Raw genomic sequence first — 46323 nt, 5'->3', positions numbered from 1 at the left:
TCTCGCCGGCCCAGGCCTCGTCGAGCTGCTTGTGGAACATCTCGATACCCGTGACCGTGGTCTTCTGCGTCGGGCGGATGCCGACGATCTCGACCTCGGAGTTGATCGCGAGGGTGCCGCGCTCGGCGCGACCCGTGACGACCGTTCCACGACCGGTGATGGTGAAGACGTCCTCGATGGGCATGAGGAACGGCTTGTCCTTGTCACGCACCGGGTCGGGGATGGACTCGTCGACGGCCTCCATGAGCTCGACGATCGAGTTGACCCACTGCTCGTCGCCCTCGAGAGCCTTGAGGCCCGAGACGCGCACGACGGGGGCGTTGTCGCCGTCGAAGTCCTGCGAGGACAGGAGCTCGCGAACCTCGAGCTCGACGAGCTCCAGGATCTCCTCGTCGTCGACCATGTCGCTCTTGTTCAGCGCGACGAGCAGGTAGGGCACGCCGACCTGCTTGGCGAGCAGAACGTGCTCACGGGTCTGAGCCATCGGGCCGTCGGTGGCGGCGACCACGAGGATCGCGCCGTCCATCTGAGCGGCACCGGTGATCATGTTCTTGATGTAGTCGGCGTGACCGGGCGCGTCGACGTGAGCGTAGTGACGCTTCGGGGTCTCGTACTCGACGTGCGAGATGTTGATGGTGATACCGCGCTGACGCTCTTCCGGCGCCGAGTCGATCGACGCGAAGTCACGCTGGACGTTGGTGGCCGACGGGAACTTGTCGGCGAGCACCTTCGAGATGGCAGCGGTGAGCGTGGTCTTGCCGTGGTCGACGTGACCGATCGTTCCGATGTTCACGTGCGGCTTGGTCCGCTCGAACTTGGCCTTAGCCACTGGGTCCTCCTCAGGACGTTCAATGCAGAGTGACGGGCGCTGGATTGCGACCGGTTCTCTACGGGGATGGTTCTCAGGTTACTAGAGAGTCGGTATTGAGTTTGAGCGGATGCCGGGAACCCGGCCGGGGCGCGGGCCCCCGGCATCCACGAGAGCGGTGTTACTCGCCCTTGTTCTTCTGGATGATCTCGTCGGCGACGGCCTTCGGCACGTCGGCGTAGCTGTCGAACTCCATCGAGTAGACCGCACGACCCGAGGTCTTCGAGCGCAGGTCACCGATGTAGCCGAACATCTCCGAGAGCGGGACGTTGGCGCGGACGACCTTCACGCCGGCCGCGTCCTCCATCGACTGGATCTGGCCACGACGCGAGTTCAGGTCGCCGATGACGTCGCCCATGTACTCCTCGGGAGTACGCACCTCGACGGCCATGATCGGCTCGAGGATGGTGGGGTTCGCCTTGCGGACGGCCTCCTTGAAGCCCATCGAACCGGCGATCTTGAACGCCATTTCGGACGAGTCGACATCGTGCGAGGCACCGTCGAGCAGGATCGCCTTGACGCCCACCATGGGGTAGCCGGCGAGGACACCGACGTTCATGGCGTCCTGGAAGCCCTGGTCGGTCGGCGCGATGTACTCGCGCGGGATACGACCACCGGTGACCTTGTTCTCGAACTCGTAGGTCTTGTCGGCCGTGACCTCGAGGGGCTCGAGCGCGAACTGGATCTTCGCGAACTGACCCGAACCACCGGTCTGCTTCTTGTGGGTGTAGTCGTGACGGTCGACCGACTTGCGGATCGTCTCGCGGTACGCCACCTGGGGCTTGCCGACGTTGGCCTCGACCTTGAACTCGCGCTTCATGCGGTCCACGAGGATGTCGAGGTGCAGCTCGCCCATGCCCTTGATGACGGTCTGACCGGTCTCCGAGTTCTGCTCGACGCGGAACGTCGGGTCTTCCTCGGCGAGCTTCTGGATGGCGACACCCAGCTTCTCCTGGTCGGCCTTGGTCTTGGGCTCGATCGCGACCTCGATGACCGGCTCCGGGAACGTCATCGACTCGAGGACGACCTGGTTCGACGGGTCGCTCAGGGTGTCACCGGTCGTGGTGTCCTTCAGACCGATGACGGCGTAGATGTGACCGGCGGTCACGGAGTCGACCGGCATCTCCTTGTTGGCGTGCATCTGGAAGATCTTCCCGATGCGCTCCTTCTTGCCCTTGGTCGCGTTGACGACCTGGGCACCGGAGTCGAGGTGACCCGAGTAGACGCGGATGTAGGTGAGGCGACCGAAGAACGGGTGCGTCACGATCTTGAACGCCAGGGCCGCGAAGGGCTCCTCGCGGTCGGCGTGGCGCTCGATGACGACCTCTTCGTCCTTGGGGTCGTGGGCCTCGATGGCCGGCACGTCCAGGGGCGAGGGGAGGTAGTCGACGACCGCGTCGAGCATCGGCTGGACACCGCGGTTCTTGAAGGCCGAACCGCAGAGCACGGGGTAGAGCTCGGACGCGATGGTCAGCTTGCGGATCGCACCCTTGATCTCGGCGACCGTGAGCTCCTCGCCACCGAAGTACTTCTCGAGCAGCGCGTCGTCGGACTCGGCGACGGTCTCGAGCAGCTTGTGGCGGTACTCGGCGGCCTTGTCGGCGAGGTCGGCCGGGATCTCCTGGATCTCGTACTTCGCACCCATGGTCACGTCACCCTTGGCGTCACCGGGCCACACCAGTGCGCGCATCTCGACGAGGTCGATGACGCCGACGAAGTCGTTCTCGGCACCGATGGGGAGCTGGATGACGAGGGGCTTGGCCTTCAGTCGGTTCACGATGGTGTCGACCGTGAAGTAGAAGTCCGCGCCCAGCTTGTCCATCTTGTTGACGAAGCAGATACGGGGGACGTCGTACTTGTCGGCCTGACGCCACACCGTCTCGGACTGGGGCTCGACGCCCTCCTTGCCGTCGAAGACGGCGACGGCACCGTCGAGCACGCGCAGCGAACGCTCGACCTCGACCGTGAAGTCGACGTGTCCGGGGGTGTCGATGATGTTGATCTGGTTCTTGTCCCAGAAGCAGGTGACGGCGGCGGAGGTGATCGTGATGCCACGCTCCTGCTCCTGCTCCATCCAGTCGGTGGTGGCCGCACCATCGTGCGTCTCACCGATCTTGTGGTTGACGCCCGTGTAGAACAGGATGCGCTCGGTCGTCGTCGTCTTGCCGGCATCGATGTGCGCCATGATGCCGATGTTGCGGACCTTGTGGAGGTCGGTGAGCACGTCTTGTGCCACGGGGGTCTTCCTTACCTGTTGGGAGGTTGATGCCGGGCCCTTCGGAGGGACCGCGACCGGGGTTCGGTCACGGCCCCTCCGCGGGTGTTACCAGCGGTAGTGCGCGAAGGCGCGGTTCGACTCGGCCATCTTGTGGGTGTCTTCACGGCGCTTGACCGCGGCACCGAGGCCGTTCGAGGCGTCGAGGATCTCGTTCTGCAGACGCTCGGTCATCGTCTTCTCACGACGACCCTTGGCGTAGCTCACGAGCCAGCGCAGCGCGAGGGTGTTCGCGCGGTGCGGCTTGACCTCGACCGGAACCTGGTAGGTCGAGCCACCGACGCGGCGGCTCTTGACCTCGAGGGTGGGGCGCACGTTGTCGAGCGCCTTCTTCAGGGTGGCGACGGCGTCCTGGCTGTTCTTCGCCTCGACACCACGGAGGGCGTCGTAGACGATCGACTCGGCCAGCGACTTCTTGCCGTCGACGAGGATCTTGTTGACCAGCTGCGTGACGACGGGAGCGCCGTACACCGGGTCGTTGACGACGGGACGCTTCGGGGCGGGACCCTTACGAGGCATGGTTCTCAGCCCTTCTTCGCGCCGTAGCGGCTACGAGCCTGCTTACGGTTCTTGACAGCCTGGGTGTCGAGCGCACCGCGGACGATCTTGTAACGGACACCGGGGAGGTCCTTCACACGACCACCGCGGACGAGCACGAGCGAGTGCTCCTGCAGGTTGTGGCCCTCACCGGGGATGTAGGCCGTGACCTCGGTGCCGTTGCGCAGCTTCACGCGGGCGACCTTGCGCATCGCCGAGTTCGGCTTCTTGGGGGTCGTCGTGTACACGCGGGTGCACACGCCGGCCTGCTGGGGGTTCGACTTCAGCGCGGGAGCCTTGGTCTTCGAGACCTTCGGCGAGCGGCCCTTGCGAACCAACTGCTGAATGGTTGGCACGTTCTCTCCTTGTTTGTGCTGCACGGTGACAGCGTCGTGTCTCCCCCGACTCGGCGCGGATCTTGCGATTCGTGACGTGTCGGGCTCACGTGTGATCCACCGCGCGCCAGAATGATCGGGCGCGATTGTGGTGGATATGCCGTGGGGGTGACCTGTTCGCAGGCCCTTCCCTGAGATGGTGCGAGCGTTGTTCCGTGCAGCGGACCCGAAGGCATGACGCACGGCGCGCGTGAACGCACACCCGCTCAATGATACGCGTCCGGGAGGATGCGGGCAAACGTGCGCTGCGCGATGCTCAGCCCATCAGCAGGAACAGCGTGATCGTCGCCCCGGCGACCACCACGAGGACCGCGGCGGCGAGGATCACGCCACGGATCCGAGCCCTTCGCGCCGTGCGCGGCCGCACCACGGCGGCATCCGGCGCATCGATCGGACGTGCGGGCGGCACGGCCCGGGTGACGCGGATCGCCTCGTCCGCACGCGGACGGTACAGCGCGTGATCGGCGTCGGGCACGCGCGCTCGACGGGGCGCCGGCACGGGATCGCCCGAGGGGATGTCGAGCGCCTCGAGGCGCCCGCGGGAGCGGGCACGCCGCGTGCCCGCGGCGGTGTCGCCGGTGCGGGCCTCGTCATCGGCGTCCACGGGGGTGGCCGGTGAGGGGCCGTCGCCGCGCCGCCGACCGGGGGCGGTGGTCTCGTCGACCGGCGGAGCATCCGCGGGCTCGGACCGATCTCGCGTCACCCGGACGGTCTCGTCGGCAGGGGCGTCCGCCGGTCCGGGTCCGCGGTCGGCGTCCGGCCGATCGCGCCGCACACGGACCGTGTCGTCGGTCGGTTCCTCACGCTCCACGCGGACGGTGTCGTCGACGGGAGCATCGCGGACGACGCGGACCGTGTCGTCTACGACCGCGGGCCGGGACGAGATCGCGGTGTCGCCGTCGATGTCGTCCGGGTCCTCGGGGGCGGGCGGGGTCGGCCAGGCGCGCAGCCGGCCCGCCCAGAGGGTGACCTCGTCCGGATCGTCGGGGACGTCGTAGGGCCCGCTCACGGTTCCCTCCTCGTCAGGCGCACCTCCGCGTCACCGAGGAAGAACCGCTCGCCCGCCTCGATCTCCTCGCCGGGAGGCGCCTCGACCTCGGTCCCCATGAGCGTGGCGAACAGCACGCCGTTGGTGGAGTCGAGGTCGGTGACGAACCAGGTCTCACCGCGCAGCTGAAGGCGCGCATGCGTCTTCGAGACGGTGCGGGTCTCGTCGACGATCGGCACGAGCTGCGCGTCGGGGTGGGTCGCGTCCGGGCTGGGTCGACGTCCCAGGATCACCACGTCGGAGGTCAGGTCGACCGGGACGCCGTTCGGCGGCACCAGGGCCCACGGGATCCGACGGCGCCGGGTGACCACGGTGCGGTCGAGGGCGTCGAAGTCCGCGTCGTCGGGCTCCGCGGGGAACTCCGGCTGCGTGTACAGCGCCGACACCGACGTGCGCGCCGATCTCGGTGCCCCCGCGTGGGGGGCGTCCGGGACGGCGGACACCGCCTCCGAGAGCTCGGGGAACTCCTCGCCCGGCCCCCCGTCCGTCGGCGCGGGCACGGCGGACACGGGGACGTCGACCGGAGCCGGGCGAGTGAGCGGCTCGTCCGCGATCGCGTCGGTCTCGACGGCCGCAGCCGCCGGAGCGCGCCACGGCTCGGGGTCGTCTGACCGACCTTCGACGGCTGCGTCCTGTCCCTCGGCCGGAGCGCGCAGAGCCGCGAGCGCCTCGGACACCGAGGCGCGGGCGTCCTCGGGATCGTGGGCCCGCGGGACGTCCGACGGCTCGGCCGCGGCGGCCGGCGGCGCGAACGCGGGTGCCCCGGGGAGCGTCGGGGGCGTCCAGTCCGTGGGCGGCGGCGGCGCATCGGCGAGCGACGGGGAGACGGCGGAGAACGGCAGCGCGATCGGCTCGGACATCGGCTGCGCGACCGGCGCGTCCTCTCGCTCCGCGGCATCCGCGGTCGCCGGAGGTGCGGGCGTCCATCCGCCCACGAGCGGGACGTAGGGACCGGCGAAGTCCTGGCCGCGACGCACCGGGGCGGAGTTCTCGTCGACGCCACCGGACCGGCGCACCCCCGGGGCCGCCCCCGTCCACCGCGCGGAGCCGAATCCCAGGATGCTCGCCCACACCACGGTCACAAGCGCCCCGAGGACGGTCATCCCCGCGCCGCGGTCGAAACCACGGTTGACGCGATGCACCGCCACGATGAAGACCACCGCGAACGCCAGCGCACCGAAGAACGGGATGAGGATCAGCAGGACGAGCCACGGCGAGAACCCGCCGAGCTTCAGTACCGCCCCCAGGTTGACGAACGGCACCCACGCCTTCCACGTCGACTCCCCCGTCTTCGCGAAGACGGCGGCCAGAGCCAGCGAGTACCAGACGTACAGGATCACGAAGAGGAGCAGCGTCAGCGCCCCCAGGATCACACCCGTGGAATCGTTCATCTCGTCTCGCGCCGCCCGGCGGGCGGGCGCTTCCCCCTCTCGTCGCGGTGCGGCGGCCGTCGGCGCATCGGGCTCGGGGCGAAGAACCGCAGGAACGATCTCAACGATACGGCCGCGCGGACGCGGCGCCACCAGCCGCGCTGACGCGTCAGCACGCGGCGATCCTCCTCGACGATGCGCCAGAAGTCCTCCGCCTCGTCGGCGGTCACGGTGCGCGACGAGAAGACGGCGCGGTCCGCCTCATCGGCGAGGCGCAGCCCCGACGGCGTGGCGAAGGCTTCGGCCACCTCGCGGCGGGTCGAGGACCGTAGCGGATCGCGGCCGGCATCCACTCCGGCATCCACGTATTCGTCCCACCCGCCGGAGATCGACACCCGCGGATCCGGGTCGCGGCGACGGCTGCGACGTCGAAGGGCCTTGGCCACCACGACGGCGAGGAAGGGACCGAACAGGACCAGGACGACCAGAAGCCCGATCCCGGCGATCCGCAGGATCGGCCACAACCACGCGAGATCGAGCCCGTCGTCGTCCTGGGCGTCGTCGGTGAGGGCGTTGTCCTCCTGCACGGGGTCGGGAGGAACGACCTCGTCGACGGTGTCGGGGCGCACCTCGGTGACGTTCTCGGGGTCGCGCTGCTGCGTCACCTCGAGACTGGGGGACAGTTCCCACTGCGGGGTCACGTCGATCGCCGCCCAACGCCCGTCGACGTCGCGCACCTCGGTCCAGGCGCTCAGGTCGCGTGCACGGCACTCGCCGGCCTCGCACGTCGCCACCCCGGGATCGCTCGAGCTCAGCCGCGTGCCGACCACGACGCGCGCGGGATAGCCGAGCTCCCCCGCGATGAGCGCAACGGCCACGGCGAACTGCTCGTCGTCCCCGACCGCGGCGACGTAGTTGCCGGTCGACTGCGCGCGCGGGTCGTCCTCGCGTTCGAGCAGTCGCTGGAACATCGTCTCGATACGGGCCAGCGAGTGCCCCGACGCGCTGGGCTGCAACTGGTAGCCGGCGAGGTCCGTCGTCCATTTCGGCAGCGGTGCGCCCGCGGCGGGAGCGAGCCCGTGGCTCAGGTAGCCGCGATCGCGGAGGAGGCGGACCAGCGCCACCAGATCCGCCCCCGAATCGCCCGTGGCGTGCTCGTCGACCCATCGCCGGAGATTCTCGCCCCCGGTGACGCCATCGTCGACCCCGGACGCCGTGAACGTCGCGGGATCGACGTCGGTCGGCTCCACCGCGGAGATCTCGTACGCGTCGCCCGGGAGCAGCCCTCCGTCGGCGATCTGCACACCGGCCTCGGCATCCGCGCTGTAGTAGAAGCGGTCGGCGAGCGCGTTGCGGCGGTCGCCCTCGAACGTCGCCGAGACGAGTCCCCCGGCGGTCGGCATCCAGATCCCGCCGAGGTCGTCGATCCGGATGTCGGCCTCCACCGCACGGCCGGCGCCGGCCGGCAGGCTCGCCGGAACCCGCACGAATGCGCCCTGCCGCGCCCCGGAGGATCGATAGACCTCACCGTCGTACATGTCCAGGGTCGCCACCCGGATACGCTCGGGCGCGGTGCCGGTGCTGTCGACGCGGAACAGCACGTCCTCGTCGCGGGCGTCGGAGAACATCGCCCGGTACTCCGACAGCGGGCTCACGGCCTCGGCGATCTGCCGCTCGGGCCCCGCCGCCGATCGCAGCACGCGGCGATCGGCATCCCTCGCCGCCCAGGGCACGACCGCTACTGCGGCCACGACGGCGACGACGACCATCCCCGCGCCCAGTGCCGCACGCCGCCGATCGGTGCGCGACCGACGGCGAGGCTGCGCGACCGCACCGCTCTCACTCGCACGGCGGAGCGCGCGCACGCGCTCGTCGCGCGTGCGCCACGCGAGCCACAGCACCGCCGAGAGGACGGCCGCCACTCCGACACCCGTCTCGACGGGCGCCGCGAGCGCCAGCGGACCGATCGTCAGGGGGGCACTCGTCGACGTGCGGCCGAAGAACAGTCCGAATCCGCTCATCGCGAGGCCGCTCACGACGGCGATCGGGGCGAGCCGATCGGCGCGGAGCGCGAGCCCGAGGGTCGCCGCCGCCCCCACCAGGAAGACCAGGAGGGCCGGCACCAACAGGTTGCGGTAGTCGCCGACCGGAAGTTCGACGGTGACGAGGTCCTTCCACCCCAGCACGACGCCGGCGAACGCCTCGCCGAGCCCGCGGAGGATCTCGAGGGGGCCGCCCAGACGCGACGGCACGGCGAGCGGCACCGCGAGCACGGCGAACGCCCCGGCGATCAGGGCGGCGGTGGCCCATCCACCCCACCGGCGCCACGCACTCAGCCCCACGAGCCCGACCGACACCGGTACCGCGACCACCACGAGGACGAGCAGCGAGGGCGAGGCGTACACCGGCCACGCCGCGACGGTCGCGAGGACGGCGGACACGGCCGTGAACACCAGGGCCGCGAGGACGCGCACGCGTCGGGCCGGATCCACGCGGCGCGTCGGCGCGCTCACGAGGTCGCCCCCCGCACGAGCAGACCCGCGAGATCGTCGAGCGTCCCGATCGTCAGGACCGTGAGCCCCGCGATGCTGCGCATGCGCGGGTGCGCCCGTTCGTCGCACACGACGGCGGCGACCGCGGTGTCGGCGGGGAAGGCGAGTGCCGCCTGGCGCAGCCGCCCGACGGACACGGCCGAGCCGACGACCACGAACGCGATGGACAGTCTCTCGTTCGCCTCGGATGCCAGTCGGCAGACGTCCTCGACCGGCATCGTGTTCTCGTGGTGGGCGATCGCGCTGAAACCGTCGAGCATCGCGCGCGGCGTCACCGTGGGGACGTGTCGGATGGCGCGCAGACGCCCCTGCACGACCCGCGGGATCTCGGTCCCGGTCACCACGTCGATGTCCCGCGCATCGCGGACGGCGCGCAGGCCCAGCGAGGCGGCGGCCGAGACGGCCAGCTCGTACTCGTCGGCATCCGCGTACTCCTGCGTGGCCGCGGCGAGCACGACCGCCATCCGCGAGCGGCGCGACTCCTCGTACTGGCGCACCATCAATCGGCCCGTCTTGGCCGTCGACTTCCAGTGCACCTGGCGCCGGGAATCGCCGGGAACGTATTCGCGGATCGCGTGGAACGACATGTCGGCGTCGACGAGCCGCCGGGTGGCGTTGCCCTCGAGGTCGCGGATCAGGCCGGCGCTCGTGGAGGGAAGCCCCACGGTGCGCGGGTGCACGTGGAGATCGTGCACGTCGTCGAACGCGTGCTCGCGGCGCAGCAGACCCACCGGGTCGCTGCGCACCGTCGTGACGGGGCCGATGCGCACCACCCCGCGGGGAAGCGGCGGGATCTCCAGCGGTTCGGTCACGCCGTGCCCGGGCCGCAGCAGCGGGACGGCGAACTCAACCAGCCCCCGACCGACGGGGATGTCCAGGCGCCCGGGGAGCGCCGGCCTTCCGCTGTCGTTCCGCACGGCGATCTCACCGGTGACGCCCTGCCCGGCGACGACCCGCTCGTGGGTGAGGGAGAGGTCGACGTCGTACGCCCGCGCCCCGAAGAGGAACGGGACGCTCATGAGCAGCAGCAGCAGCGCGACGGACCCGGCGACCATCCATTCCACCCAGCCGAAGACGAGGCCCAGCGCCAGACCCGCGGTCGCCGCGACCGCCACGACGGCGCCCGCCGGACGCACCGTGCGACCCGCCCATCGCACCGCCGTCGCCCCGGCGTCCACGACCGTGCGCCACACCTCGGCGGCGCGGACCGCCGCGCGCACCAGCCGACGGGTGCGACGGGTCGACGTGGAGGTGATCGAGGTGCGCGAGCCCGTGCCCATCGTGCCGGCGGACGTACGCGTCAGCCGCGATTCGGTCAGGTTCACGTCGGGCACGACGTCACCCCTCGCGGGCGGAGGAACGGGCGCGGGCGCACGGGTCAGGCGCTCTCGCGCTGCGTCGGGGGAACCGTGTCCAGCAGCACCTGCCCGACGACGGCCTCCTGCGTCACACCGTCGAACTCCGCCTCGGGGTGCAGGATCAGGCGGTGCGAGAGCACGGCCACGGCGAGTGCCTTCACGTCGTCCGGGGTGGCGTACGTCCGCCCCTGGGCCGCCGCGCGCGCCCGCGTCGCCCGCGTCAGCGCGAGCGCGCCGCGGATGCTGACCCCGAGGCGGACCTCGTCGGCCGAGCGGGTGGCATCCACGATCCGCGCGATGTAGTCGAGCACGAGCGCGTCGACGTAGACGCTCGCGGCGAGATCGGCCATGCCGACGAGGGCCTGCGGGGTGATGATCGGGCGCAGGTCCGCGGTCGCGACGGGAGCGCCGTCCAGGATGCGGACCGTGGCGGCGTGGTCGGGGTAGCCGAGCGAGGTGCGCAGCAGGAAACGGTCGAGCTGCGCCTCGGGGAGCCGGTACGTGCCCGCCTGCTCGACGGGGTTCTGGGTGGCGAGCACCAGGAACGGCACGCCCACTTCGCGCGAGACGCCGTCGATCGTGACCCGACCCTCCTCCATGACCTCGAGAAGCGCGGACTGCGTCTTCGGGCTCGCTCGGTTGATCTCGTCGGCCAGGACGATGTTCGCGAAGATCGGGCCCGCGTGGAACTCGAACGTGCCCGTCTTCTGGTCGTACACCGTGATGCCGGTGATGTCGCCCGGCAGCAGGTCGGGGGTGAACTGGATGCGGGTGTTCGTGCCCTGCACGGACTGCGCGACCGCGCGGGCGAGCGAGGTCTTGCCCGTTCCCGGGACGTCCTCGAGCAGCACGTGCCCGTCGCTGAGCATCGCCGTGAGCACGAGCTCGACGACATGCCGCTTGCCGAGGACGGCGCGCTCGACGTTGTCGGCGATCTGCGCGAAGGTCTGGGCGTACCAGGTCGCCTGTTCCTGGGTGATCGTCATGGCGGTGCGTCTCTCTGTCGGGGGGGGATCAGGGGTTCGTGGGGTCGGCGGGGTCGGCGCCGGGCTGGCAGGTGCCGCTCGTCTTGAGGACGGCCGTGTCGAGACCCCAGCCGCGCGCGGACCAGTCGACCGTGACCTGGACGTTCTCGACCTTCACCGCACCCTTCGGCACGAGGTCGGAGCCCTCGGGCGGAGTGATCGTCTTGCCGTTCTCGTCGATGTACCGCACAGCCGTCCGGTCGAGCGTCATCGCGGCCAGATCGTTGCTCGAGCTCGACGACACCTGCAGGCGTTCGCCGGCGACGCAGGATGCCACGCGCGTGCTGGCCTGCACCTGGTACGGCGCGCTCCCGGACGCGGGGGCGACCCGCCCGGTCTCGGAGGTCGTGCCCCAGAACTGGTGCTGGAAGTACACGCCGATGTTCGGGTCGGCACCGAACACCGTGGAACGGTCGTTGTCGAAGTTGCTGTACTTCACGTCGTTGAAGCGCGGGGGCGGGGTTCCCTCGGTGATCCCCGAGATCCGCCAGCGTGCCACCGGGCGGCCGTCCTCGGTGCCCACGTCTGCCCTCGCTCCGACCTGGAAGGTGTATCCGCGCGGGGCGGCGGTGTCCTGTGCGACCCGGATCTCCTGCGTCACCGACCGCGTGCCGTACGACCGGCCGCCGTAGCTCGACTCGACGCAGAGGGTGAACGTGTAGGCCACGCCGTCGAGCTTGCCCGGGAACTCGCGACGCGGCCCGTCGTCTCCGACGCGACACAGGGCGCCCTCGACGATTCCGTAGCGCAGCTGGGAATCCGTGCCGTTCTGACCTGCGGTGCCCTCGGCGACCACCGTCGAGACGCCGTCCCCGGTCGACCGGGAGGACAGCGTCAGGTTCGGATCGATCGGCGCCCCGACGCCGTGCGCCGAGAACGTGAGCGTCCCGCCCTGGGCCGAGCCGCCGAGACCCGCGGGGACGTCGAACCTCGAGGTGGGGGTGACGGTGATCTGGGTGCCGGAGTTGCTGCCGACCTGGAATCCGTCGACCCGCACATCGGTCTGGTTGCGCCCGACGCTCACGGTCCGGGTCTCTCCGGCGGCACTGCGGATCTCGAGCTGACCGGTCTCGGACGACTCCACCCCGCGGATCACGAGATCGGCGACATTGCCCGCTCCGTCGCGCGTGACCACCGGCGTGAAATCGCCCGACTCCGGCCGCGCCGGCGGGTCGTACGCCCACGCGTTCGTCCGCACCGAGCCACGCGACTCACCGACGTCGTTCACCGCGGTGACCACGTACTCGCGTTGCTCGCCGTTGGGCGCGCCGATCGCGGGACACGAACCGTCGGGGCCGCACTCGGCGACCACGTCACCGCCGAAGCGCACCCGGAATCCGGTGAGCGCCGGGTACGCCCGCCGGGCCTCGCCGGGGTCGATGCGGAGCGTGAGCGATCCGTCGGCGTACGCCGTCTGACGCACGCTCGCGGGCGCCCGGGGGAACCCCTGGAGGTCGAGGACCACGCGGGCGTCGCGCGCTCCCGCGGTCGAACGGCCCTGGGCGTCTTTGAGGGTGACGCTGGCCGCGCACGTCGCGCCCGGCGCGTCGGCCGTCCACGACGCCCGCACGCCCGACGACGACGCGACGTCGAAACCGACTCCCGCGCACGCGCTGGTGGGACGCACGCTCACGACCTCGAGCGGCGTGCGCGGCAGCGGATTCACCTCGCCCGGAAGCGCCACGGCGTCGATCGTGCAGCTCGACCCCGACGCCTGCGAGCACTGCAGCGTCGTCGTTCCGCCCTGGGGCAGGGTCGAGGGCGCCGCACCGACGCGCAGCAGGAGTCGCGCGGGAGCCACCGCGTTGTGGCTGGTCACCGAGACGATCGCGGCGTTCTCGCTGCCGGGGACCGCGCGGTCGGCACCGGTGACGGTGACGACCGAGCCGTCGAGCGTCACGGACGAGAACGCCGACCCCGAGTAGTCGAGGGCGTACCGGATGCCGGCCCAGTCCTCGCGGCCCAGCTGCCAGCCGGTCATGTTCCGCAGGTCGAACGTGGCCGTCTCGCCCGGTCCGACCGTGAGCGATCCGGGACGCAGTTCGGGCTGCGGATTGCGCGCCACGACCCCGATCGGCACCGACAGCACCGTCCACTCCTCCGTGCCGGCGACGCGCACCGGCACCTGACAGGCGTCGGTCCAGGGCGAACCCGTGCCCGCGTCGTAGCGGACGACCGTGCCGGCGACGCTGCACCGCCCCTCGGGGCGCACCCCCGTGGTCGTGATGTCGGGACCGACCTCGAGGGTCGCCCGCCGCGGGACGGCCACGAGGGCCGCCATGTCGAACTCCACGGATGCCAGTTCGTCGACGCGCTGCGCGGAGCCGGGTCGCAGCGCCAGGGTCAGGTCGTCGTCGCCCGGGACGCGCACGAACGCGTAGGTGGTCACTTCCTCGCCCCCCACCGTGCCGGACACGGCGAACGGGATGACCCGACGCGTCGCGGGAAGATCGCCGGAGATCAGACGCCCGTCGATGCGGACGCCCGCGGGGGTGCCCCACAGGGACACGCGCAGATCCGAGACGTCGCCGCCCGACCAGGTGGCGCGGCCGGCCAGCACGTCGACGCCCGAGACGAACTGCTCGCGGTCTTCGACGGTGAGCACCGTGTCCGCCACGACCGGGTAGTCGGGCACGCTCTCCCGCACGACCTTCACCACGATGAGCCCTCGGCCGGTGTTCCCCGAATCGGACTCGACGTCGTAGAGGAACGACATGGTCGCGGGGGCCTCGCCGGCGCGGATCACGACCCCCGTGTCCGAGACGTTCTCGACCAGCGCGTCGAGACGCGAGTACTCGGGGTTGTCACTGCCGTCGACGAGCGTCTCCGGGAGATCGGGGCGCACGCCGGTGAGCTTCAGACGTCCCTGCGTGGGGTCGATGTCGTTGGCGAGGGGGCTCACCCGGATACGGCTGTCGGCGCCGGCCTGCACCTGGACGTAGTCGGTGAACGTGATGGGGCTCGGGTTGGCCTCGGCATCCAGGACTCCGATGCGGACCGTGCCTTCGCCCGTCGCGCCGGACGGATCGGACACGCGATAGCGGAAGGAGACCTGCCCCCGGTCGCCGGCGACGGAGGAGTACACGATCGAGGAGCCGTCCGCCGAGATCGACGCGGTGCCCCGGTCGGGCTGCGTCACGATGCGATCGAGCACGACCGCGTCGCCGTCGGGGTCGGCACCGAAGCTGCGGAACGGCACGGTCGTCGTACCGCCGCTGAGGACGCGCCCCTGCAGCGTGTCGGGGACCGGGGCGCGGTTGGCCTCGGGACCGAGGACCGTGATCCGCACGGTCGCCTCGTCCCACAGCGAGGGCGACCCCGTCGTGTACACGCGGTAGGTCACCTCGTACGACCCCGGCGCCGTGGGCGCGAGATAGCGCAGCACGCCCCCGGAGGCGAACGCCAGTCCGTCGCTGGACGGGCTGGCCTGGACGGACGCCGGGTCGAGGGTCGGGCGACCTCCGGCCGGGGACACGTCGTTGTCGAGCACGGGGATGTCGGCCTGGGTGCCGGCGCGCACGGTGACGCTGTCGTCGACCGCGATCGGCGCGATCTCGGGAGCCGGAGGGAGCAGATAGACGGTCGCCTCGCCGCCGATGCGGGAGCCCTCGTCGTCGGTTCCGTCGCTCACGGTGTAGGCGACGGTCCCCAGGAGACCCGGACCGCCCTCGGCTGTGCTCCCCGAGACACGGAGATCGTTCTGACCGACCGTGTCCACGGTGAGGGACGCGCCCTCCTCGGCCGACGCGACGACATCGCTCAAGAGCAGCACGCGCCCGGTGGGATTGGACACCGCGGCGAACACGTCGAGCGTCGCGTCCTCCTGGGGGCGCACGAAGGCGACGACGGGAGCGGTCGACAGCTGCGCCGGCGCGTCGGCCGGGAGCAGTGTGATGCGCGCGGTGCCCGTGGCATCCCGACCGGAACCGGTGACCGTGAAGTCGACGCGGTAGACACCCGGCTGCGCGGCCGTGAAGTCGAACGTCGTCGTGCCGCCGACCACCGTCGCGGTCGCGGCTGCGTCGTCCAGGACGCGCACCGACCCGATCGTCACGTCACCCGCGGTGCCGGTCACGTGGGGGCCCACGTCGACGGTCAGCGCGGATCCGGCGGTGTCGACGACCGCGAAGGACTGCACCGCGAGCGCCGGGTCGGGCGCGACACGGATGACCAACGGCTTCGTCGTCGTCGCGCCGCGCGTGTCGGCCACGGTCACGTCGAGCTGGACGACCTGCTCCCCGCCGGACCCGTCGTCGGCGTGCTGGTACACCACCTCGCCGGCGGGAGTGGATGCCACGCTTCCCGCGCCGCCCGGATTGTCGACCGACAGCAGCAGCAGCGGGTCGCCGTCGGGATCGACCCAGCCGGGGAGGACCGGGACGGTGATGGTGCCGCCGCGCGCGACCTCGGGCGTGGGCCAGGGCTGCAGGCACTTCTCGACGCCGCACCAGACGGGGGCGGCGTTGGACCCCTCGGGCGACACCGCGAGCGTCACCGTCGTCGACGCGGAGGTGAGGCCGTCGGCGGTGGTGCCGTCGGTCACCGCGTACGAGAACGTCGCCGAGCCGGTGGCATCCGGGGCGACCCGCACCGCGAGCCGCTGACCGTCGTCGGTCACGGACAGGCTGCCGAAACCGGGGTCGAGGCCCGTCACGCTCTCGCCCACGATGCTCAGGACGTCTTCGTTGGGGTCGTGGTCGTTCAGCAGCACGGGCAACGTCACCAGGCGTCCGGGGCGCACGCCGAAACTGTCGGGCTCGGCGATCGGCGGCTTCGGGTCGAGGACGACGCTGAGCTGCTCCTCGCTCTGCACCGCGGCCTCCTCGGTGCGGTCGTCGAGCGTCCAGCTCTGGCTCGACGCGAGGAGCGCGCCGTCCGGCACGGTCCACACCCACCCCGTCCGGGTCTCGTTGAGGATGACGGCGTGCTCAGTCGCGACGAACACCGGGCGTCGTTGGTCGGGCATGGTCGCGCCGCCGTAGGAGAGGTCCGTCTCGCCGGCATCCGACCGCCACAGGGTTCCGCGCGCGTCGCCCGGGAGGAGCCACGCGGCGTACGCGACCCCGTCGTGCGCCAGGGGCTTGGCCGGCTGCCCGAGCACGTTGCCGCCCGCGCCGACCTCGCGCCGCGGTTCGCCCCCGTCGACGGGGACGCTCCACAGCGACTGGTCGTCGGCGAGGTAGACGGCGTCGCCGCGCGGATCGGGGTCGCCGACGATCAGCTGATCGGTGGTGTCGAGGTCGACCGGGTCGTGGCCGCGGACCCACACGCGCCCCGCGTCGGCGTCGACGAGCACCCACTGGTCCCCCGCAGCGGTGAGCACCGGGGAGGCGACGTCGACCTGGAGCGCGTCGCGTCCCTTCAGCTCATCGGCCTCGATGTCGTATCGGATGACCGAGCCGTCCGCGGACGAGTAGGCGAAGAGCATGCCGCGCGCGTCGACGGCCACGGCATCCGCCGTGTACGAGCGCGCGTCGTCGTCGCCCGCGGTCCCGAACGGGTCGAGCTCGGTGACCGACTGCCCGGCGCGGCTGAGCCGGCTCGCGTAGAGGGCCCCGGTGTCGGTGCGGTAGACGACATAGTCGCCCGCCGTGACGACCGAGGTCGTGCCCGGCGGGGTGTCGGGAGCGGAATCCAGCTGCTCCTCCTGCAGATCGACCGGCTGGGCCTCGTCGATGCGCGCGATCTTGCTGTAGCCGTCGGTGAAGAGGTAGGCGCCCTCCGGTCCCTGTGCGACCTGGCTCGGGTTGCCCGCGGTGCGCACCGTGTCGAGTTCGCCGACCGTGGTGTTCACGCGGGCGTACCGCTGCCCCTCGCCGGTCTGGAGCGCCCAGACCGAGGTGTCGACCTCGGGAGTCTCCTGCGCGTCGAGGCCCGGCCAGACGATGCTGGCCGTGATGACGAGGACGGCGGCGGCGACCGTCGAGGTGAGCCCCGCGATGGTCCGGCGCTTCATCGGACGACCCCGGTGGCCAGCAGCGCGACGACGACGATCGCGGCGGAGGCGACCAGGGCGGCCCCGGCGAGCACCCACGGCAGAAGGCGGTGGGCCGCACGCGTCGGTGCGGAGATGTCGGTGTCCTCGTCACGGGCGAGACCGGCGACCCCGGACGCGTCGCGATGCTTGCGGACGCTCGGGCGCTCGACGTGGGATCGCGTCGGTCCGCGCAACGCGCCGTCGCAGAAGTCGACCGCGCGCGCCGCGGGGGCCCACTCGGCCGCGGGCACCTCGAGCGGCGACGCGGGGAGCCCGAGTTCGGACTGCACCTTCTGCAGCGCCTCCCCCACCTCTCGCGCGCTGGCGAATCGGTCGGCGGGGCTGCGCGCCATCGCGCGGGCGAGGACCGCCTGCAGCGAGGGCGGGACATCGGTGCGGGCGATCTCGGTGTACGTCGCGCGGGCGATGCGGCGGCGCAGCTGCTCGCGCGAGTTCTGCCCCTTCTCGCGGCGCTCGAACGGGCTGTGTCCGGCCAGCAGCGAGTAGACGGTCGCCCCCAGGCTCCAGACCTCGCTGGACACCGTGCCGGCCGTCTGCTCGGCGATGACCTCGGGCGCGCTCCACGGCACGCTCATCGCGAGCATCTCGTCGGCCCCCTGGCGAACGAGCGAGGAGGAGATGCCGAAGTCGGCCAGGACCGGGGCGCCGAAGGTCGTCACCAGGATGTTGCTGGGTTTGACGTCGCGATGCACGAGACCGGCGTGGTGGGCCGACTCGAGGGCACCCGCCATGCGGACGCCGATCGAGAGCACCTCGGCCACCGGCATCCGTTCCACGCGGTACCGCTGCGCGAGCGACCCCGGGCAGTATTCCATGACGATGTAGGGTCGGCCGTCGGCCGAGATCCCGGCCTGGTAGACCGTGACGATCGAGGGGTGCGCCGAGAGGTGCGCGAGGACGTCGGCCTCGGCGTTGAACATGCGGAGCAGATCGGGGTCGCGCACATCGCTCGGGAGCACCTTCACCGCGACGTCGCGACGGGGCATGTCCTGCCCGTAGAGGAAGACGTCAGCGAAACCACCCGAACCGAGCGGGCGGATGTAGGCGAGCCCGGGCAGGATCGGGGGTGACGAGGGCAGGCGCTGCGGCATGGTGCCCCCTCCCCGGAACTCGCGTCCGCCACACCTCGCGCGGACAACCCGGCAACTCTAACAAAGCCCCCTGACCGGGTCGGCGGACTTGTGGAGGGCGCTCAGGATGCCAACGGCCCGGGGTCGCGGGGATCGAACGGGGCGTCCAGGAAGCGGGAGAGATCATCCAGCATCGCCGCGACCTGCGGCTCGACATACTCCGCGACGGCCGCCTGGATCCGCAGCCGGTGGTGCAGCAGTACCGCGCAGACCTCGCGACCGATCATGTTGGCGTAGTCGTCGGCCAGGCCGACCTCCTGCCGCAGAGCCGCCTTCGCGGCGTCGGACAGCGGGGGAAGCGCGGGGATCGCGGCATCCTCTTCGGCGGCCAGCCCCGTCAGAGTGAAGAGGAACGGCGCACCGGGTTCGGGCTCCGGATCCAGCGGCATCCCTTCGAACTCGGGCTCGAGTCCCTCGGCCGGACGGTACGACCGTCGACGGTTGCGCGCCGCCTGCTGGTCGAGCTCGGTCTGCAGCATCGGGAGGTTCCGCGACGTGTACTCGGCGACGGCGTGATCGACGATCGACTTCACCCGGGTCGACAGCCCGTGCTGCACGCCGTGCGGGACGTCGGCCCCGAGCCCGGCCGCCGACAGGACGGGCGAACCGAAGCAGCGACGGCACGGCGCGACCCGACCGCGATGGTTCGCCGGCTCCCACCGGGGCAGCCAGGCGAGCCAGGCGTCCACCGCCTGGCCGACCTGGGTCTCGAGCGACCGCTCCACGCTCCTACGCTAGCCCGGAAGCCGCGGAAGCGGCAGGATGCCACGGCCCCGGATCAACGATCATCGTCGTCGTCGCGCTCCCACCGCCAGTGCGGGCGCTCCCCGCGGGTGCGCGCGAGCAGCACGCCGAACACGCCGGCCAGGGCCGCCGACGTCGCGACCACCGCGCCCGGCCACCCGAGCGCCACGGCCCCCGCCGCGGCGACACCGCGCGCCACGTCACCGCCGGTGACCGCCGCGCCGATCGCGATGCCCACCGTCTCGCCCACATACGCACCCAGCGCGCACGGCACGGCGGTCGGATACCCCGGCGGGACGGTCCGCAGACCCCACCGCAGCAGTCCCGCGAACAGCGTCGCCGCGAGGAGCATCCCCGCCACACCGGGCAACGGCCCGAGACCCGTCACCGGGATGACATCCGCGTCCAGCAGCAGGCCGACCACACCGAGACCGGCGATGGCCAGGGCGAGGAAGACGACCGTCGCGAAAACGACGGCGACCGGAGGGGTCACCCCCGCCGGTCGCGGCGTATCCGTCATGGCATCCGGTCTCAGCGGGCCAGGAGCGGCCCGGCTTCGAGCGTGCGCTCGTACTCGCGCTGCGCCTCGTCGTTCAGCTCGGTGACACGGCGACCGCGGCGGGCGACCCAGGCACCGAACCAGACGGTGAGCTCACGGCCGAGGACGAAGGCGACGATCGCGAGCGGGGCGAGGACGCTCTGCTGCAGCAGATCGATGCCCTCGCGGTTCGTGAGCATCCAGAACGGCGCGGCGAACAGCGCCCCCAGAAGGTAGCCGCCCCAGCTGATGACACCGACGACGAGGCCCCAGACCACCCAGTGGCCCCAGCCGCCCCGGTTGATGATCGCGCCGAGGAACCAGAAGCCCACGAAGAAGGCCACCGTGGGCACCCACAGGCCCCACGTCGTGAGGGCTGCCAGTGCGGCATCCGCCAGATCGGCGGTCTGGACCGTGCCGACGAGCAGACCGAGACCGAGGGTCGCGGCGAGGTAGAGCATGGCGAAGACGAGGGTGGCCAGGAGACCGATCGCGCCGGCCGCGCCGCGGTTGCCGCGGGGACGCGGAGCCTCCGGGGCCTGCACGAAGATCGGCTGCGCGGCACCGACGGAGCGGGTCTCGTCCGCGTACGCGGGAGCCGTGGCGGCCGTCGCCGCCCCCGCGGCCACGACACCCGCGGCCGGGACGGTGGCGTCCGAGCGGTGCTCGTCGCGCGCGGGCTCGACCGTCGTCGCGGCGGCGGTCTGGGTCGTTCCGGCCTCGGGCTCGGCCGACGCGGCGTAGGCGGCCCAGCGGGCGTCCTCGTCGTCGAGGTCGACCGAACGGTGCGCGGAGGGAGCCGATACGGGAGTCTGGCTGCGCGGTTCGACGGGCGAGGCGTCGTGCACGGTGGTCGTCGCCGCGGGCGTCGCCGAGTCGTGGCCGCCCTCGCGCTCGTTCCAGGCCGCGGCCGCTTCCTCCGGGTCGACCGCGTCGCGGCGGGCGGCCTCGGCGTCGGCGAGCCCCTCGTGGGCACGGCCGACGACGTCGTGCGCCTCTTCCTTGGGCTCGTCGACGGGGTCGCCGTACGACTGGGGGTCGCTCATCGGGGTCTCCTCACGCGCGCAGATATGGTGCGGCGCCAGGCTAACCCCCGCCGCGGCCTGCACGGCGCAGGCGTGCCGTCGTGTGTCGGTCTCGACCGTGTCGGCGGGTCCGCCTAGGGTGGGCGACATGACCGGTCGACACCCCGCAGCGGCCCTCGCCGCGGTGCTCGCGGTGGCCGCCGCGCTCGCGCTCAGCGCCTGCGCCCCCGAACAGGGCGACGCCGAGGCCCCGCCGACCGCCGCTTCCCCGACATCCTCCGACACTCCGAGCGGCACGCCGATCCCGACGATCACGCCCACCGTGGCACCGGCCGCGATCCCGACCGACTGCCGCGCGATCCTCACCGCCGATGTGCTGTCGCAGCTCGGGTCCATCCCCCTCAACGACCCGGCCCTCGGGGCATCCGGCGTCCAACCCGACGGGTCGCTCATCTGCGTCTGGCGCGACCCCGCCGCCGACACGACCGGGCTCGTCACGCGCATCTCCCGCGTCGACCGCGGTCCCGCGCTCGACATGCTCAACGACCTCGTCAACACGCAGGGCTTCAGCTGCTACACGCCCGACGACGGCACGCGCTGCGAGAAGACCTGGATCAACGCCACCTACGCCGTCAACGACGGCCGCACACTGTTCTGGCGCGACGACGTCCTCATCGACACCCAGTACTCCAACCTCGCCCCCACCGGGTACACCGCGAGCATCATCTCCGCCATCTACGGCTGACGCCCCGCCCCCGGCGGCGACGGTACCGCTGCGGACTACTCGCCGAAGGCACGGGATGCCACGACCGCGACGTATCCGTCCGGCATCCACCCCGAGAAGGTGGACGACACCCACCGGTCGCCGCGGAGGTCGTGCACCTCGACCGCGTCACCGACCGCGCGCTCGCAGTGCTCCGTGTCACCCTCGGACGCGCACGTGAAGCCCTGACCGCTCAGCGTCGCCACCACGGCGGCGGCACCCTCCGCCGAGACCGTGGCCACGCTCGTCTCGAGCCACCGCCCCGAGTCCCCGCGCCAGTGGCACGTGATCACCGGCGTCGACGCCGCGGCCGCCACCGCCTCGGGGGTCGAGCGCGCACCACTGTGGCGCTGGGTGAGCAGAGCCTCGGGCGACCACACGAGCTCGGACCACATCGGCTGCGTGTACAGATCGCGGCACGTGGTCGCCGGCCCCGGGACCCGCGGCGCGTCCGTCCACGCCGGCGTCGTCGTCCCGGTCCGCAACGTGTCGCCGACGAACGTCACCGCGCCCGGAACCCCCGGGGCGGCGAGCATCGCGAGGACCGCGACCACGGCGGCGCACAGCACGCCCACCGGCCACGCGATCCAGACGTTGCGTCCCGCGACTCGAGCCATCCATCCCTCCCCGTCCACGGTAGGCGACCCACCCCGGCGCGTCGGCGTGGCGACACGCCGAGGCCCCGACACGTCATCCGTCGGAAACGCGCCGGGCACGCCGAAGGCCCCCGGCGCGAGCCGGGGGCCTTCGGGGATCAGGATGCCGCGCCGGGGCGTGGCATCCGTCTCACTCAGTTGTAGGTGCCGGGCGTGAAGTCGTCCGTCGAGAAACTGTCGAAATCGACGTAGCTCAGGTCGGCGTCGCTGTACGCGCCGTCCGAGGCGAAGATGCGGTTGGGGTACCGCTCGCTCTTGGCCTCCTCCGTCGCCTCGACCGTGACGTTGCGGTACTTCGCAAGTCCGGTTCCGGCGGGGATGAGCTTTCCGATGATGACGTTCTCCTTGAGGCCGACGAGCGGGTCGCTCTTGCCCTCCATGGCCGCCTGCGTCAGGACGCGGGTGGTCTCCTGGAACGATGCCGCCGACAGCCACGACTCGGTCGCGAGCGACGCCTTGGTGATACCCATCAGCTCGGGACGACCCGACGCGGGGCGCTTGCCCTCGCCGACCGTCTCGCGGTTGATGGTCTGGTAGCGCTTGAAGTCCACCAGCTCACCGGGCAGCAGGTCGGTGTCACCGTGGTCGACGACCGTGACCTTGCGCAGCATCTGACGCACGATGACCTCGATGTGCTTGTCGTGGATCGGCACACCCTGCGAGCGGTACACGCCCTGGACGCCGTTCACGAGGTACTTCTGCACCTCGCGGGCGCCCTGCACGCGCATGACCTCCTTGGGGTCGAGCGTTCCGACCTGGAGGGGCTCGCCGACCTTGACGTGCTGACCGTCCTCGACGAGGAGGGTCGCGCGCTTCAGGACCGGGTAGACGACCGGCTCGTCACCGTTGTCGGGCGTGAGGATGACCTTCTTGGCCTTCTCGGTCTCGTCGATCGTGATGCGGCCGTCGGCCTCCGCGATCGGCGAGGCACCCTTGGGGGTACGCGCCTCGAACAGCTCCTGCACGCGGGGAAGACCCTGCGTGATGTCGTCGGCCGACGCGGAACCACCCGTGTGGAAGGTACGCATCGTCAGCTGGGTACCGGGCTCACCGATCGACTGGGCCGCGATGATGCCGACGGCCTCGCCGATGTCGACGATCTTTCCGGTGGCCAGCGAACGGCCGTAGCACTTCGCGCAGACACCGACGGCCGAGTCGCACGTGAGGACCGAGCGGACCTTGATGGTCTCGACGCCACCGGCGACCAGCTTGTCGATGAGCACGTCGCCCACGTCGTCGCCGGCCTCCGCCAGAACCGTGCCCTGCGCGTCGACGACCGCCGTGGCGAGCGTACGGGCGAAGACCGAGTTCTCGACGTTGGCGTCCTTGACCAGGGTGCCGGTCGAGTCGACCGCGGCGATCGGGAGCTCGAGGCCCTTCGACGTGCCGCAGTCCTCCTCGCGGATGATGACGTCCTGCGAGACGTCCACCAGACGACGCGTCAGGTACCCCGAGTCGGCCGTACGGAGAGCCGTGTCGGCCAGACCCTTACGGGCACCGTGCGTCGCGATGAAGTACTCGGCGACCGACAGTCCCTCGCGGTACGAGGAGATGATCGGGCGCGGGATGATCTCACCCTTGGGGTTGTTCACCAGGCCTCGCATACCCGCGATGTTGCGGATCTGCAGCCAGTTACCACGGGCACCCGACGAGACCATGCGGTTGATGGTGTTGTCGGCCGGGAAGTTGTCGCGCATCGCCTTCTGGACGGCATCCGTGGCCTCGGTCCAGATCTTGATGAGCTCCTGGCGACGCTCGGCGTCGGTGGTGAGACCCTTCTCGTACTGCGCCTGGACCTTTGCGGCCTGCTTCTCGTAGCCCGCGACGATCTCGCCCTTGTTCGGGGGCGTGAGGATGTCGCTCAGCGCGACCGTCACACCCGAACGCGTGGCCCAGTAGAAACCGGCGTCCTTGATCCGGTCGAGCGATGCCGCGACCTCGACCTTGGGGTACTCCTCGGCCAGCTTGTTGACGATCTGCGACAGCTTGCCCTTGTCGGCCTGCTCGCGGACGAACGGGTAGCCCTTGGGCAGCGTGTCGTTGAAGATCGCCTGACCGAGCGAGGCATCCACGAGACCGTGCTTCTCGTAGCCCTCGGGAGCCTGGCCCTCGAGGAACGTGAGGCCGGGGATGCGGATGCGCGCCTTGGCCTGCAGGTCGAGGGTGCCCTCGTCCTTGGCCAGGATCGCCTCGCCCACCGAACCGAACGCGCGGCCCTCGCCCACGGCACCCTCCTTGAGGGTGGTGAGGTGGTGCAGGCCGATGATCATGTCCTGCGAGGGCAGGGTCACCGGGCGACCGTCGGACGGCTTCAGGATGTTGTTCGACGCGAGCATCAGGACGCGGGCCTCGGCCTGGGCCTCGACCGACAGCGGCAGGTGGACGGCCATCTGGTCACCGTCGAAGTCGGCGTTGAACGCCGCGCAGACGAGCGGGTGCAGCTGGATCGCCTTGCCCTCGACGAGCTGGGGCTCGAACGCCTGGATGCCGAGACGGTGCAGGGTGGGTGCACGGTTCAGCAGCACGGGACGCTCGCGGATGATCTCTTCCAGCACGTCCCAGACCTCGGGACGGTAGCGCTCGACGGCACGCTTGGCGGCCTTGATGTTCTGCGAGTGACCGAGGTCGATCAGACGCTTGATCACGAACGGCTTGAACAGCTCGAGCGCCATCTGCTTGGGCAGACCGCACTGGTGCAGCTTCAGCTGGGGTCCGACGATGATGACCGAACGCCCCGAGTAGTCCACGCGCTTGCCGAGCAGGTTCTGGCGGAAACGACCCTGCTTTCCCTTGAGCATGTCGCTCAGGGACTTCAGGGCGCGGTTGCCGGTGCCGGTGACGGGACGACCGCGGCGGCCGTTGTCGAACAGCGCGTCGACGGCCTCCTGCAGCATGCGCTTCTCGTTGTTGACGATGATCTCGGGGGCACCGAGGTCGATCAGGCGACGGAGGCGGTTGTTGCGGTTGATCACGCGACGGTACAGGTCGTTCAGGTCGGAGGTGGCGAAACGGCCACCGTCGAGCTGGACCATCGGGCGCAGCTCCGGCGGGATCACCGGAACGACGTCGAGCACCATCGAGGCCGGCGACATGCCGGTCTGCAGGAACGAGTTGACGACCTTCAGACGCTTGATCGCGCGGATCTTGCGCTGACCCTTGCCCTCGGAGATCTGCAGGTGCAGGCTCTCGGACTCGGCGGCCAGGTCGAAGGTCTCCAGGCGACGCTTGATCGACTCCGCGCCCATGTGGGCCTCGAAGTACTGGCCGAAACGGTCCTGCAGCTCGTGGAAGACGTCGTCCTCGGGCTTGAGCGCACCCACCTCGAGCGTGCGGAAGTCCTCCCACACGCGCTCGAGCTTGGCGATCTGCTCGTCCGCGTTCTTGCGGATCGAGGTCATGTCCTTCTCGGCGGCGTCCTTGACCTTCTTCTTCTGGTCGGCCTTGGCACCCTCGGCCTCGAGGGCCGCGAGCTCCTCCTCCAGCTTCGCCAGGCGAGCGGCGATGCGCGAGTCGCGACGGTCGCCGAGCGTCTTCAGCTCGAGACGGATGTTGTTCTCCTGCGTCGCCAGGTCGCGGTGACGAGCATCTTCGTCGACCGAGATGACCATGTAGGCAGCGAAGTAGATGACCTTCTCGAGGTCCTTCGGCGCCATGTCCAGCAGGTAGCCGAGGCGCGAGGGCACGCCCTTGAAGTACCAGATGTGGGTCACGGGAGCGGCGAGCTCGATGTGGCCCATGCGCTCACGACGGACCGAGGACTTGGTGACCTCGACGCCGCAGCGCTCGCAGACGATGCCCTTGAAGCGGACGCGCTTGTACTTTCCGCACGCGCACTCCCAGTCACGCGAGGGTCCGAAGATCTGCTCGCCGAACAGACCGTCCTTCTCGGGCTTCAGGGTGCGGTAGTTGATGGTTTCGGGCTTCTTGACCTCACCGAAGGACCAACGACGGATGTCGTCGGCGGTGGCCAGGCCGATACGAAGCTGATCGAAAGTGGTTGATTCGAGCACTGGTTCTCCTGTGTCGGAATTCTGTTCGTTGCCTGGCCGGGTCAGATCTCGTCGATGGACGAGGACTCGAAGCGGCTGGAGATGTTGATGCCGAGCTCTTCGGCGGCGCGGAAGGCGTCGTCGTCGGTGTCACGGAGGTTGACCGCCGTGCCGTCGGCCGAGAGGACCTCGACGTTCAGGCAGAGCGACTGCATCTCCTTCATGAGCACCTTGAAGGACTCGGGGATGCCGGGCTCCTGGATGTTCTCGCCCTTGACGATCGCCTCGTACACCTTGACGCGACCGAGGATGTCGTCGGACTTGATCGTGAGGAGCTCCTGCAGCGCGTATGCGGCACCGTAGGCCTCGAGCGCCCACACCTCCATCTCACCGAAGCGCTGGCCACCGAACTGGGCCTTACCGCCGAGCGGCTGCTGGGTGATCATCGAGTAGGGGCCCGTCGAACGCGCGTGGATCTTGTCGTCGACGAGGTGGTGCAGCTTCAGGATGTACATGTAGCCGACCGAGATGGGCGCCGGGAACGGCTCGCCGTGACGACCGTCGAACAGGATGGTCTTTCCGGTGGAGTCGATCAGTCGCTCGCCGTCGCGGTTCGGGATCGTCGAGTCGAGCAGACCCGCGATCTCGTCCTCGAAGGCGCCGTCGAACACGGGGGTCGCGACCTTGGTGCCGGGGGCTGCCTCACGGGCGACCTCGGGCAGGTGCGCGGCCCACTCGGGCGTGCCCTCGACCTTCCAGCCCTGCTGGGCGATCCAGCCGAGGTGGAGCTCCAGGACCTGACCGAAGTTCATTCGACCGGGGATACCGAGCGGGTTCAGCACGACGTCGACGGGGGTGCCGTCGGCGAGGAAGGGCATGTCCTCGATCGGGAGGATCTTGGCGATGACACCCTTGTTCCCGTGGCGTCCGGCGAGCTTGTCGCCCTCGGTGATCTTGCGCTTCTGGGCGATGTAGACCACGACGCGACGGTTGACACCCGAGCCGAGCTCGTCGTCGCCGTCTTCCGCGTTGAACTCCTTGACCGCGATGATCGTGCCCTGCTCGCCGTGGGGCACCTTCAGCGAGGTGTCACGGACTTCGCGGCTCTTCTCGTTGAAGATCGCGCGGAGCAGGCGCTCCTCGGCCGACAGCTCGGTCTCGCCCTTGGGCGTGACCTTGCCGACGAGGATGTCGCCGGGACGCACCTCGGCGCCGATGCGGACGATGCCGCGCTCGTCGAGGTCCTTCAGCAGGTCGGGGCTGACGTTGGGGAGGTCACGGGTGATCTCCTCCTTGCCGAGCTTGGTGTCGCGCGCGTCGACCTCGTACTCCTCGATGTGGATCGAGGAGAGGGTGTCGTCCTTCACGAGGTCCTGGCTGAGGATGATCGCGTCCTCGAAGTTGTGACCCTCCCACGTCATGAACGCCACGAGGAGGTTCTTGCCGAGGGCGAGCTCGCCGTTCTCGGTCGCGGGACCGTCGGCGATGACCTCGCCGGCCTCGATCCGCTCACCGGCCGAGACGACCACGCGCTGGTTGTAGGACGTGCCCTGGTTCGAGCGGTCGAACTTGCGCAGGAAGTAGTCCTGCGTGCCGCCCTCGTCGAGCTGGATGGTCACGACGTCGGCCGAGACCTCCAGGACGACGCCCGGCTTCTCGGCCGTGACGACGTCACCGGCGTCGATCGCGGCGAAGCCCTCCATACCGGTACCCACGACGGGCGACTCGCTGCGCACGAGCGGGACGGCCTGGCGCTGCATGTTCGCACCCATGAGGGCGCGGTTGGCGTCGTCGTGCTCGAGGAACGGGATGAGCGAGGTCGCCACCGACACCATCTGGCGCGGCGAGACGTCCATGTAGCCGATCTCGTCGACGGGGAACAGGTCGACCTCGCCACCCTGGCCGCGGCGGGCCAGGATGCGGTCCTCGACGAAGTGGCCGTCGGCCTTGAGGGCGACACCGGCCTGGGCGACGATGTGGTCGCTCTCCTCGCTCGCGGTGAGGTAGTCGATCTGGTCGGTCACGCGGCCGTCGACGACGCGACGGTACGGGGTCTCGATGAAGCCGAACGCGTTGATGCGCGCGAACGAGGCGAGCGAACCGATCAGACCGATGTTCGGGCCTTCCGGCGTCTCGATCGGGCACATGCGGCCGTAGTGCGAGGGGTGGACGTCACGGACCTCGACGCCGGCGCGCTCACGGGACAGACCACCGGGGCCCAGCGCCGAGAGGCGACGCTTGTGGGTCAGACCCGCGAGCGGGTTGTTCTGGTCCATGAACTGCGACAGCTGCGACGTTCCGAAGAACTCCTTGATCGCGGCGACGACGGGGCGCACGTTGATCAGGGTCTGGGGCGTGATGGCCTCGATGTCCTGCGTGGTCATGCGCTCGCGGACGACGCGCTCCATGCGCGACAGACCGGTGCGGACCTGGTTCTGGATCAGCTCGCCGACGGCGCGGATGCGACGGTTGCCGAAGTTGTCGATGTCGTCGACGTCCAGGCGGATCTCGGCGGGCTGCCCGTGACGGATGCCGTCGAAGGCGGTGTCGCCGCGGTGCAGGCGGACGAGGTACTTGATCGTGGCGACGATGTCGTCGACGGTGAGCACCGAGTCGGACAGCGGCTTGTCGAGACCGAGCTTCTGGTTGATCTTGTAGCGACCCACCTTGGCGAGGTCGTACCGCTTCGGGTTGAAGTAGAAGTTGTCCAGCAGCGCGCGCGCGGCCTCGGCGGCGACCTGCTCGCCCGGACGGAGCTTGCGGTAGATGTCGCGGAGCGCGTCTTCCTTGGTGAGGATCGTGTCCTTGGACAGCGTCTCCTCGATCGAGTCGAAGCCGGCGAACTCGGCGAGGATGTCCTCGCTGGTGAGGCCCAGGGCCTTGAGGAACACGGTGACCGACTGCTTGCGCTTGCGGTCGATGCGCACGCCGACCTGGTCGCGCTTGTCGATCTCGAACTCGAGCCAGGCGCCGCGCGAGGGGATCACGCGAGCGGACACGATGTCCTTGTCGGAGGTCTTGTCGGGCGTCTTGTCGAAGTAGACGCCGGGCGAACGCACGAGCTGCGACACCACGACACGCTCGGTGCCGTTGATGATGAACGTGCCCTTGTCGGTCTGGAGCGGGAAGTCGCCCATGAAGACCGTCTGGGTCTTGATCTCACCGGTCTGGTGGTTCATGAACTCGGCCTCGACGTACAGGGGCGCGGCGTAGGTCTTGCCGCGCTCCTTGCACTCCTCGATCGAGTACTTCTCGGGCTCGAGGTACGGGTTCGTGAACGAGAGCTGCATGGTCTCGCTCAGGTCTTCGATGGGCGAGATCTCCTCGAAGATCTCCTCGAGACCGCTGATCTCGGGCACATCGGTGCGACCGGTGGCCTGGGCTTCGGCGACGCGCGCCTTCCAGGCCTCGTTGCCGACCAGCCAGTCGAACGACTCGGTCTGCAGCGCGAGCAGATCGGGAACGGTCAGCTTGTCGGAGATCTTCGCGAACGAGAGGCGGGATGCGCCGCGTCCGCTCTTCGGGGTGGTGGTGGATGCGTTGCTCGCAGCAGCCAAGGGAAAAACCTCCAGAAGCCCGGGCGAGGGGCTCGTGATTCCTTGTCGTCAGGTGGAGTGCGTTCCTGCCCCGATAACCTGCGAGTCGCACACCGCGATGAAGCGGGGACGGGCAGGCTCAGCCGACCACCATATGAGGGCAGGGGGAATCGAGGAGCGCAAAGTCCAAGCATACGCGGGAGGACGCGCCGTGTCCAGTCGGATTCTTGACGACTTTGCGTACCTGCGGTATAACCGCGAGCGGCCTCCGGGGATCCTCGGCTCCGACCCTAGCGAAACCCGCGGAATCGCACGCGGTCGCCGGGCCTCGCCTGGGCCAGGCGGTCGAGGGTGGCATCCGTCACCACGGCGATCACGGGATACCCGCCCGTGACCGGCCCGTCGGCCAGCAGGATCACCGGGCGCCCGTGCGGCGGGACCTGGATCGCGCCGGGGCGCATGCCCTCGCTCGGCAGCTCGTCGTGCCGGACGCGCGCGAGCGTCGGACCGTCGAGCCGGATGCCGACCCGATCGGCGTCGCCCGACACGGTCCAGGTCGCGTCTCCCAGCGTCCGCAGGGCGGCGGGCACGAACCAGTCGGCGCGCGGACCGGGGGCGAGCGAGACCTCGACCGTCGCCGCGGGCACCGACCAGGGGAAGGCGTCGACGGGCCGGACGGGCCCCTCCGGCTCCCCCGCGTGCAGCACGTCCCCGGCGCGCAGCGCGGGCGGGCCGAGCGACGCGAGCACGTCGGTCGCGCGCGACCCGAGGGACTCGGGCACCGCGACGCCGCCGCGCACCGCGAGCACGAACCGGGCGCCCGCGCGCGCGACGCCGATCGACAGCTCGGCGCCGGCGGGGAGGAGCAGCGGGGTGTAGGCATCCACCGCTCGTCCGTCGATCCGCAGATCGGCGAGCGCGCCCGTGACGGCGAGCCACGTGTCCCGCTCGGCGACGGCCCGGAAGCCGCCCAGCACGATCTCGACGCCCCCGGCGGATGCGGCGTTGCCGACGAGGCGGTTGGCCACGCGCAGGGCCGCGCGGTCGAGCGCGCCGGAGCGGGCGACGCCGAGCGCCGCGCGACCGGGGCGGCCGAGGTCCTGCACGGTGGCGAAGGCGCCCGGGGCGAGGATGCGGAGGGCCCCGGGGGCGTGCGCGGCGGAGGGGAATCGGGGAGGGGAGGATGCCGGCGTGGCATCCGGTCCTCCGTCCGCCGGATCTCCTCCCGACGCCGCGGAGATGCGCGCACGCTCGGGCACGAACCGGACCCGCGCGCCGGGGGTCAGCAGCACCGGTTGGGGGGCGTCCGGGACGAAGAGAGGGGCGTCGGTCGTACCGATCAGCCGCCACCCACCCGGGGTCTCCCGGGGATACGCGCCGGCGAACTCGCCCGCGAGGCCCACCGCCCCGGCGGGGACGCGCGTGCGGGGGCGCGCGAGGCGGGGGACGTCGTGAGGCCACGCGTCGCTCACCAAGTAGGCGAACCCGGGGGCGAAGCCCGTAAAGGCGACGCGCCAGAGCGCGGCGGTGTGCCGCGCGACGAGCTCCGCGGGACGGATGCCGAGCAGCGCGGCCGTCTCGTCGAGGTCGGGGCCGTCGTAGCGCGTCGCGAGCTCGACGAGCGGCCCGGGCCGTGCGGCATCCGGGGCCGACGTGGCGGCCGAGAGGATCCACGCCCGCACGGCGGCGGGGGCGATCCGGGCCGGATCGAAGGCGACGAGCACGGTGCGGGCCGCGGGGACCAGGTCGTCGATCCCCGCGGGCGGGCGCGCGGCGAGCGCGGCGTGGAGCTCCAGGACCCGGGCGAGGTCGTCGACCTCGGCGAGCAGCGCCCGCTCCCCCATCGGCCGCAGGGTCACCACGGCGCGCGTACCTCTATCCCTGCGTCGTCGAGCGCGGCGCGCACCGCCCGGGCCATCGCGACCGCGGCGGGGGTGTCTCCGTGCAGGCACAGGGACGCGGCATCCACCGTGATCGACGTGCCGTCGACGGTGTCCACCGCTCCGTCGAGGGCGAGACGCAGCGCGCGGTCGGCGACGAGGGCCGGGTCGTCGATCAGCGCTCCGGGCCGGTCGCGGGGCACCAGCCCGCCGTCGGCGGTGTACCCGCGGTCGAGGAACGCCTCGCGCACGAAGGGCAGGCCCGCGGATGCCGCGGCCTCGACGATCGCGCCCGGGAGACCGAGCACCGACAGCACTCGGCCGAGACGGGCCGAGTGGTCGGCGATCGCGGCGACGACCGCGGCGGCCTGCACCGGGTCGGCGGAGACCGCGTGGTACAGCGCGCCGTGGGGTTTCACGTAGCGCAGGTCGGCGCCGGCGGCCTCGAGGGCGTCGAGCTGCCGGGCGACGCTCTCGCGCAGTTCGGCGGCGGACGGGTCGCGGCGGACGCGGCCGAAGTTCGCGCGGTCCTCGTACGCGGGGTGGGCGCCGATCGCGACACCGAAGCGCGTCGCGCGCTCGACGGAGGCCCGCATCGAGGCGTCGTCGCCCGCGTGCCCTCCGCACGCGACGTTGGCGCTGCTGACGAGCGCGAACATGGCCTCGTCGTCGGCGGTCGGCATCCCGTCGACGGTCTCTCCCAGGTCGGCGTTGAGGTCCACGCTCTTCACGCTACTCGCGTCGGCTCCTCGGGTTCGGGGAAGCGCGCGGCGCGGGTCAGCGGGAGCGGACGATCGCGGACCACACCGGGAAGTCGGGGTCGTGGGCGGGCCAGACCTCGGACGACGGGGCGCGATGGAGGGATGCCAGGCGGGAGATCGCGCGGTCGGCGAGGGCGGGGCCGTCCGCGCCCACCGTCGAACCGCAGCGGACCTCGCGTTCGATGTTGTCGAGCAGGTCCGCGGCGTCTCCGGCGAGGACGACCGTGCGCTCCGGCAGCTCCACGACGAACGACTGGTGTCCCGGGGTGTGTCCGGACGTGTCGATCGCGGCGAGACCCGCGGCCAGCGGCGTGTCGCCGTCGAGGAGGCCGAGCGTGAGGCCGTCGCGGTCGAGGTCGCCCCGGAACAGGAAGTTCCCCCGCGCGTCGGTCGTCTCGTTGACGTGCTGCCACTCCCGTCGCTGGAGCAGCAGCGGCTGATCGGGCGCGAGCAGGCGGGCGGCGCCGGTGTGATCGAAGTGCGCGTGCGTGAGCAGCGCAGCCGCGAGGTCGGCGAGGTCGAGCCCGGCCTCGGCGATCTGGTCGACCAGCGGGTCGCCGGGAGGGACGATCGGCGTGTAGTTCTCGTAGTCGAAGGATGCCGTGCGCGTGGCGCGGTCGCGGATGCGCGCCGGGTCGAACCCGCCGTCGACGAGCACCCACCCCTCGTCGAACACGACCGCCACGGCCGTCACCGGCTCCATGAGGAACCGGAACCGGCTGCCTCCGTCGAGGGACGTCGCCTCCGCGATCGGCTCGTACCCCACGACCATGGGCACGAGGTGCCGCGGCCGCCCGCTCAGCCGCAGCGGCGGAAGGTCCGCGTGATCGACGATCGACGAGCTCATGCCGTCGCCGCCCGGTACGCGCGCCATCCGCCGTGCGCGGTGATGTCGGTCGCGCCCTCGAGCGCGACGGCCTCGCACAGGAATCCGGTGACGCTCGACCCGTCCGCGAGGACGGCGGAACCGATCCCCATGGGCGCGGGCAGATCCGCGACGAAGCGTCCGAACCCGGCGGCCGGGAGCCGCCACACCTCCCCCGCGATCGCGGCGCCGCCGTCGGCCGCGCGGGCGAGGCCCGGCTTCGGCGGAACCGTGTCGAGGGCGTACAGCCGGTACTGCGCGGCGGTCTCGACCTCGGCGACGAACGTCCCGCCGGCGGCGACGAGCTGGTGGTTCAGCGGCTGTCCGCGCAGGTGCGCACCCACGACGAGGAGATCGACGGACGGCGCCTGGATGCGCTCGGCGAGCTGCGCGAGCGTGCGGTCGGCGAACGGGGCGCCCGTGAGCATGACGCCGAATGCCCGGCCGCCGACGACCCCGGCCGGGACGGCGAGGGCGCTGCGGTCGAGCAGGTTCGCGAAGTTCGTGTACCGGCCCATGCGACTGTTCGCGCCGACCGGGTCGGCGGCGACCTCGTCGAGGGTGGGATGCCACGTGGTCGTGGGCGTGAGAAGGGCCACCGTCCCCTCGAGTCGGCGGAGCCCCTCGGCACCCAGGCGGTCGAGACGCTCGCGGTCCCGGAAGTAGTCCGCGGCTCGCGCCTCGGCCCCCGCGAGCACGATCCCGGCGACCGTGGGGTCGAGGTCGGTGCCCACGAGCTCGGGGTGGGCGGCGATGAAGTCGCCCACGGCCGCCGTGCGCTCGGCCACGAAGGCGCCGCCGTAGAGGAGGGACGCTGCTTCGAGGAGCGGCGCGATGTCGACCTCGACGATCTCGACGCCCGAGGCGGCGAGCGCGGCGACGACCCCGGCGAACGCCTCGGCCCAGCCGTCGGCGAGGCCCGCGAGGTGCGCGGCGGTCGGCACGGCCACGCGCGGACGCGCGTCCAGCGGCGGCTCCGGGCGGTCGTCACGTCCCAGCGGATCGATCCCGTCGGGCCCGGCCATGATCTCGGCCGCCGCGCGGGCGTCGGACAGGCCCCGTGCGAACACGGTGACGCAGTCGAGGGTGCGGCACGCGGGCACGACGCCGGTCGCGGGGACGAGCCCCACCGTCGGCTTGACCCCCACGATGCCGTTGAGCGCCGCGGGGACGCGTCCGGAACCGGCGGTGTCCGTGCCGAGCGCGAGGTCGACGATCCCGAGGGCCACCGCCACGGCAGAGCCCGAGCTGGAACCGCCCGAGATCCGCGTCGGGTCCCACGCGTTGCGGACGGCGCCGAACGGGCTGCGGGTCCCCACGAGGCCCGTGGCGAACTGATCGAGGTTGGTCTTGCCGATCACCACGGCGCCCGCGGCACGCAGCCGCGCGACGGCGGTCGCGTCGCGCTCGGGGCGGTACGCGTAGGCGCGGCTCCCGGCCGTCGTCGACATCCCCTCGACGTCGATGTTGTCCTTGACCGCGACGACCGTGCCGGCCAGCGGCAGGCGCTCCCCGGCGGCGACGCCGAGGTCGACCTCGGCCGCCTCGGCGAGCGCGTCGTCCTCGTCGCGGACCGTGATCCACACCTCGGGGCGGTCGACCTCGCGCATCCGGGCGTACGCGGCGCGGACCCGCTCGACGGCGCTCACGCGTCCACCGCCACGGCGGCAAGGAGCTGACCGGCGGCGACGGTCTCGCCCGGACGGACGAACACCTCGGCGACGGTCCCCGTCACCGGCGACCCGATCGGGGTCTCCATCTTCATGGCCTCCAGCACGATCATCTTCTCTTCCTTCTGCACGGACGCCCCCTGGGCGGCATCCACTCTCCAGACCGCGGCGGCGAAGGGCGCGGTCACCCCCACCGTGCCGGGCGGCAGCGCGCGGCCCGCGGTCGGCGCCGCGGCCGGCGCCTCGTCGACGCGGTCGAATTCGCCGCTCGCCCGCCACCTCTCGCGCTCCTCGTCGAAGGCGCGGCGCTGACGTTCGCGGAACGCCGCGATCCCGGGGGCCTCGTCGGCGAGGAAGCGCTCGTACTCGGCGAGCGCGAACTCGCCCTCGACGGTCTCGAAGCTCCCGCGCCCGGCATCCACGTCCGTCCGGAGGTCGAGGAGCTCCTCGGCCGACACGGGGTACCAGCGGATGCGGTCGAAGAACCGCAGCGCCCACGGGTTCTCGGTGAACAGCCCGCCACGGCGGAAGCGGTTCCAGATCTGCACGGTGCGGCCGACGAACTGGTAGCCGCCGGGGCCCTCCATGCCGTAGATGCACATGTACGCCCCGCCGATGCCGACGGAGTTCTCGGCCGTCCACGTGCGCGCCGGGTTGTACTTCGTCGTGACGAGGCGGTGGCGCGGGTCCAGCGGCGTCGCCACTGGCGCGCCGAGGTACACGTCGCCGAGCCCCATCACGAGGTACTGCGCGTCGAACACGGTGCGGTACACGTCGTCGACGCTGTCGAGACCGTTGATGCGGCGGATGAACTCGATGTTCCACGGCGTCCACGGAGCGTCGTCGCGGACCCCGGCCATGTACCGCTCGATCGCGAGCCGCGTGGCGGGATCGTCCCACGACAGCGGCAGGCGCACCTCGCGCGACGGCACCACGAGCTCGGACGTGGGCGGCAGGTCGTCATCGAGCTCGCGCAGCAGCCCGACGAGCTGCGACGCGCGCAGCACCGAGGCATCCGTGTGCACCTGGAGGGACCGGATGCCGGGGGTGACGTCGAGGATGCCCTTCGGCGCCTCCTCGGCGAGGCGTTCCTGCAGCGCGTGCACGCGCATGCGCAGGCCCAGGTCGAGCACCTGGTCGCCGAACTCGACGAGGACGTTGTCGTCGCCGTCGCGGCGGTACGTGGTCCGCGGGCGGAGGACGCGCTCCCCCTCGACCTCCGCGTCGCGCATCGCGATCACGCCGTCGTCGCCGTCGCCGGTCCCCACGAGCGCGGGGGCGGCGACCGCCGGGTCGAGGGTCGCGGCATCCGCTTCCCGGACCGGCGCGAACCGCACGACGTCTCCCGGCCGCAGCTGTCCGAGCTTCCACAGATCCCCGGACGCCACGACCACCGGGCACACGAAGCCGCCGAGGCTCGGTCCGTCGGGGCCGAGGAGCACGGGGGTGTCGCCGGTGAAATCGAGCGCGCCGACGGCGTAGGGCGTGTCGTGGATGTTGGACGGGTGGAGCCCCGCCTCGCCGCCGTCGGTGCGCGCCCACGCCGGCTTCGGGCCGGTGAGGCGCACGCCGGTGCGGGCGGAGTTGACCTGGACGCGGTACTCCGCGGAGTACAGGGCGTCGATGTCGGCGCGCGTGAAGAACTCGGGGGCGCCGTGCGGCCCCTCGGTCACCGCGAGCACCCACGTCGTATCGAGGTGCGGGCGGCGTTCCGCGGGCGTCGGCGCGGGCGCGGCGGACGCCGCCGTGCCGGGGCGCAGCACGTCGCCGGTCACGAGCGCGCGACCGCCGTGCCCGCCGAAACCGCCGAGCGTGAAAGTCGACGCGCTCCCGAGGTACTCGGGAACGTCGATGCCGCCGCGCACGGCGAGGAAGACGCGCATGCCGGGGCCGGCGGCGGTGCCGATGCGCAGCACGCCGCCCGCGGGGACCTCGACCGGCTCCCACTGCGCGACGGGCGCGCCGTCGAGCTCCACCGGGGCCGGCGCACCGGTGACGGCGACCACCGAGGCCTCGCTGAAACGCAGGGTCGGACCGGTGAGCGTGATCTCCAGGCCCGCCGCCCCCTCGGGGTTGCCGACGGCGAGGTTGGCCTCGCGGAAGGACACGGCATCCATGGGTCCGGACGGCGGGACGCCGACCTTCCAGTAGCCGACGCGTCCGGGGAGGTCCTGCACGGTCGTGAGCATGCCGGCATCCACCACGTCGATGCGCGGATCGGGGTCGCGCGCGTCGTCGAGGGTCCCGGTGTCGTGGGTGGCGGCGCGGACGCGCGGGTCGTTCACGATCTCGCGGATCATCCCGGCACCGGTGACGATGCCGTCCACGCGCGTGTCGGCGAGGGCGGCGGAGAGCCGGTCGAGCGCTGCGTCACGGTCGTCGGCGAAGGTGATGACCTTGCCGAGCAGCGGGTCGTAGAACGGCGACACCTCGCTGCCCGCCTCGACCCAGGAGTCGACGCGGATGCCGTCGCCCTCGGGCCAGCTGACGGCGGTGACGAGCCCCGTCGAGGGGGTGTTGCCCCGGTCGGCGTCCTCGGCGTAGATGCGCGCCTCGACGGCGTGACCGCGGGGCTCGAGCGGACCGTCGAACAGGGCCTCGGGCAGCGCGGCGGGGCCGCCGCCGGCGAGGTCGAGCATGAGACCCACGAGGTCCACGCCGAACACCGCCTCGGTGACGGGGTGCTCGACCTGCAGGCGCGCGTTGACCTCGAGGAAGTAGGCGCGCTCGGCGATCGGGTCGTACACGAACTCCGCGGTGCCGGCGGAGCGGTAGCGGATGTCGGCGGCGAGCGCCGCGGCCGTGCGGTGGAGTTCCGCGCGGACTTCCGACGGGAGTCCCGGCGCCGGGGCCTCCTCGACGACCTTCTGGTTGCGGCGCTGCAGCGAGCAGTCGCGGTCGCCGAGGACCGCGACGCGGCCCGCGCCGTCACCGAAGAGCTGCACCTCGACGTGACGCGCGGGGCGCACGAACTTCTCCAGGAACACCCCGGGCGTGCCGAAGCTCGCCGCCGCCTGACGCACCACCGCGTCGTACGCGGCGCGGAGCTCGGCGGCATCCGCGCACACCCGCATGCCGATCCCGCCGCCGCCGCCGGTGGCCTTGAGCATCACGGGGTAGCCGATGACGGATGCCGCGGCCTCGGCCTCGGAGGCCGACTCCAGCACACCGGTACCGGGGAGGAGCGGCACGCCCGCCGCCTCGGCCAGCGCCCGCGCGCGGTGCTTCAGCCCGAAGGCCTCGAGCTGCTCGGGCGTCGGCCCGACCCACGCGAGGCCCGCCGCCTCGACGGCGCGTGCCGCGTCGGCGTTCTCGGCGAGGAACCCGTAGCCGGGGTGGATCGCACCGGCGCCGGTCGCGCGGGCGGCGTCGAGGATCGCGTCGATGCGCAGGTACGACTCCGCGGCGGGAGCGGGACCGAGGCGCACCGCCTCGTCGGCCTCGCGGACGTGGGGAGCCGCGCGGTCGGCGTCGGAGAACACCGCGACCGTGCGGAGCCCGCGCTCGCGGGCGGAGCGCAGGATGCGGCGGGCGATCTCGCCGCGGTTGGCGACGAGGAGCGTGTCGAAACCGGTCACGGGCGCGTCACCACCATGCGCAGCGGCGTGCAGCTGAAGTCGTTGCACGGGTTGTTCATCTGGGGGCAGTTCGACACGATCACGAGCACGTCGCGCTCGGCGCGGAGCGCCACGCGCTTGCCGGGCGCCGACATGCCGTCGACGATGCCGAGCGACCCGTCCTCCTCAACCGGGACGTTCATGAACCAGTTGAGGTTCGACACGAGGTCGCGGGCGCCCAGGCCGTAGCGCGCGGCCTCGGCGAGGAAGTTCTCTCGGCAGCCGTGCTGATAGAGGGTGTGGTGGCCGTACCGGAGGGTGTTCGACTCCTTGCTGCACGCGCCGCCGATCGTGTCCTGCCGGTCGACCTCGTTGCCGACCACCGTCATCAGCGGGCGGCCGAGGTTGCTGCGCAGCACCGTGCCGGTACGGACGTAGACGTTGCGCTGCCACGCGATCGTGTCGGCGGCGCTGTAGCGCTCGTCGGTGTCGTCGGCGGCGTAGACGAGGAAGTCGGCGGACTGGTTGCCGCCCACATCGACGATCGTGAGGACGTCGCCGGCGCGGACGATGCCCGACCACGGCCCACGCGGTGCGACCTGCTCGTCGAGCACGATCTCGCCGGCGACCAGCGGCTCGGACCAGTCGAGGGGGACACCGTCGGCGTGGACGGGACGTTCGGGAACGGTGGTGATCATGACGACTCCAGCTCAGAGCCCGGCCAGGGCGGCGTACGTGATGCTGTTGCGGTAGGCGCGTTCGCGCTCGGGGGTGAGGGAGAACACGGCATCCCCCTCGCCGGTGGGCTGCGACGCCCACGCGGTGATCTGCAGCGGACCCACGATGTAGTCCTCGCGGGGGTCGAGCGGGTGCGGGACGTTCGCGACCAGGACGATCAACGGCAGCTCCGCGACGAGCTCGATCGAGGCGCCCGGGCCGGCGGAGCCGAGCCACTCGAGGTCGCCGTCGGGGTTCGCGCGCACGCCCTGGAAGAACGACACCGCGGGCGGGAGGTCTCGCGCGGTCAGCCCGTGCTTGCTCGCGGCGAGCCGGAGCAGGCCGTGGCCCGACGGCGACGGCCCCTCGGGCGCGGCGTCGCCGTACCGCTCGATGGCGGCCGCGTCGCTCGTCGTGCCGCAGAAGGCGTCGTGGCGGCCGGAGCTGTCGGCGACGATCGTCGCGAGGACGCGGCCGTCGCCCGAGAGCAGCGGGTGCCCCTCGCCGAGGTACGCCTGCCACGGGATCTTCTGCGTGTCCGCGACGTTGAGCCGTTCGCCGGGCTCGACGGCGTTGAAGAGGAGCACGGTGGCGCAGGCGTCGCCGCTGGGATCCGTGAAGCGGATCCGCGTGCCGCGGGCCACGCGCAGGTGCGTGTAGCCGCCGGGGGCCACCGTCTCGGCCCAGCGCAGATCGCCCTCGGCGACCCCCTCCGGCGCGAAGGGCGCCGCCGAGGGCGGGAGATACGGCATCCAGTCCGACTGCGCCGCGCGGGCACGAGCGTCCTCACGGGCGCGCCCCACGTTGCCGAGAGCGTCGACACGACCTTCCATGTGCAGCCTCTTTCTGTCGCTTGACAGGTATTAGACCAGGCGTGCGTTTCGGCGGCGTTACACGGCCCCCGGGTACGGTGGAGCGCATGGCCGCCACCCGAACCGGACGACCCCGCGCCTCCGGGTTGTCGCCCACCGGGCTCGGCACCCGGGCCGACGTCCTCGCCGCCGCGGCCGCCCTCTTCGGCACGCGGGGGTACGCCTCGGCCAGCACGCACGCGATCGCCGAGGCCGCCGGCATCCGCCAGGCCACGCTCTACCACCACTTCGCGCGGAAGCAGGACATCCTGCTCGCGCTGCTGCTCGACACCGTGCAGCCCTCACTCGATGTCGCAGCGCAGCTGCTCGCCCGCGACGAGGACCCCGCCGCGCGGCTGTGGGCCCTGTGCGTCTCCGACGTCACACTCCTCGCCGAGGCCCCGCACAACACCGGCGCGCTGTACCTGCTGCCCGAGGTGTCGGACGCGGCGTTCGAGCCGTTCCGCGAACGCCGGAGCGAGCTCGAGACGACCTACCGCACGCTCGTGGCCGCGTGCGGCGTCGCTGCCGCGGCAGCCGGCGCCTCCCTCGTGCTGGCGCTGGTGGAGAGCGTGATCCTGCAGCGCAAGGGCGGTGAGGCGACCCCCCTGGATGCCGAGACCATCGCCGCCGCCGCGCTGCGCGTGCTCGACCTGGATGCCGCGACGCGCGAGCGCGCGACCGCGCTGGGCCCCGGGGTGCTGTCGGCGCTGGGCTGAGGCCGGAGCTCTACGCGCCGCCCTGGGTCGGGGGCCTAGTCGTCGCCGCCCGGGGTCAGGGGCCCAGTGCGCGATAAACGCGATCGACGACCAGAAACGGGACGTCGTCACGTTTCTCGCCGTGGATCGCGTTTATCGGCAGTTGAGGCCGGCAGCGCGCGCCCGACAGCCCGGCCCGGCGGCTCGGGATGCCACCCCCCGCGCCGCGGGCGATTTCACGCGCCTTTTACACGGGCGAAACCACGGCGAACGCCGGCGAGCGGAGTCTTTCTGTCAGGCAACAGAAACCCTATTCGCCCCTCATCGCCGGGAGCCCGCCCATGATCATCTTCGGAGTCGCCCTGAGCGTCGTCCTCATCCTCGTCGTCGGCATCGTCGTCGCGCGCAAGGTCGACGGCGACAGCGCGAACTACCTCGTCGCCGGGCGCCGCCTCGGCGTCCCGCTCGTCGCCGTCAGCCTCACCGCCGCCGCCGTCGACGCCAATGCGACGGTCGGCAACACCGACCTCACGTCGCAGTTCGGCTTCTGGTCGGGAGCGTCGCTCGCCATCGGCCTCGCGGTCTGCCTCCTGCTGACCGGACTCTTCCTCGCCAAGCGGATGAACGGCATGAAGCTGTTCACCCTCGGCGACTTCTTCCGCCTGCGGTACGGACGCCCCGTGGAGCTGCTGGCATCCGTCCTGATGATCGTGTCGTTCACGTTCCTCCTGGCCGGCAATCTCGTCGCCTGCGGCTTCCTCCTCGAGCGCTTCGCGAACATCCCCTACGCGTGGGGCGTGGTGCTCGCCGTCGTCCTCGTTCTCGCGTACACGGTCGCCGGCGGCCTGTTCTCGGATGCCTACACCGCGGCGATCCAGACCACGATCACCGTCGTGGCGGCCATCGTCCTGCTGGGGTGGGTCGCGCTCTCGTACGGGATCGTGATCCCCGAGGGCATGGGACCCCTCGACCTCCAGCAGCTCACCGACCCCGCCGCCGGGGCCCCGATCAACTGGGCCACGCTGATCTCGCTCGCCATCGGCGACATCGTCGCGATCGACTTCATGCAGCGCATCTTCGGCGCGAAGAGCCCCACGGTCGCGCAGCGCTCGTGCTTCATCGCCGCCGGCCTCACCGCCGCCATCGGATCCGTCTTCGCCATCGTCGCCCTGAGCGTGTCGTCGACCCTCGGACTCTCCGTCGAGAACGGTCCCGTGCTGTACCAGCTGCTCGGCGACTACGCCCCGCCCATCATCGCGATCCTCGTCCTGTCGGGCATCGTCGCCGCGTCGTTCTCGACCGCGTCCGGCGCGATGCTGGCCACCTCGGCGATCGCCGTGCGCAACATCTTCACGGTCCGCCGCCACACCGGAACCGGCCCCGACCCGCTGCTGCGCTGGACGCGTCTCGCGATGATCCCGTTCGTGATCGCCGGCGCCTTCCTCGCGATCCGCGTCAGCCAGACCGGCATCCTGCTCACCCTCGCCTTCGACCTCATGCTCGCGTGCCTCGCGGCGCCGTTCGTGATCGGGGTGTTCTGGAAGCGGCCGGGCGCCGTCGCCGCCCTCGGCGCCATGGCGGTCGGCTTCGTCGTCCGCATGACGCTGCTGGCCCTCACCCCGACGCTGTACGGCGTGCCGAACGACATCCTGTACATCCCGAACGACCTGGTCGGGGCGGACTTCGACGGCTGGGCGACGCTCGTCTCGACGCTCGTCGGGTTCGGCACCTACGTGGTGCTGGCCTTCGCGGTGCCGCGGCACACGTCGGAGCTCGACCGGGAGGCGGCGGTCCTCGCCGACCTCGCCGCCGAGCGCGAGGCGTCGGAGAAGGTCGAGGTTCCCGCATGACTTTGGATCCCAAGATGCAACGTTCGGATCCCAAACGGTAAGGTGCTGCGCGTGACCATCATCGACCTGAGCATTCCCGTCCACCCCGAGATGCTGCACTGGGGCCGCCGACCGACGTACGAGATGGTGGAGGAGATCTCCGACACCAGCCCGAGCGAAGTGTCGCGCTGGCTCATCGGAGCGCACACCGGCACCCACGTCGACGCCCCGAGCCACTTCGTGCCCGGCGGGACGACCGTGGACTCCCTCCCCCTCACCCACACCGTCGGTCCCGCCCGCGTGCTGGACCTGCGGCACGTCGAGAAGGAGATCACCGACGCCGATCTGATTGCCGCCGGCGCCGAGGGGGCGACGCGCGTGCTCTTCAAGACGCGCAACTCCACCGACGCCCTCACCCGCACCGAGAAGAGCGCCACGTGGGTCGGCCTCGGACCGTCCGGAGCGCAGTGGCTCGTCGATCACGGCGTCGTCTTCGCCGCGAACGACTACATGACCATGGAGGCCCCCGACCACACGGTCGAGTGGCCCACCCACGTCATCCTGTGCAACGCCGGCGTCGTGATCCTCGAGAACGCGAACCTCGCCGACACCGAGGCAGGCGACTACTACCTCGTCTGCCAGCCGGTCCCGTTCGAGGGACGCGAGGCGGCACCAGCCCCGACGCTCCTGCTCCCGGCGGCGACGGCGGACGTCGTCTGATCCGCGCGCGGGGTGCCCGGATGCCGTCAGGCGTCGGGGCGCCCCGACGCGCGATCCAGGAGGCGCCGCGGTTCATCGACGAGCATCCCGTCCACCCGCGCCGTACCGAGGAGCCCGCGCAGTTCCGGCACCACGACCCCGAGCAGCCGGCCGTACCCGTACCCGCCGTGACGCGCGAGCTGCGCCTTCGTCCACACGGATTGCCCGAGGACGTAGGACGCCGTGGGCCGCGCAGTCACGGCGTCCACGAAGAAGCGCAGGCGCTCGGCATCCGTCGGATTGTGCACGCGCCCGACGTGCACGTCCTCGGTGCCGAAGCACATCTCGAGCGTCGCGCCCGCGTCGGACAGGTCGCGCCAGTACGCGGCATCCAGGAATTCGTCGGCATTGGTGAAGACGACGCGTTCCGCGGGCAGCCCCGCGCGCCCGAGCTCGTCGAGCACCGCGAGGCCGTCGCGGGCGTCGGGGTCGAGCCGCACGGTGACGCTCGCCCCCGCCCGTCCCGCCGCGTCGGCGGCCGCGCGCAGCATGCCGCGTTCGACGTCCGGGAGGCCGGCGGTCGTGCCCAGGATGCCGAGGAGACCCGCGCGATAGTCGGCGCCCGGCACCGCGTCGTCGAGGGCCGTGGCGAAGAGGTCGCGGAGGCCGTCCTCGTCGAGCGCCGCGATCTCCGGCGGGAGCGTCGAGCGGATGTACGTGCCGTACGCGACGACGATGGTCATCCCCGAGCGCCGCGCGATGTCGGGCAGTCGCGCGTGATCGGGCCCGAGCCCCCACGACGTGGACTCGACGAGCGCGCGCTGCCCCGCGGCCGTCGCCGCGCGCAGCTCGTCGACAGCGGCATCCGGGTCGTCCAGCCGCAGGTTGTCGGCGAACGCGAGCATGTTGCGGCGCAGGTAGTCGCGCGTCTCCGGACGCACGGTGGGCGGGCCGGGCGGCGGGGGCTGCTCACCGTCGCGCTGCAGGCGGGCAGAGTCGGCGAGCACGTGATCGTGCATCGATGTCGGGCCGAGCGCCTCGGCGGCGACGGGCCCGAGGACTGTTTCGATCATGCGCGCCCCTTTCGTTGCGGATCCATTCTGGCCCATTTAGGATCCAAACATGACTTTCGTGATGAGACCCGCCGAGCTGGATGCCGCCGAACTCGAGGCCAAACCCCTCGCCCCGCCGAACGCGGAGCCGCTGTCGGGCGAGATCATCGTCCGCGGCAAGGTGCAGTTCGTGAACGACGACCGCACGATCATCTCCGGCGTCTGGGAGAGCGACCCCGGGACGTCGCGTTGGGAGTTCCTCACGCGCGGCGAGATCGTCCACATCCTCGCGGGGCGCATGACCGTGCAACGTGACGGAGAAGAAGCGGTCGAGCTCACCGCCGGCAGCGCCGCCTACTTCCCGATCGGATGGACGGGCGTGTGGACCGTCGTCGAGCCCGTCCGCAAGCTCTACGTGGTCTACAAGCCCGCCGCCTGAGGCGGGACCGACCGGCGCCCGGCGCGCGCCGCGGCTCAGCCCAGGCGCAGGAGGCGGGCGGCGTTCTCGCCGATGATCGCGGCGGCTTCGGATGCCGAGAGCCCGGGCAGTTCCTCGACGACCGCAGCTGTCGCCCCCGGCGTGTACCAGGGGAAATCCGAACCGAGCACGACGCGCTCGACCCCGATCGCACGGACGAGGGCGACGACCTGGGCCGCCGTGGGCGCGAGCGGCGCGCCGATCCAGTGCACGATCTCCGACAGGTCGAAGCGCAGCGTCGGCTGCGCCTCGGCAAGCGCCTCGACCTCGCGCCAGGCCGCGCCGCCCAGGTGGGCCATGATGACCGCGAGCCCGGGACGCTCGCCCGCCACACCGGCGATGCGCTTCGGGTCGGCCCACCCGAAGCCGCGGACGTCGGGCCCGCCGTGGAAGACGACGGGGGCCCCCGCTTCCTCCAGCGCGTCGTACGCACCCGCGAGACCCGGGTCGTCGGGGTAGGTGCGGATGGCGATCGGATGCAGCTTCAGGCCGCGCGCACCGTGGTCGCCGAACATCTCCGCGAAGTGGGCGTGGACCTCGGCGGAGGTCATCACCGCGGGGTTGGCGGCGAGGAAGGGCAGGAGCTGCGCATGCTGCGCGCCGAGGTCGCAGAGCCACCGGTTGTACGCGACGAGGTCGTCGCGGAGGGCGGCGTGCGGGGGGACGGCGGGCCAGTAGTCCGCTCCGCCGGGCGGGTGCGGAAGCTCCGGCAGCTCGAAGCTGCCGAGGACGGCCGCGTAGTCGAATCCCTCGGTCTCGAGCGTCGCGAGCGCGTCCGCGACGGTGCCGGCGAGGCCGGCGAAGGTCACGTCCGGCTTCTCCCCGTACTCGACGATCGGGTAGGCAGTCAGGTCGTGCAGTCCCTGCGTCGGGTCGGCGTAGAGGTGCAGGTGCGTGTCAATCCTCATCGTCGACCTCCGGTGCCGGATGCCAGGTCTCGACGACCGTGACCATCTCGAACACGTTGTTGCCCGACAGGCTCGTCACGCCGATCCCGGCGGAGGTCGAGCGGCCGATGCGCGGCCCGAAGACCTCGACGAAGAGGTCGGCAGCGCCGTTGGTCACGAGGTTCACGTCGGTGAAGTCGGGCGAGACGCAGACGAACGTCAGCGTGCGGATGAAGGCCGACACCTCGTCGAGCGACCCCACCGCGAAGCGGATCAGGCCGAGGACGTTGATCGCGGCGTACCGCGCCGCCTCGTAGCCCTGCTCGAGGGTGACGGTCTCGCCGACGCGGCCGGGGAACACCTTGTTGCCCTGGCGGTCTTCCGGGGTGATGCCGCTGATCGTGAGCGTGCGCCCGAGATGGTGGAACGCCTTCATCGTGGCGTACCGCTCGCCGTACGGCGGATCGCTGTAGTCGGGAATGACCAGACCCAGTTCCTTGACACGTTGCTCAGCGGACCACGCCATGACAGCTCCCGTCGTAATGGATCCATTTTATGTGAGATAGGATACA

The 46323-nt window shown here is 71.4% G+C and carries 32 protein-coding genes; 5 read left to right on the top strand and 27 right to left on the bottom strand.

The annotated features are described in order from the left end of the window. The 14 genes from BGO45_RS15575 to BGO45_RS15510 form a co-directional block, all read right to left on the bottom strand. The coding region (locus BGO45_RS15575; RefSeq protein WP_292695925.1) for an elongation factor Tu at window positions 1-829 on the bottom strand (829 nt) is incomplete at its 3' end. Window positions 830-989: 160 nt separating this feature from the next. Then, on the bottom strand, window positions 990-3104 hold the full coding sequence (gene fusA / locus BGO45_RS15570) for an elongation factor G (protein ID WP_292695922.1): 2115 nt from the start codon (window positions 3102-3104) through the stop codon (window positions 990-992). A gap of 87 nt (window positions 3105-3191) precedes the next feature. Further along, window positions 3192-3662: a 30S ribosomal protein S7 gene (rpsG, locus tag BGO45_RS15565; protein WP_022878284.1), complete on the bottom strand. Its 471-nt coding sequence runs from the start codon at window positions 3660-3662 to the stop codon at window positions 3192-3194. Between the two features lie 5 nt (window positions 3663-3667). Further along, window positions 3668-4036 (bottom strand): 30S ribosomal protein S12, encoded by a 369-nt coding sequence (gene rpsL / locus BGO45_RS15560; protein ID WP_013584051.1) that lies wholly within the window; start codon window positions 4034-4036, stop codon window positions 3668-3670. 295 nt (window positions 4037-4331) lie between these two features. Continuing rightward, window positions 4332-5084 carry a hypothetical protein gene (locus tag BGO45_RS15555; protein ID WP_292695896.1) on the bottom strand — a complete coding sequence of 251 codons (753 nt, stop codon included), beginning with the start codon at window positions 5082-5084 and terminating at the stop codon, window positions 4332-4334. Beyond that, the gene (locus BGO45_RS15550) at window positions 5081-6514 is read right to left on the bottom strand and encodes a DUF5684 domain-containing protein (protein WP_292695894.1); all 1434 of its coding nucleotides are present in this window, start codon (window positions 6512-6514) and stop codon (window positions 5081-5083) included. Before BGO45_RS15550 ends, BGO45_RS15555 begins: the two co-directional genes overlap by 4 nt. After that, window positions 6511-9006, bottom strand: a complete 2496-nt coding sequence (locus tag BGO45_RS15545) for a transglutaminase domain-containing protein (RefSeq protein ID WP_292695892.1) — start codon at window positions 9004-9006, stop codon at window positions 6511-6513. Before BGO45_RS15545 ends, BGO45_RS15550 begins: the two co-directional genes overlap by 4 nt. Continuing rightward, window positions 9003-10379 carry a DUF58 domain-containing protein gene (locus BGO45_RS15540; RefSeq protein ID WP_366515013.1) on the bottom strand — a complete coding sequence of 459 codons (1377 nt, stop codon included), beginning with the start codon at window positions 10377-10379 and terminating at the stop codon, window positions 9003-9005. Before BGO45_RS15540 ends, BGO45_RS15545 begins: the two co-directional genes overlap by 4 nt. A 44-nt stretch (window positions 10380-10423) precedes the next feature. Beyond that, entirely contained in the window at window positions 10424-11389 is a 966-nt protein-coding gene (locus BGO45_RS15535) for a MoxR family ATPase (protein WP_076491376.1), read from the bottom strand. A gap of 28 nt (window positions 11390-11417) precedes the next feature. Next, complete coding sequence (locus BGO45_RS15530) at window positions 11418-17384, bottom strand: Ig-like domain-containing protein (protein ID WP_292695888.1); 5967 nt, start codon at window positions 17382-17384, stop codon at window positions 11418-11420. Beyond that, window positions 17381-18517 carry a serine/threonine-protein kinase gene (locus BGO45_RS15525; protein WP_292695887.1) on the bottom strand — a complete coding sequence of 379 codons (1137 nt, stop codon included), beginning with the start codon at window positions 18515-18517 and terminating at the stop codon, window positions 17381-17383. The genes BGO45_RS15530 and BGO45_RS15525 overlap by 4 nt, the downstream gene beginning before the upstream one ends. Window positions 18518-18618: 101 nt before the next feature. Continuing rightward, window positions 18619-19281, bottom strand: a complete 663-nt coding sequence (locus tag BGO45_RS15520) for a spermidine/putrescine ABC transporter substrate-binding protein (RefSeq protein ID WP_076491382.1) — start codon at window positions 19279-19281, stop codon at window positions 18619-18621. Window positions 19282-19334: 53 nt separating this feature from the next. Then, window positions 19335-19820 carry a hypothetical protein gene (locus tag BGO45_RS15515; protein WP_292695883.1) on the bottom strand — a complete coding sequence of 162 codons (486 nt, stop codon included), beginning with the start codon at window positions 19818-19820 and terminating at the stop codon, window positions 19335-19337. 11 nt (window positions 19821-19831) lie between these two features. Further along, window positions 19832-20884, bottom strand: a complete 1053-nt coding sequence (locus BGO45_RS15510) for an ABC transporter (RefSeq protein WP_292695880.1) — start codon at window positions 20882-20884, stop codon at window positions 19832-19834. A 127-nt stretch (window positions 20885-21011) separates the two neighbouring features. On the opposite strand from BGO45_RS15510, the gene BGO45_RS15505 reads away from it, so the two are divergent. Then, entirely contained in the window at window positions 21012-21608 is a 597-nt protein-coding gene (locus BGO45_RS15505; RefSeq protein WP_292695878.1) for a hypothetical protein, read from the top strand. Between the two features lie 35 nt (window positions 21609-21643). On the opposite strand, the gene BGO45_RS15500 is transcribed toward BGO45_RS15505, so the two are convergent. The 10 genes from BGO45_RS15500 to BGO45_RS15455 form a co-directional block, all read right to left on the bottom strand. After that, complete coding sequence (locus BGO45_RS15500; protein WP_292695875.1) at window positions 21644-22243, bottom strand: hypothetical protein; 600 nt, start codon at window positions 22241-22243, stop codon at window positions 21644-21646. A 173-nt stretch (window positions 22244-22416) separates the two neighbouring features. Beyond that, window positions 22417-26292: a DNA-directed RNA polymerase subunit beta' gene (gene rpoC / locus BGO45_RS15495; RefSeq protein ID WP_292695872.1), complete on the bottom strand. Its 3876-nt coding sequence runs from the start codon at window positions 26290-26292 to the stop codon at window positions 22417-22419. A 41-nt stretch (window positions 26293-26333) separates the two neighbouring features. Next, window positions 26334-29828 (bottom strand): DNA-directed RNA polymerase subunit beta, encoded by a 3495-nt coding sequence (rpoB, locus tag BGO45_RS15490; RefSeq protein WP_292695870.1) that lies wholly within the window; start codon window positions 29826-29828, stop codon window positions 26334-26336. Window positions 29829-30097: 269 nt separating this feature from the next. Continuing rightward, window positions 30098-31666: a 5-oxoprolinase/urea amidolyase family protein gene (locus tag BGO45_RS15485; protein WP_292695867.1), complete on the bottom strand. Its 1569-nt coding sequence runs from the start codon at window positions 31664-31666 to the stop codon at window positions 30098-30100. Next, window positions 31663-32418, bottom strand: a complete 756-nt coding sequence (locus BGO45_RS15480; RefSeq protein ID WP_292695864.1) for a 5-oxoprolinase subunit PxpA — start codon at window positions 32416-32418, stop codon at window positions 31663-31665. The genes BGO45_RS15485 and BGO45_RS15480 overlap by 4 nt, the downstream gene beginning before the upstream one ends. A 46-nt stretch (window positions 32419-32464) precedes the next feature. Next, on the bottom strand, window positions 32465-33295 hold the full coding sequence (locus BGO45_RS15475; protein WP_292695862.1) for an MBL fold metallo-hydrolase: 831 nt from the start codon (window positions 33293-33295) through the stop codon (window positions 32465-32467). Continuing rightward, a complete protein-coding gene (locus BGO45_RS15470) occupies window positions 33292-34962 on the bottom strand; it encodes an allophanate hydrolase (protein ID WP_292695860.1) in 1671 nt (556 codons plus the stop codon). Before BGO45_RS15470 ends, BGO45_RS15475 begins: the two co-directional genes overlap by 4 nt. Then, window positions 34959-38561, bottom strand: a complete 3603-nt coding sequence (gene uca, locus BGO45_RS15465; protein WP_292695933.1) for an urea carboxylase — start codon at window positions 38559-38561, stop codon at window positions 34959-34961. The genes BGO45_RS15470 and uca overlap by 4 nt, the downstream gene beginning before the upstream one ends. Then, on the bottom strand, window positions 38558-39238 hold the full coding sequence (locus tag BGO45_RS15460) for an urea amidolyase associated protein UAAP2 (RefSeq protein WP_292695858.1): 681 nt from the start codon (window positions 39236-39238) through the stop codon (window positions 38558-38560). The genes uca and BGO45_RS15460 overlap by 4 nt, the downstream gene beginning before the upstream one ends. Window positions 39239-39250: 12 nt before the next feature. Next, the gene (locus tag BGO45_RS15455; RefSeq protein WP_292695854.1) at window positions 39251-40090 is read right to left on the bottom strand and encodes an urea amidolyase associated protein UAAP1; all 840 of its coding nucleotides are present in this window, start codon (window positions 40088-40090) and stop codon (window positions 39251-39253) included. Between the two features lie 86 nt (window positions 40091-40176). Between BGO45_RS15455 and BGO45_RS15450 the strand changes: the two genes are divergently transcribed. The 3 genes from BGO45_RS15450 to BGO45_RS15440 all read left to right on the top strand — a co-directional run bounded on the left by BGO45_RS15450 (window position 40177) and on the right by BGO45_RS15440 (window position 43355). After that, window positions 40177-40827, top strand: a complete 651-nt coding sequence (locus BGO45_RS15450; protein WP_292695852.1) for a TetR/AcrR family transcriptional regulator — start codon at window positions 40177-40179, stop codon at window positions 40825-40827. A gap of 320 nt (window positions 40828-41147) precedes the next feature. Beyond that, window positions 41148-42656: a sodium:solute symporter family protein gene (locus BGO45_RS15445; RefSeq protein WP_292695850.1), complete on the top strand. Its 1509-nt coding sequence runs from the start codon at window positions 41148-41150 to the stop codon at window positions 42654-42656. A 51-nt stretch (window positions 42657-42707) separates the two neighbouring features. Continuing rightward, window positions 42708-43355 (top strand): cyclase family protein, encoded by a 648-nt coding sequence (locus BGO45_RS15440; protein WP_292695847.1) that lies wholly within the window; start codon window positions 42708-42710, stop codon window positions 43353-43355. 26 nt (window positions 43356-43381) lie between these two features. Here the strand turns inward: BGO45_RS15440 and BGO45_RS15435 are convergent, their stop codons facing one another. Then, window positions 43382-44407, bottom strand: a complete 1026-nt coding sequence (locus tag BGO45_RS15435) for a hypothetical protein (RefSeq protein WP_292695844.1) — start codon at window positions 44405-44407, stop codon at window positions 43382-43384. 49 nt (window positions 44408-44456) lie between these two features. Between BGO45_RS15435 and BGO45_RS15430 the strand changes: the two genes are divergently transcribed. Beyond that, window positions 44457-44825: a cupin domain-containing protein gene (locus BGO45_RS15430; protein WP_292695841.1), complete on the top strand. Its 369-nt coding sequence runs from the start codon at window positions 44457-44459 to the stop codon at window positions 44823-44825. Window positions 44826-44860: 35 nt separating this feature from the next. On the opposite strand, the gene BGO45_RS15425 is transcribed toward BGO45_RS15430, so the two are convergent. Next, a complete protein-coding gene (locus tag BGO45_RS15425) occupies window positions 44861-45772 on the bottom strand; it encodes an amidohydrolase family protein (RefSeq protein WP_292695838.1) in 912 nt (303 codons plus the stop codon). Beyond that, the gene (locus BGO45_RS15420) at window positions 45762-46277 is read right to left on the bottom strand and encodes a RidA family protein (RefSeq protein WP_292695836.1); all 516 of its coding nucleotides are present in this window, start codon (window positions 46275-46277) and stop codon (window positions 45762-45764) included. Before BGO45_RS15420 ends, BGO45_RS15425 begins: the two co-directional genes overlap by 11 nt. Window positions 46278-46323 lie beyond the last annotated feature (46 nt).

The organism is Microbacterium sp. 71-36, from assembly GCF_001898305.1.
Taxonomy (GTDB): domain Bacteria; phylum Actinomycetota; class Actinomycetes; order Actinomycetales; family Microbacteriaceae; genus Microbacterium.
The sequence above is the reverse complement of the archived record's forward strand: the minus strand, read 5'-3'. Positions and strand labels throughout refer to the sequence as shown.

What these genes read in the sequence shown, in the direction of transcription:
- rpsG (WP_022878284.1), bottom strand. Translation starts at nt 3,662, where the DNA reads ATGCCTCGTAAGGGTCCCGCCCCGAAGCGTCCCGTCGTCAACGACCCG.
- BGO45_RS15550 (WP_292695894.1), bottom strand. Translation starts at nt 6,514, where the DNA reads ATGAACGATTCCACGGGTGTGATCCTGGGGGCGCTGACGCTGCTCCTC.
- BGO45_RS15535 (WP_076491376.1), bottom strand. Translation starts at nt 11,389, where the DNA reads ATGACGATCACCCAGGAACAGGCGACCTGGTACGCCCAGACCTTCGCG.
- BGO45_RS15530 (WP_292695888.1), bottom strand. Translation starts at nt 17,384, where the DNA reads ATGAAGCGCCGGACCATCGCGGGGCTCACCTCGACGGTCGCCGCCGCC.
- BGO45_RS15525 (WP_292695887.1), bottom strand. Translation starts at nt 18,517, where the DNA reads ATGCCGCAGCGCCTGCCCTCGTCACCCCCGATCCTGCCCGGGCTCGCC.
- BGO45_RS15515 (WP_292695883.1), bottom strand. Translation starts at nt 19,820, where the DNA reads ATGACGGATACGCCGCGACCGGCGGGGGTGACCCCTCCGGTCGCCGTC.
- BGO45_RS15510 (WP_292695880.1), bottom strand. Translation starts at nt 20,884, where the DNA reads ATGAGCGACCCCCAGTCGTACGGCGACCCCGTCGACGAGCCCAAGGAA.
- BGO45_RS15505 (WP_292695878.1), top strand. Translation starts at nt 21,012, where the DNA reads ATGACCGGTCGACACCCCGCAGCGGCCCTCGCCGCGGTGCTCGCGGTG.
- BGO45_RS15500 (WP_292695875.1), bottom strand. Translation starts at nt 22,243, where the DNA reads ATGGCTCGAGTCGCGGGACGCAACGTCTGGATCGCGTGGCCGGTGGGC.
- BGO45_RS15475 (WP_292695862.1), bottom strand. Translation starts at nt 33,295, where the DNA reads ATGAGCTCGTCGATCGTCGATCACGCGGACCTTCCGCCGCTGCGGCTG.
- BGO45_RS15460 (WP_292695858.1), bottom strand. Translation starts at nt 39,238, where the DNA reads ATGATCACCACCGTTCCCGAACGTCCCGTCCACGCCGACGGTGTCCCC.
- BGO45_RS15455 (WP_292695854.1), bottom strand. Translation starts at nt 40,090, where the DNA reads ATGGAAGGTCGTGTCGACGCTCTCGGCAACGTGGGGCGCGCCCGTGAG.
- BGO45_RS15450 (WP_292695852.1), top strand. Translation starts at nt 40,177, where the DNA reads ATGGCCGCCACCCGAACCGGACGACCCCGCGCCTCCGGGTTGTCGCCC.
- BGO45_RS15445 (WP_292695850.1), top strand. Translation starts at nt 41,148, where the DNA reads ATGATCATCTTCGGAGTCGCCCTGAGCGTCGTCCTCATCCTCGTCGTC.
- BGO45_RS15435 (WP_292695844.1), bottom strand. Translation starts at nt 44,407, where the DNA reads ATGATCGAAACAGTCCTCGGGCCCGTCGCCGCCGAGGCGCTCGGCCCG.
- BGO45_RS15430 (WP_292695841.1), top strand. Translation starts at nt 44,457, where the DNA reads ATGACTTTCGTGATGAGACCCGCCGAGCTGGATGCCGCCGAACTCGAG.
- BGO45_RS15425 (WP_292695838.1), bottom strand. Translation starts at nt 45,772, where the DNA reads ATGAGGATTGACACGCACCTGCACCTCTACGCCGACCCGACGCAGGGA.
- BGO45_RS15420 (WP_292695836.1), bottom strand. Translation starts at nt 46,277, where the DNA reads ATGGCGTGGTCCGCTGAGCAACGTGTCAAGGAACTGGGTCTGGTCATT.